Below are 43,545 nucleotides of genomic sequence, written 5' to 3'. Positions count from 1 at the left end.
AAAAAAGAAATTGTCCGCTATGAATAAACAGTTAAACGTAACTGTTCAGTACCTTCATAGTTACGAGCCAAAATGCATTTAAACGATAAAAACACGCTTTGCGAGTTTTTATCGTTATCGCGGCACTCCTCAAGGTTCCGTGCAAGCACGGACTTTGACTTGTTGCTCGCGTAAATCACCTTCGGTGATGGCATTTTGGCTTGTATGTCTCGGGATTTTGACATATTCATGTCAAAACACCTCGCGGGACAGTGGCTACTGAATAGTTACAGTTAAACTATGTTTATTGCTTGAAAGAAATGTCTGAAAACAGTATAATATAGAAAAACAAAAGCGAAAGTGAGGAGTTGCACCATGCATTGTGTGAAAAAAGTAACAGATGATTTATACTGGATCGGCGGTAGTGACCGCAGACTGGCTTTATTTGAAAATGTATACCCGATTTCAAGAGGAGTTTCTTATAACTCTTATGTCCTGCTGGACGAAAAAACGGTTCTGTTAGATACCGTGGACGCATCCATCAGCGGATTGTTTTTTGAAAATCTGGAATATGTACTGAACGGAAGGACGCTGGATTACCTGATCGTCAACCATATGGAACCGGATCACTGCGCGGTCATCGGAGATGTGGTGAGAAGATACCCGGATGTAAAACTGGTATGTAATGCGAAAACAGTTCCTATGTTAAAACAGTTCTTTAATTTCCCGGTGGAAGACCGTACTGTGATTGTAAAAGAAATGGACACCCTGTGTACCGGAAAACATACCTTTGCCTTCGTGATGGCACCGATGGTGCACTGGCCGGAAGCTATGGTTTCCTATGATACTGTCGATAAGATCCTGTTTTCCGCAGATGGATTCGGAACGTTCGGAGCAATCAATGGAAACCTGTTTGCGGATGAAGTGAATTTTGAAAGAGACTGGCTGGATGATGCCAGAAGATATTTTATTAATATCGTAGGAAAATATGGCGTTCAGGTACAGAATCTTCTGAAAAAAGCAGCTACCTTGGAGATTAAAATGATCTGTCCTCTCCACGGACCGGTCTGGAGAGAGAATCTCGGATGGTTTATTGAAAAATACGATACCTGGAGCAGCTACAAACCGGAGGATCAGGCAGTTATGATCGCTTATGCATCCATCTATGGCAATACGGAAAATGCCGCTGAGATCCTGGCATCAAAACTGGCAGATAAAGGTGTAAAGAATATCGCCATGTACGATGTATCTGTGACAGATCCTTCGGTGATCGTATCTGAATCTTTCCGCTGCAGCCATCTGGTATTTGCCGCACCGAGCTATAACGGCGGTATCTTTACCAAGATGGAGACTGTACTGTCTGAATTGAAAGCACACAGTTTGCAGAACCGTACTGTAGCCATCATGGAAAACGGGACCTGGGCACCGGTTGCCGGAAGACAGATGCGGGAAATCTTTGCCGGTATGAAAAATATTGAACTCTTAGAGGAAGGTGTAACGATCCGTTCTGCGGTAAAAGAAGCACAGGAAGCATCTCTGGAAGCACTGGCTGAAAAAATCGCTTCTTCCTTACAATAAAAGGCAGGACAAAAAAGTCAAAATAATATACTTTTTTGTCAGTTTAATAGAGGAATTCTCCAAATTTTTATAGTATATTTATTTTAAACTATAATTATTCAGTATTCTCACAGTTACAAAATAAAAAATTAAAGGAGGTTTTTACAAACATGGGAATGGAAGAGTATAAGCTGGAAGCACATCCGGTAAGCAAAAAAGAAGCGATTATTCAGGGAGACTGTTATCGAATCACGATGCTGACATCTGCACTGGTACGTCTGGAATACAACAGCGAAGGTGTATTCGAGGACCGTGCAACACAGTCCGTACTGAACCGTGATTTCCCGGTACCGGAATTCAAGGTCGTTGAGGATGAAGAAGAGCTGGTTATTTATACAGATTCTCTGGAGATTCATTACAACAGAAAACCATTTGCAGCAAACGGTCTGTCTATCAAAGTCGTAGGCGGCGGTAGCGGCTGGGGAAGAAACTGGAATTACGGAGATGAACCGAGTGATCTTCTTGGAACAGCCCGTACACTGGACGGATGCGACGGTGCTATGAAACTGAGTGATGATGCTTATTTGAAGGGTGACACACCGATGAACGAAAAATACAGCGGTAAAGTCAAAATGGAGCATGGTATCATCTCAAGAAAAGGCTTTGCTGTTGTGGATGACAGTCATTCGATGGCACTGACAGAAGACGGATGGGTAAGTCCGAGACAGGGAGATGGCGAGGATCTGTATTTCTTCGGATATGGACATCGTTATCTGGAAAGTCTGAAAGATTTCTATTATCTGTGTGGAAAACAGCCGCTGCTGCCAAGATATGCATTTGGTAACTGGTGGAGCCGTTATCATCGTTACACAGAGGAGGAATATAAAGAACTGGTAGAACGTTTTGAAGACGAAAAACTGCCGTTCTCTGTAGCTGTTGTTGATATGGACTGGCATATTGTTGATGATGTAGATCCGAAATACGGAAGCGGCTGGACAGGATATACCTGGAACAAAAACTTCTTCCCGGATCCAAAAGGATTTATGTCCTGGCTGCATGAGCACAATATGAAGATTACACTGAATGTGCATCCGGCTGACGGAATCCGTGCATATGAGGAACTGTATCCGCGCGTGGCAGAAAAGATGGGAATCGATCCTGAAAGTGAGATTGCAGTACAGTTTGATCCTGCAGATCCACATTTCATGGAAGTGTACCTGAAAGATCTGCATCATCCGCTGGAAGAAGAAGGCGTGGATTTCTGGTGGCTTGACTGGCAGCAGGGAACTGTTACCAAAGTGCCGGGACTGGATCCGCTGTGGATGCTGAACCATTATCATTATCTGGACAGCAGCTGGAAGGGTAATCGTCCGCTGACTTTCTCCAGATATGCAGGTGTGGGAAGTCACAGATATCCGGTAGGATTCTCAGGTGACAGTGTAATCTCATGGGAAAGCTTACAGTTCCAGCCATATTTTACCAATACAGCAAGCAACGTTGGATATGGATGGTGGAGCCATGATATCGGTGGCCATATGATGGGTATCCGTGACGATGAACTGATGGCAAGATGGGTAGAATACGGAGTATTCTCTCCGATTAACCGTCTGCACAGCACCGATAATCCGTTCAACGGAAAAGAACCATGGAAATTTGACAAGATCACACAGGGTGTTATGGAAGATTACCTGCGTCTGCGTCATGGAATGGTTCCATATCTGTACACCATGAACCACAGAGCAAATTACGATGATCTGCCGCTGATCCAGCCAATGTATTATCTGGAGCCGGATCGTGAAGAAGCTTATCAGGTACCGAATGAATATTACTTTGGTTCTGAACTGCTGGTGTCCCCGATCACAGAGAAACAGGATCCGGAAGTTCGTGCAGCGAAAGTAACAACCTGGCTGCCGGAAGGAATGTGGGTTGATTTCTTCACGGGTATGGTATACCAGGGTGGCCGTATGATCGATCTGTGGAGAGGTGTAGAAGATATGCCTGTTCTGATGAAAGCAGGAGCTATCGTTCCGATGAAAGATATGGCTGATTATGACAGCAGCACCGATAACCCGAAAGCTATGGAAGTTCGTGTATTCCCGGCAGAAGACGGAACCTTCACTCTGTGGGAAGACCAGGGAGATACACCTGTAGATAAAGAAGAAAACTGGGTAGCTACACAGCTGACATTTACCGGCGGAGAAGAAGATACTTTCACCATCGGCAAAGCACTGGGTAATGTATCTGTGATTCCGGAAAGCAGAAGCTGGAAGGTAGTATTCATGGGTGTGGAAAAAGCATGCTGCAAAGTAACTGCAGACGGCGAAGAAGTAGCTGTAAAAGTTTCCTATAATAAAGCAATTGCAGCACTGACCGTAGAAGTACCGGAAACAGCAGTAGGAAAAGAAATCGTGATCACATTTGCAGACGGTATATCTCTTGCAGAAAACGATCTGGCCGGACGCTGCTATGCAATGCTTGATAAAGCTCAGATTCCTTACAATCTGAAGTCTGCTATTCAGGCGGTTGTGGAAAAGATGGGCAAAGACGGCATCGGAACACTGGCAACCATGAATCTGAGCCCGGCACTGATGGGTGCTGTTCTGGAACTGCTGACAGCATAAGAGTGTGTGACAGATAAATTACATAGGTAAATACAAAAGCCCCTGTCCGGACAATACTATAAAGATTGTCTGGACAGGGGCTTTTTTGAAATATAGATTACTCTTTTTTGTAGTGACCGGATTTTCCGCCCAGTTTTTCCAAAAGCTGAATCCCGGAGATTACCATGCTGCGATCCATCGCCTTACACATATCGTAGATTGTAAGAAGAGCCACACTGACACCGGTCATGGCTTCCATCTCAACACCGGTTTTCCCTACACAGGAAGTCCGGCAGATTGCCGTTATTTGATGATTGGTAACATCCAGCGAAAATTGCACTTCACAGTCTGTCAGAGCAATGATATGGCACAGAGGAATCAATTCGGCGTTTTTTTTAGCAGCCATAATTCCCGCAATTCTTGCAACGCCAAGAACATCACCTTTTTTTGCAGTATGATGGGTGATTGCGTCAAAGACCTCTTTGTTAACGGTAATGGTTCCCTGAGCTATAGCTACCCGGTAAGTATCTGCTTTTTCATGGACATCTACCATTATGGCATTTCCTTCATGATCAAAATGTGTAAATCCATTCATTGTATGTTTATCCTTTCTCTTATGTGGTTTCCGTATGTCACGGATGTAATTTTGTTAAAATTATATGGTTTATAGTAGGATCTAATCCGCAGAGAATGTCACTGATTTGTTCACCGGCATTCTTTCGGTCTTCGTTGTCACACTGATTTAATACGACAACATATTCGCTGTTGTTTGTAGCTTTCCGTAGTCCCTGGCTGGAAGCAAAAATTGTTGCCATATGTTGGCAGGTCAGAGGATGTGATTCTTTTGCAGACAGAAGTTTGGTTGCTTTGTCCAGTCGGAAACAGCAGTCTTTTAAAGGAAGATCTAGCGCAGAAAGTCCAAGAACGGCAACAACTACGTCTGTCTGAGGGAGTATGACCGGTTCATGGGAATCCGGTACCTTGCAGGGCAGGCGTTTGGAACCGTCTGCTTCAATCAGAATCAGATCCGCAAGTTCTGCCGCACGCTGTAACCAGTGAGGATCCGGACTTTGAAGTTTCTGTGGCTGCACAGAATCCACAGTACCAATCACCGCCCAATTGTCTGTCTGCCAGATATGTTCCAGTTCCTGTTCGGTTTGAGCCAGTTTTAGGGAAGAGGGACGGAAAATATGGGTGGTTGTAGTTACCAGAACCTTTTTTTGGTGGAGCGCACCCCAGTCAGCGATACAGGCAATCAGAGAACTTTTTCCTCCAGCGCCTACAAAAGAAACACAGCATTTTTCTTTCATGAGAAATGGAAAAGCAGTCTGAAGAGGACTTTCTTTACTTTTTTTCAGTTCTTTATAATATTTATAAAATTTGCACATAAAATTCTGTTTGATTTGTGATACCGTGTGGTCTGGTGTCAGGCACTATAAATTTTTGATTTTCGGTATCTTTCCTTTCTCCTGCCTAGTTTATCAAATTATCAGAAAAAAGGAAAGCAAGGTTTTAATCTAACGCAGATAATTTCGCATCACTCGAAGAGCGTTTTTTTCAAGCCGGCTGACTTGTGCCTGAGAGATGCCGATCTCCTGTGCAACTTCCATCTGTGTTTTACCTTCGTAAAATCGTAGATTTACGATATGCCGTTCCCGTGTGTTTAACCGGTTCATTGCATCTTGCAGTGCAAGATTTTCCACCCAGTTTTCCTCCTTATTTTTCTTATCACTGACCTGATCCATTACATAGAGGGTGTCACCACCTTCGGTATATACTGGTTCGTATAAACTCATCGGACTCTGGATTGCATCAAGCGCATAGACAATTTCTTCTTTTCCCATTCCGATTTCGGAGGCAATCTCCATAATCGTCGGTTCACGGAGATTGTTTTTCAGATAATTTTCCCTGGCGTAGATAGCCTTGTAAGCAGTGTCGCGCAGGGAACGACTGACTCGGATGGTACTGTTGTCACGCAGATATCTTCGGATTTCCCCGATGATCATCGGTACAGCGTAAGTGGAAAATTTCACCTGCAAGGTTGTATCAAAATTATCAATTGCTTTCATGAGTCCGATGCATCCGATCTGAAAAAGATCGTCAGCGTTTTCGTTGCTTCCGGAAAAACGTTTGATCACACTGAGTACCAGACGAAGATTTCCCTTGATATACAGTTCTCTTGCCTCTTTGTCCCCTTTTTTTATCTTTTCAAAGAGCAATTCTTTTTCCTCATTGGTCAGTATCGGAAGCCTGGATGTATTTACGCCGCAGATTTCTACCTTGTTCAATGCCATAATAAGAATCCTCCTAATTGTATTTGTTTTTACAACTAAAATGATTCTCAGCTGGCAAAGCCTCTATTCATTTCCGACAAAAATAAAAAAAGTTTTACTCCTTGACAGATCATCACTTTTCTTTCTTTTCGAAGAGAATCTATCTGTGTTATACTGTCTGTAAGATAAGAATTTGAGAAAGACGAGGCAAATTTATGACAGATCACAGAAATATATCGACCGATGAAGAGTTAAAAGATAATGAACGAATGGAACAGGCAATTCTTTCCCTGCAGCAGAATCCGACACAGGAAATGCTGGCACATGCTCTGACTGTTGTACGCAGACGGATGCAGGCTCACGGACAGCTTATCGTGGCCGTGGAGCCGTCGGTGGGAAATCAGCAGATGCGCCTGCAGGCTATTCAGACCGATGATGGAAAAAAATGGTGGGCTGCTTTTACCAGTTTCGATGAGGAATTAAAGGGCGGTGGAAGTGTGATGTCCACGTTCCTTACAGATATGGAAAAATTATTTGTATCGGCACTTTCAGTGGATGAGATTGAGGGCGTGATAATCAATCCGTGGAATCGGACATTGATGTTGGATAAAAATCTGATTCGGATTATCCGGGGATAGGATACAGGAAAAATTGCTTCCAAGAGATGCCGATAAAAAAGTATTATGATTGTGCGAATGTGATAGAGAAAGCAGGAAAATAAGGATGGAAAAACGAAAATATAAAGTTGGAATTGTTACATTAAGTGATAAAGGATCCCGCGGAGAGCGGGAGGATCTGAGTGGTCCGAAGATTCAGGAATTGCTTCCGGACGATCGGTATGAAGTGGTATCTTATCGGATACTTCCAGACGATCAGCCAGCGATCGAGAAAGAACTTTGCAGACTGGCAGATGAGGAGCATTGTGCGTTGGTTCTGACAACCGGTGGTACAGGATTTTCCGTGCGGGATGTGACGCCGGAAGCTACGCTCGCTGTAGCTGACCGGGTAGCACCGGGGATTGCAGAGGCGATTCGGGCATACAGCCTGACGATCACACCGAGAGCAATGTTAAGCCGCGCAGCCAGTGCGATCCGCAAACAGACCCTGATCGTCAATCTTCCGGGAAGCCCGAAGGCGGTAGAGGAGAGTCTTACTTACATACTGAGTTCACTGGGACACGGGCTGGATATTCTTTTGGGAGAAGATGGGGAATGTGCACGGAAGTAGGAGAAAAAATGAGCGAAAAAGAAATTATATTCTGCAAAAGCGGTGGTTGTACCGCAAAACTGGGAGCCGGAGTGCTGGAACACATCCTGGAACGGCTTCCGAAGGGAAAAAAAGATGAAAATTTGCTGGTAGGATATGACAGCAAGGATGATGCAGCAGTATATCGCCTGAATGAGCACCAGGCGGTGGTACAGACATTGGATTTTTTTCCACCGATGGTAGAGGATCCGTATATATTTGGAAAAATAGCGGCGACGAATGCCCTGAGCGACATCTATGCCATGGGAGGAGAAGTAAAGACAGCACTGAATATTGTTTGTTTTCCGGAATCCATGGATCTGAATATCCTCGGAAAGATCTTACAGGGTGGAGCTGAAAAAGTACAGGAAGCGGGTGGAAGCCTTGCAGGCGGTCATTCGATCGCAGACAGTGATGTCAAATACGGTCTGTCCGTGACCGGTGTGGTAGATCCGGAAAAAATATGGGAAAACAACGGCGCAAAACCGGGCGATTGCCTGATTCTGACTAAACGACTGGGCGTAGGCATCCTCTGCGCCGCGAACCGTGTCAACCAGGCACCAAAAGGAGCGATGGAGCAGGTGATTGCTTCCATGACAACACTGAACCGCAAAGCGTCTGAGATCGGACGAAAATACCCGATACACGCCTGCACCGATGTCACCGGATTTGGATTCCTTGGGCATCTGCACGAAATGATGGACGGCAGACATTCCTGCAAAATCTACGCAGACCGGCTCCCGGTATTTGACGGAGCGGAATCATGCGCAGAAGAATTCCTCCTGACCGCAGCAGGACAGAAAAACAGGAATCATCTGGAGCAGTATGTGCGGTTTGAGAATGTGTCGTTCGGGATGGAAGAAGTATTGTACGATCCGCAAACTTCTGGCGGACTGCTGTTTGCAGTGCCGGGAGAGGTGGCGGAAGAACTGCGCGGAGAACTGTGGGAGGCCGGACTTCCGGCGGAGATTGTCGGGGAAGTGATGGAGAGACAGAAAGTGGAGATTCGGGTGGCAGGGCGCAAATAGAGACTTGAATGATCCGGCATACAAAACGTATCTGTCATTCTTTTTTCGCCCAGAAAGAACTGAGTACCTGGAGCGTGTTGAAAAATCATTTCCGCAATCTGCAAGCCCTCTTTGCGGTATATTTTACCCTCATTCGGTTGCCGTAGCCCGTTACGCCGCCCTCATTCAGATAAAATCTCCCACAAACTGGGACTCGCAGCTCACGAAAAGCCTTTTTCAGACACGCTCTAATTCACACATCAGAGTTTCTATGTTTGATGATAGAATAGAAATCTTGCTGTTCATTTTACTACGAACAGCTTATTGGACAGCATTTAATTTGCCGGACGTGGAGTTCATAGTCATTGGAAGATCATTGACAAGGATACCCGTCCGTTATAAATTAATAGATAGCTAATAGTATCTATCATCAATATGAAAAAATACACAGGAGGAACCGAAAATGAAAAAAACAGTAAATGCACTCGGAGATATCTGCCCGATCCCGTTAGTGAAAGCAAAGGAAGCCATCAAAGAACTGCAGGGTGCCGGAACGGTGGAGGTGCTGGTAGATAATGAGATTGCTGTGCAGAACCTGACCAAGATGGCAAACCAGAAAGGTTATGGCTGTAGTTCACGGAAAGTGAAAGAACAGGAATACCAGGTGACGCTGACGGTTGGCGAGGTAGAAGCAACGCAGGAGACATCAGTGGAAGAAGCAGATTATGTAGTATGTGCACCGGCGAAGAAGAATCGGCTGGTGGTGATTTCTTCGAAAACGATGGGTGAGGGAAATGACGAACTGGGTGCTACGTTGTTGAAGGGATTTATTTACGCGCTGACACAGCAGGACGAGCTGCCGGATCAGATGCTCTTTTATAATGGGGGAGCATTCCTGACCTGTGAAGGTTCTCAGTCTCTGGAAGATCTGAAAATGCTGGAAGAACAGGGCGTGGAGATTCGTACCTGTGGTACCTGTCTGAACTTTTATGGAATATCCGATAAATTACAGGTGGGAGAAGTTACCAATATGTACGATATCGCAGAGCGGATGACAAAAGCCGACCGGATCATCAAGCCATGATATATCTGGATAACGCGGCAACATCGCTGCAAAAGCCGAAAGAGGTGGAAGAAGCTGTGATTCGTGCCTTTCATACCATGGGGAATCCCGGACGGGGCGCACATGAGGCCACGTTGCAGGCGGGACGGTGTGTCTATCAGGTAAGAGAGCAGCTGGCAGAACTTTTTCATGCAGAAAAAGGAGAGCGGATCGCATTTACCTCGAACGCTACAGAGGCACTGAACACTGCGATTTTTGGACTGTTCCATAAGGGGGATCATGTGATCACCACAGTCTGCGAACATAATTCGGTTCTTCGGCCTCTTTACCGGTTGCAGGAGGAAGGTGTGGAAGTCAGTTTTCTTTCCGCAGATGAAAATGGTGTGTTGGAGTATGAAAAACTTCCGGAGCTTGTCAGGGAGAATACAAAAGGTATCGTAATTACACATGCTTCCAATCTGACCGGAAATATTACCGACCTGGAAAGAATCCGGGAAGTAACAGAGAGCAGAGATTTGCTTTTGGTGGTAGACGGGTCGCAGACGGCGGGAATTTTACCGGTGGATGTACAGAAACAGGGAATAGATATCTTTTGCTTTACCGGGCATAAGGGACTTTTGGGACCCCAGGGAACCGGTGGACTTTATGTGCGTCCGGGAGTGGAGATTTGTCCGTTGAAGGTAGGCGGAAGCGGTATCCACAGCTTTGACCGGGAACATCCGAAAGCGATGCCGGAGCATCTGGAAGCCGGAACTATGAATGTCCATGGAATCGCCGGACTTGGTGGTGCGCTGGATTATCTGAAGAAAAAAGGAACAAAGGAGATTTTGCAGCGGGAGCGGCAATTGTTAAGACGGCTGGAAGAACAGATCAGGGAGATTCCCGGGATTCGTCTTTATGGTGATCCGGACGGAAACCGGCGTGTGGGAATTCTTTCTTTTAATATAGGAGAAGAAGATTCTGCGTATGTTGCGGACTGGCTGTATGAGGAACATGGAATTGCTGTCCGGGCGGGGGCGCATTGCGCTCCGTTGATGCACCAGACGCTGGGAACAAAAGAACAGGGGGCTGTGAGAATCTCTGTGTCACACTGGAATACGGAGAAAGAAGTGGATCGAACGGCAGAGGCTTTGTGGGAGTTGTCAGAAATATGAGAATGAAAAAGAAAACATGGATTTTGACTTTCGAGAGTACGACGCAGGCGATGGCAGCAGAAAAATATGCCATGGAACAGAACCTGCCGGGACGTCTGATACCGATTCCAAGGGAAATTACAGCAGGTTGTGGCCTTTCCTGGAAGGCAGTGCCGGAGGCAAGAGACGAGATTCTTACGGCACTGGAGAAAGCGGGCTGTCACTGGGAAGTGGAGTATATACTGGAATTGTAGAAAAACCTGAACGGCAGCTGTTTGGTTCCTTCACCTTGCAGGACAGTGACTGCTGAACAGCTGGTATAAATTTAATAATTCAGGAAAATACAGGAATGTATGGTGGACAAGGAGAAAAATGGAAGAAAATAAGCTGCATTATCATATGAAGGTGCGGGTGTTTCGAAAAGAAGGAGCTTTTGGTCCGGGAGTGGCGGAGTTGATGCACCATGTGGAAGAGACAGGGTCGCTCTCCGAGGCCTGTCGGTGCATGGGGATGGCGTATTCCAAGGGATGGCGTATTATGAAGCACGCGGAAGAAGATCTGGGGTTTTCTCTGATGGAAGGAAGCCGGGGCGGAAGCAGAGGCGGCAGGACCATGCTTACCGAGAAAGGAAAGGATTTCCTGCATCGATATGAAATGTTTATGGCGGAACTGAATCGGAGCGCCGGAGAATCTTTTATGAGATGGTTTGAAGTATAGACAGAGAAAGCATGCGCCGGAATATATATGGGATACTATGCGAAACGTGTTACCGGGAACGAAGTGCCCAGTAACTCATATGGGAAAAAGAGAGTCAAAAAAAGCGTACAGAATTGACAAATAAATATAAGTATTGTAAAGTTATATGTATGCAAGCGTTATTCTCGAATGAGAATAACGATAGAGAAAGGAATTACGAATGAAAAAGAGTGATCTGATCATTGTCCGGGGAGCGGGGGATCTGGCGACCGGGACGATTCATCGACTGAAAAAAAGCGGATTTCATCTGCTGGTTCTGGAAACAGATCACCCGGCAGCGATCCGAAGACAGGTGGCACTGAGTGAAGCTGTGTACAGTGGAAGCACCTGTGTGGAGAATGTAGAGGCTGTCCGGATCGAAAGCGTGGAGCAGATGCGTCAGGTCTGGGAGGAAGGAAAAGTTCCGGTTCTGGTGGATCCGAAGGGAGAAAGTATCCGGTTACTGAAACCGAAGGTTGTGGTGGATGCGATCCTTGCAAAGAAAAATCTCGGAACAACAAAAGATATGGCACCGCTTACGATCGGACTTGGTCCTGGATTTTGTGCGGGTGAAGATGTGGATGTGGTGATCGAGACGAAACGTGGGCATAATCTTGGAAGGATTATCCGTCAGGGAAGTGCATATCCGAACACCGGGATTCCGGGAATCATCGGCGGCTACGGTGCAGAACGTGTCATTCATGCGCCGGCAGCAGGAAGAATGAAAAACAGAAGTAAAATCGGAGATATCGTGGAAGCCGGGCAGGTTCTGGCTGTGATAGAGGGAGAAGACGGATCGACAGAAGTATCAGCAACCATTGACGGACTTCTCCGTGGTCTGATCCGCGATGATTATCCGGTGACAAAAGGATTTAAGATCGCAGATATTGATCCGAGAAAAGAAGAACTGGCAAACTGTTTTACGATTTCAGACAAAGCCCGCTGTATCGCAGGAAGCGTGCTTGAAGTGATCTGTGAAGCAGTGGAGTAGGTAGAGGAGAACACGCATGAAATTAATGAAGACTGAAGACGCGATCGGGCAGGTTCTGTGTCATGATATCACACAGATCATTCCCGGGGTGACGAAAGATGCAGTATTCCGGAAAGGTCATATCATTACCGAGGAGGATATACCGGTACTTTTGAGTGTTGGAAAAGAACATATTTATATCTGGGAAAAAGATGAGCATATGCTTCATGAAAATGAGGCGGCACAGATTCTGTATGCAATGTGCAGAAATGAGCATATGCATCCTTCAGAGGTCAAAGAAGGGAAAATTGAGGTGATCGCTGACTGTGACGGACTGTTGAAAATAGACAGGGAAAAACTGAAAAAAGTCAACGGGCTTGGAGAAATGATGATCGCAACCCGTCACGGCAATACCTGCGTCAAAGAAGGAGATAAGCTTGCAGGAACCAGGATTATTCCGCTGGTTATAGAAAAAGAGAAGATGGAGCGTGCGAAAGCAGTCTGTCAGGATGGTCCGATTCTGACATTGAAACCGCTGCATGGGAAAAAAGTGGCGATTCTGACAACGGGAAGTGAAGTATACCATGGAAGAATCGAGGACAAATTTACTCCGGTACTGGTTGAAAAACTGAAAGAATATAACTGTGAAATGATCTTTCATGAAGTATATGATGATGATCATGAAGCAATCACCAAAGGCTGTCTGCAGGCAATCGAACAGGGGGCTGAGCTGGTACTTTGTACCGGCGGTATGAGTGTGGATCCGGATGACAAAACACCTCTGGCCATAAAAAACACAGGAGCGCGGATGGTTTCTTATGGTGCACCGGTACTTCCGGGAGCCATGTTCCTGTTGTCTTATTACCGGGAAAAGATCCCGATCGTAGGACTTCCCGGGTGTGTGATGTATGCAAAACGGACGATTTTTGATCTGGCACTGCCCCGTCTGCTGGCAGATGATGAGATCACAGCAGAGGAACTGGCAGCGTTGGGAGAGGGCGGTCTGTGCCTGAACTGTCCGGTCTGTACGTATCCAAACTGTGGTTTTGGAAAAGGGTGGTAACAGGAAGATGCTGGATCGGTATGGAAGAGTGATCAATTATCTGCGTATATCCGTTACGGATCGTTGCAATCTGCGATGCTGCTACTGTATGCCGGAAGGCGTTCAGGATGTAGGAATGAAAAACATCCTGACTTTTGAGGAAATCTGGGAGATCGTGAGAACAGGCGTAAGCCTTGGTATCACGCACATCCGTATTACGGGCGGGGAACCACTGGTGCGAAAAGGCTGTGTGGATCTGATCCGTGGAATCAGGGAGATTCCCGGGGTAGAGACTATCACTATGACGACCAATGGTGTTTTGCTTGGAAATTATGGGAAACAGTTAAAAGAAGCCGGTGTGGACGGCGTGAATATCAGCCTGGACACACTGGATCCGGAAGAATTCTATAAGATTACCGGAAAACGGGAACTGCAGGAAGTCCTGGCAGGAATCCGGGCGGCAAAGACTGCCGGATTGCCGGTAAAGCTGAATGCAGTGAATAGAAAAGAACTGGATCCGATTCCACTGGTGCGTTATGCACAGGAAGAAAACCTGCCCCTTCGTTTTATTGAAATGATGCCAGTCGGATATGGCAAAAAATACGTGGGGAGAAGCAATGAAGAACTGCGGGAGACACTGGAGGCAGTCTGTGGAAAAGCAGAATGTATGACCAATCGGGAAGAACTTTCCCGGATGGGCAGTGGGCCGGCGGTGTATTATCAGTTTTCAGATCTGAAAGTTCCGGTTGGGTTTATCAGTGCCATACACGGAAAATTCTGTGATACCTGTAACCGGGTCCGACTGACGGCAGAAGGGTATCTGAAACTGTGTCTGTGCTATGATGAGGGGGAGGATCTTCGCCGGGTGCTCCGCGAAGGAGAGAAGGAAAATCTGCGAACGATCATGGAGCAGACGATTTTCCGAAAACCGGCGGCACACTGCTTTGAACATCCGGCCGAGATGACAGAGAGACATGAAATGGTAAAAATTGGTGGATAGAGTAGACACAATAGAAAGGAACAGTTTTGGGAGTAATTAAAGGAATCTGTATCAGTGAAAAACGTGGAACAGCGAAACATGAAATCGAAGAGGCCATTCTGGCAAAGGACTGGGGGATTCAGGGAGACGCTCATGCGGGACACTGGCACAGACAGGTCAGCCTGTTGTCTTATGAAAAAATCGAAGAATTTCGGAAAAAGGGTGCTGATATCGAACTTGGTGCCTTTGGGGAAAACCTGATCGTCAGCGGATATGATTTTCGCAACCTTGCGGTGGGAACCCGTTTTCAATGTGGAGAAGCCGTTCTGGAGATGACCCAGATCGGGAAAGAATGTCACAGCCACTGTGAGATTTATAAACGGATGGGTGAATGCATCATGCCCAGAGAAGGTGTATTTGCCATTGTGTTACATGGTGGTACGATCCGAAAAGGTGACCTATTGGAAAGAATAGAATAGCAGAAAAATCGTAACTGTTCAGTACCTTCACAGTTACGAAAAATCAAATAAAAGGAAACACAATCAATGAAAAAATTATATCAGTTGTTACTGGATCGATGGAATCAGAAGACAGATACGGTTCTGGTTACTATTGTAGAAGGAAATGGTTCTGTTCCGCGAACTACAGGGGCTTATATGGTAGTCGCTAAAAACGGAAGAATCTACGGAACTATCGGAGGCGGAAACCTGGAATATCAGGCAGTAAAAAAAGCCATGGAACTGGCAGGAACAGCTGCCCATTATGTGGAAAATTTTGATCTGGGAACCGGAGAAAACAGCGAACTGGGCATGGTCTGTGGAGGCAGAGTAAAAGTACTGTTTTACAGTGCCTGCGCACAGGATCCGGGCGTCGGAGAATTTTTAAAAGAAGCACTGGCGGCAGCAGATGAGGGAAAACCTTACTGGCTGGTTCTTCCATTTTCTGAAGGAACGCCCCGGATCCGAAGAGAGATCACAGAAGGAAGAGGACACTGCAGGATTCTGGAGGAAAACGGACAGAAGATTTACGCAGAAGAATTCTGTTACGATGGAAGGGTTTACATTTTTGGAGGCGGTCATCTGGCTCAGGAGCTGGTTCCGGTGCTCAGTCATCTGGGATTCTGGTGTATGGTTCTGGATGATCGGGAAGAATATACAGATCACGCTTTGTTTCCGGGAGTTCAGGAGACAAAGACCGTAGATTTTACAGCACTTTCGCAGATTCTGGAAGTAAAACCGGAAGACTATCTGGTGGTAGTCACGAGAGGGCATCGCTGTGATGCCGATGTGGAACGGTTTGCCTTGCGGACACCTGCTTCTTATATAGGTGTAGTGGGAAGTAAAAGAAAAACCCGGTACGTCAGAGAAAAATTGGCAAGCGAAGGCTTCACAGAGGAAGAACTGGATCAGGTGTATGCACCTATCGGAATCGAAATCGGAAGTGAAACACCGGCAGAGATCGCAATCAGCATCGCAGCACAGCTGATACAGGTCCGCGCAGACAAAACAGGAATGAGGAGAAAGAAAGAATGAAGAAAAAATGAAGAAAAAAAGTGTAAGTATGTTACTTGCAACAGCTATGGTAGTGTCTCTGCTTACAGGATGCGGCTCTAAGAACAACAGTGCGGCGGATACAACAAAAGAAGAGACACAGACAGAAGCAACTGCAGAAGCAGCAGCTGACGAAAGCAATGATACAACAGCAGACAATGCAGGCGAAGAAACTACTATTACAGTATTTGCTGCCAAGAGTCTGAATCAGGTAATGGAAGAACTGATTACAAATTTTCAGGAGACTCATCCAAATGTAAATGTACAGGGAAGTTATGACAGTTCAGGAACGCTGCTGACACAGATCGAAGAAGGTGCAGCCTGCGATGTGTTTTTCTCAGCAGCGGTAAAACAGATGGATCAGCTGGATGAGACAGATGGTCTGGTTGTGGACGGTACCCGTCATAATGTAGTAAATAACCAGGTGTGTCTGGTAACTTATAAAGAAAGTAACACAGAAGTAACCAGTCTGGAGGATCTGAACAAAGCCAGCAGTATCGCACTGGCGGATGGTTCGGTGCCGGTTGGAAAATACACCCGTCAGGCACTGGTAAATACAGGAATTCTGGAAAAAGCTGACGATGTATCTACTATTCCGACAGCTACTGTTTCAGAAGCACTGGGCGGTGTGGAGATCAATGAGTGTGCCAATGTTGGTGCGGTTACTTCCGCAGTAGCAGAAGGCTCCAATGAGGTAGGAACGGTATACTATTCCGATACTTATGGACTGGAGGATCGTCTGGAGATCCTGCAGGTCATTCCGTATGATCTGACCGGTGATGTTATCTATCCGGTGGCACAGGTACAGAATCCGGAAGCAGAAGAACTGGAATCCACAACAGCCAAGGAATTCATAGATTTTCTGATCACCGATGATGCAAAGACCATTTTCCGGAAATACTACTTTGATACAGATGTAGAGAACTAATCAGACTTTTTGAAATAATATAATTAAAATACATATTTTCCGCCGCAACAGGATGTTCCGGCGGGGGGAAAGATTAGAATGGAGACACGAATGGAACAGATGATGGAATTTATGAAGGGGCTGGACTGGAGTCCTCTGCTGATCTCATTAAAGACTGGAGTGGTGGCTACCATTCTTTCTTTTTTTGGAGGAATCTATGCGGCAAGACAGGTGGTAAAAGCAGGTCCGAAGACAAAAGCGGTGATGGACGGGATTCTGACCCTTCCGATGGTACTTCCTCCCACAGTTGCCGGATTTTTCCTGCTTCTGATCTTCAGTCTGCGGCGGCCGTTTGGTGCTGCGTTGTATGGAAATTTTGGAATCAAGGTGGTACAGACCTGGCTTGGCTGTATTCTGGCGGCAACGGTAATTGCTTTTCCACTGATGTACCGGAATGCCAGAGCTGCTTTTGAACAGGTGGATGCCAACCTGGTTTATGCGGCAAGAACGCTTGGTATGTCGGAAATAAAGATTTTCTGGAAAGTAGTGATTCCATCTGCCGGACCGGGTATTCTTTCAGGAACGATTCTGACATTTGCCAGGGCTATGGGTGAGTATGGGGCAACTTCCATGCTGGCGGGAAATATCCCGGGAAAGACAGGGACGATCTCTCAGAAGATCGCCATGGTTATCCAGGATGGCGACTATGGGACAGCAGGTTTCTGGGTCGTTGTGATCATGCTGATTGCTTTTTTTGTGGTGCTGGTGATGAACCTGCTCGGATCCGGTGATAATAAACATAAAAAACGGTGGTAAGGAGGGCGGATATGCTGCAGGTAAGGATAAAAAAGAAACTGGGGAATTTTCTGCTGGATGTGGATTTTTCCATGGATGGAGGCATATTTGCCATTCTGGGAGCTTCCGGATGCGGAAAAAGTATGACGTTAAAATGTATTGCAGGTATCGAACGGCCGGATGAGGGAAGAATCGTTTTGAATGACAGGGTACTCTTTGATTCGGCAAAACGGATTAATCTGCCACCGCAGAAACGAAAAGTCGGATATATGTTTCAGGATTACGCATTGTTTCCTACAATGAATGTGGTACAGAATATTCAGGCAGGGATGGGGAGAAAGCCGGATCCGAAAAAAGTCAGGGAATATATTACAGGATTTCAGCTTGGCGGACTGGAACATCATATGCCGGATCAGCTCTCCGGTGGACAAAAACAACGGGTAGCCATGGCACGTATGCTGGCAGCAGAGCCGGAAGTATTGCTTCTGGATGAACCGTTTGCCGCATTGGACAGCTATCTGAAATGGAAAATGGAACAACAGATGCTGGAACTTTTACAAAAAGTACAGACACCGGTACTGTTTGTATCTCACAGCCGGGATGAAGTCTATCGACTGTGTGATACGGTCAGCTGTATTCATCAGGGGCGGATGGAAGTGATCGAACCGGTAAAAGAATTTTTCCGGAATCCGAAGACGAAGACGGCGGCACTTTTATCCGGATGTAAGAATATCTGCGCGGTGGAAGCTATGGAAAGCCACAGAGATGGAAACTGGTTGTGGACATCGGACTGGGGAGTTGGCATCCGGGTATCGAAAGAAGCTTTACAGGCACGGACCATCGGGATCCGCGCCCACTTTTTTACAAAGGAAAAACCGTCGGAAGGATGTTACAGTGAGTTCCCGGTGGGAGAATACCGAATTATGGAAGATCCCTTTGAATGGAATGTTTCCTTCCGAAAAGACAGATCCTGCGAGTGGCTGCAATGGAAAACAGCGAAAACGGACTGGGATCCGTCGGAGGGTGTGCCGGAAAAATTGTATGTGAAAGAAGAAAATCTGTTGTTGCTGGATATCGATACAGATAACAGAAGATGAGAGAAACAGCCAATGGATCAGGGAGCGGGCCTGAAGAACATTCTGATGACTGCCAGGAGAGCAATCACAGTTTCTTCAGGCATTTTTTCTCATCGATTTCCACAAGAATAATATCTTCCCCGATCTGACAGATGCATTCCCAGGGGATACAGAATTCGCTGTCTCTTCCGAGAAAACAGCAGAATTTTCCGGGGCCTGGGATGATGATGGCAGAAATCCGTCCGCTGCAGGGATCAAATTCCACATCCACAGGACAGCCAAGGGTTTTACAGTTGCAGGTATTGATGACTTCTTTTTGTTTCAGATCAATAATTCGCATAAAAAACCTGATTTTTATACTTCTTTTATATTAATTATATGTTTTGTGGTTAATTGTCTTGACGGTAAGTTTACGATTATATTATGATGGGAAAAGATAAAGCATCCACTGTGTGAGGGGATACAGGAGTGATGAAAGTTACAGGAAAATAAGAAAACTGCGAGACAATTGAACGGGAAAATAAGGAGATACAGAAGAATACCGGACAATCAGAGGCAGTTTGCGGAAAGAGAAGGATGAAATATGAAGTGTCCGTTTTGTAATCAGGATAATACCCGGGTTGTGGATTCACGCCCGGCGGATGACAACACTGCCATCCGGAGAAGAAGAATGTGTGATGCGTGTGGAAAACGATTTACCACTTATGAGAAAGTGGAGACGATTCCGTTGATCGTGATCAAAAAAGACCAGAACAGGGAACAGTTTGACAGATCCAAGATAGAGGCCGGTGTCCTTCGTGCCTGCCACAAACGGCCGGTATCAGCAGAACAGATCCACCGGCTGGTAGATGATGTGGAAACAGAGGTGTTTAATCTGGAAGAGCGGGAGATCCCAAGCTCTGTGATCGGAGAAATCGTGATGGATAAACTCAAAGATCTGGAAGCGGTTGCCTATGTCCGTTTCGCTTCTGTGTATCGGGAGTTTAAAGATGTGAATACCTTTATGGATGAACTGAAAAAAATCCTGAAATAGCATATAAATCATAAGGATTCCGGGTTTGACAAAAAGAAGGTAATGAGCTACAATTGAAAAGATATATAATCACTGAATTAGTGTGTTAAAGTAAAAGAAAATAAAAACGAATGGAGGCAGATACAATGAAGACTTTTGATAAATCTTCCAAACTGGATAACGTATTATACGATGTAAGAGGACCCGTGGTGGACGAGGCGGCCAGAATGGAAGCGGATGGTCTCAGTATTCTGAAACTGAATATCGGTAATCCGGCTCCATTTGGATTTAATGCACCGGAAGAAGTTATTCTGGATATGAGACAATCATTGTGGGAATGTCAGGGATATTCAGATTCCAAGGGACTGTTTTCCGCAAGAAAAGCAATCATGCAGTACTGTCAGTTAAAGAAAATTCCGGGTGTGACGATGGACGATATCTATACAGGTAACGGTGTCAGCGAACTGATCAATCTGAGCATGCAGGCACTGTTAAATGATGGTGATGAGATTCTGATTCCGGCACCGGATTATCCGCTGTGGACCGCAACAGCTACACTGGCTGGTGGAAAAGTCGTACATTATATCTGCGATGAAGAGTCCGACTGGAATCCGGATATCGAGGATATCAGAAGCAAGATCACAGATAAGACAAAAGCTATTGTTATCATCAACCCGAACAATCCGACCGGTGCGCTGTATTCCAAAGAGATCCTGGAAGAAATCGTGAAAGTGGCAGAAGAATTCGGACTGATCATTTTCTCAGATGAGATTTATGACCGTCTGGTGATGGATGGACTGAAACATATTTCCATCGCATCGATTGCACCGAAAAATGTATTCTGTGTGACATTCAGCGGTCTGTCCAAATCTCATATGATCGCAGGATTCCGTGTGGGTTGGATGGTATTGAGCGGTAATAAAAAAGCGGCAGCAGGTTATATCGAGGGAATCAAGATGCTTTCCAATATGCGTCTGTGTTCCAATGTACCGGCTCAGTCGATCATTCAGACCGCACTTGGTGGCTATCAGAGTGTGGAAGAGTATCTGCAGCCGGGTGGAAGAATCTATGAACAGAGAGAAGTCATCTATAAATTGTTAAACGATATCCCGGGTGTATCAGCGAAGAAACCGAAAGCAGCATTCTACATTTTCCCGAAACTGGATGTGGAAAAATTCAATATCTACGACGATGAGAAATTTGCCCTGGATCTGCTGAGAGAAAAGAGAATCCTGATCGTGCATGGTGGCGGTTTCAACTGGGGACAGCCGGATCATTTCCGTGTGGTATATCTGCCGAGAATTGCAGATCTTGAGAAGGCGACAAAGAAACTGGGAGAATTTCTGGATGGATATCATCAGAAATAGAAAAAATGTTATGGATATACAAAAAAGAGAGAAGATGGAACTTTTATGGAGTTCTGTCTTCTCTCCTTTTTGTATATCCATAATTAGTCCGGTGGACCAATCTTGATTTAAAGTTCATGTTTATTCCTGTACATGATCCAGTCCCTGTGCGAGAATAGTTGCCACATGTGTGTCAGCCAGAGAGTAATATACGGTTTTCCCATCTCTTCGGAATTTGACCAGCGCCGACTGCTTTAACACACGTAACTGATGGGAGATGGCACTCTGTGTCATACCCAGAAGTTCTGCGATGTCGCAGACGCAAAGTTCACCACCGGATAATGCATATAGAATGCGGATTCTGGTAGGATCCCCGAACACTTTGTAGAGGTCTGCCAGACGGTATAATGTCTCATCAGCCGGTGCTTCCATCGGAAGATGCAGATGATGATGGTGGCAGATGTCACAGGTTTCTATCTCGCTGTTTGCGGAGGTATGTATGTGTGGTTGCTGTAGTGTCTGTTTCATTCCTTTTCACCAATTCCTTACTATACTGTTTCAGTCCTTTCGGACTGTTTCTTTTTTGATCATTACCATTATGTCTGCCTTTTAGTTTAACGGAAAAACCAGATTTGGTCAAGGTGTAAGAATCATACCTTTTATTGGGTAAGGTTATGAAAGGCTGACCTTTTTGAATGTTCGGTCACGAAAAAAACACCGGGTCGGAGTCCGTGCTTACACGTCTCGTGACCCGGTGTGAGTCAGATCAGGAATTGATCAACAGTATAAAAGTCTTAGAAATTCAGAGTAAAGGTAAATGTCAGTTTGTCCTGATCTACCCGATATTTTTTTGCCAGAGCAGGACCACAGCTGTTAGAGCCACAACCGGACATATATCCATCCAGGCACAGCACTGTGTACGGAGATTTTTCCAGTTCGAAGCTGTGTACTTTTGTAGTCAGTTCCTCCTGTGTGTACCGGGATGCATTAAAACTGAAGTTCTGTGTACCGGATATCAGCAGAGAACGATGATCGGAAGTGGTCAGTGCCAGTCCGGAGCAGTTCCAGTGGCTTCCGTTTTCCTGCGGACGCAGATAATCTTCATGGAGACTGTCTACATCAGAGGTATAAAGCCCAAGTTTTGCATCGTGATGTTTGTCCGGATAACTTTCAATCGGTCCATAACCGAAATAAGTAACATCGGCAAAGGCCGGTTCCAGAAACAGGCGCAGACCGAAACGAGGCAGGAACGGCATCTTTGGCAGCGGAGTTTTTGCAAGCGGTACGTGAACCGGTTTTCGCTCACCGTCTACGGTAACGGTCAGAGTACCGTCTTTGGCAACTTTCCATGTAATAGTTCCCTCGATGATCCTCTGCAGATATACGGCCGCCAGAGAATAGGTGGAAGTGATCGTTACACCATCTTCATCCTGCGTCCATTCAGTAGCATAAATTTTTGTGCGTGCTCTGTCGTAGCCTGCAGCTTCCCATTCCCAGCGGATCCGGCGGTCATTATCCATCGGTGCACGCCAGATATTTAACTGGATCGGCTGAGCAATCAGGTTTTTCTGATCTTTTACAAGAGCAGTGAAAGTTCCTTTCCACTTGTCATAGACGTAACGGAAAGCAGAGCCGCTGACTACCAGTTCGTTTTCCAGATCTTCTACAGATACAGCAGATGCAGCAGATGCGGTCGAAGCACCGGAAGCTTTGGCAACAGCGGCGACAGCACTTGTGGCATCGGTAGAAAAGATCAGCTGATCATGACCGGCTTCATATCCTGACGGGGTCAGCAGAGCATCTTTTTTTTGCAGATAATGCAGGGTAACGATGGTATTGGCTTCTACAGTTACAGCAAATGGTAATGTAATCGTTACTTTTTCTTTTGCCGGGCAGTCTACCGGATCCAGTGTACCGGAAAGAACAGTCATACCGTCTTTTTGTACATCGTAAGTGATTGTAAATCCATCCTTGATATTGGTATAATCCAGTTTGTTATCCAGTTCGACCAGTCCTTTGGAAGCATCCAGCAGAGTGGCACGGATTGGACGTGCTACATTTTTATGTTCCAGAAGACCGGTATGTGGGGTACGATCCGGGTATACCAGACCATCCATACAGAAGTTTCCGTCATGTATTTCCTCGTTCCAGTCACCGCCGTAGAAGAATTTATCTTTGCCTTCGATGGTCTTACCCATATAGACGGAGTGGTCACACCATTCCCATACGAAACCACCGATATAACCGGGATATTTGTAGAGACGTTCAAAATAAGCCTCCAGATCTCCAGGTCCGTTACCCATAGCGTGGCAGTATTCTACTTCGATAAATGGTTTTTTACCTTCTTTAGAGCAGAACTCATCGATAAATTCCACCGGTGCATACATCCGGGAGAAGACATCCAGATCATGTACATCGTTGACATAATCAGTATTGGTCTGCTGCCAGATACTGTTCTCATAGTTCAGAACACGATCCGGGTCGTAAGATTTGATCCATGCGGCGGCTTTTTCCAGATTAGGACCGTATGCACTTTCATTTCCCATGGACCAGGAGAAGACGCTGGAGCAGTTTTTGTCTCTGTGAACCAGGTGTTGGATACGATCTACGACAGCGTTTTCATAAGAAGGATCGCGCATCAGATAGCCATAGCTTTCTTCGTACTGTACTTCTCCCATATCGACATGTTCACTCTTACTTCCGTAGAGTGTGGTACATCCGTGGGATTCCAGATCTGCTTCATCCATAACATAAAAACCGTATTTGTCATACATCTGTGTGGCCCATGGAGCATTTGGATAATGGCTGGTACGGATCGCATTGATGTTATGTTCCTTCATCAGCTTCAGATCAGTCAGAAGCTGTTCCCTTGTGACTGCAGCTCCGGTAAACGGATTGCTGTCGTGGCGGTTGGTACCTTTGATCTTGAAGTTCACACCGTTGATATAGATGACATTTCCTTTGATATCGATCCGGCGAAGGCCGACTTTCTGAGCGATCACTTCATCCGGTGTGGAAAGAATCAGCGTATACAGTGCCGGATGTTCTGCATTCCACAGATCCGGATCATCTACGGCAAACCGCACTTTTCCGTCAGAAGGAGTGGCAGCAGCCAGGAAATCTCCGTCTGGTGCATACAGCTTTACAGTGACGGAAGGAGAACCACAAAGTTCCAGATCGACCAGAATCTCAGCTTTGGTAAGATCCTCGCTGACCGGTGTATGGACAAAATAATCACGGATATGATCTACCGGACGAACCAGCAGGTAAACGTCGCGGAAGATACCGGTAAAACGAAGTTTATCCTGATCTTCCAGATAGGTTCCGTCACACCATTTTAAAACCAGGACAGTCAGGCGGTTATTGCCGGCGGTTACTTTGTCAGTAATATCAAATTCACTTCCGGAATGGGAAATCTGACTGTAGCCGACGAAAGCTCCATTGATCCATACATAATAGCAGGAGTCCACGCCGTCAAAGTTCAGATAAATTTTCTGCGTCGCTTCTTCTTCAGTCAGTGAAAATTCTTTCACATAGACACCTGCCGGGTTGTCATCCGGCACATAAGGCGGATCGAAAGGAATCGGATAGCGGACATTGGTATACTGATTCTGATCGTATCCAAGGATCTGCCAGCAGCTTGGAACCGGGATGGTATCATAGCCTGTGGTATCCGCAGCTTTTTCAGTGCATCCTTCAGGAACCTGGTGATAGCTTTCATAGAATTTAAATTTCCAGTCGTCACCATTTAAAATGATTGCCCGGGAAGCCTTCAGCATGTCTGCGCCGTTGGCTTCTGCTTCTTCTCTACATGGAACATAGTAGGCACGAAGCGGTTCTGTTCCGATGTGTAAAGAGGAAGGATCCTGAAAATAATTTTGCAGTTTCATAAGAAAAACCCTCCTTCTAAAAGGTGCAATGTTTAGGTGTATGCACCTGATATATCTATTTTAATCGGTCAATGTCAGAAAAACAAGAGAAACAAGCTGATGTTTCAGACTTTTCTGCTATGCATGTGTGGCGGTTGACACAATGCTGTCTTACGATAACCGGAAGATCACAGTTTCGTATGGCTTCAGTGTTAAAATATCATCTTCCGGGCAAATATCATGTTCCGGATAATTAGATAAAAGTACTGAAGTATCCAGCTGCAGACCGGTTCCGGTGTACTGGAATTTCTGCACATCCTGCGAAAAATTATGTACAGCGAGCCAGGTTTCATCCTGATAACTTCTTGTATATGCAATCACCGGTCCGTCCTCCGGGCAGCAAAGCTGCAGATCACCGTGTGCCATGACAGGGTGTTCTTTCCGCAGAGAGATCAGTTTCTGATAAAAACGAAAGACAGAAGAATCATTTGCCAGCTGACTGGCTGCGTTGATTTCTTTATAGTTGGGATTGACACCGAGCCATGGTGTATGATCGGAAAATCCACCATTTAAACTGTCATCCCACTGCATCGGTGTCCGTGCGTTATCGCGACTGATTCGTTGAGCTTCTGCCAGTGCTTTTTCGGGAGCAATCCCCTGTTCCAGCATGGTATGGTAGGCATTTTTGGTATCAATATCGTCATAATCTTCAATGGAAGGATAAGCAACATTGGTCATACCAAGTTCCTCCCCCTGAAAGACAAAAGGAGTTCCCGGGAGCGTATGGAGGTAGGATGCCAGCATTTTTGCGGAGACTTCCCGGAAGGTTGTATCATTTCCGTAGAGGGAAACCTGGCGTGGCTTGTCGTGATTACTTAAAAATCGTGCCCACCAGCCGTCTTTTTTCAGCAGTTCATAATCGTGACGAAGATCCCGTTTCATTTTTTCCGGTGACCAGGTCTGAATCTCCACGATCGGCGGTACAAAAGGAATTGCCATGTTAAATTCTTCACTGGCAGCACTCGAGTAATGGATAGCATCCTGATCGTTATTAATATTAACCTCTCCGACACTCATCAGATGGTCGGGTGTCATGGTTTTTGCAACCATTTCCCGGATATAACGATGTGTTCCTTCCAGGTTCACACAGGCGACAGTACCAAACTGTTCGTTTGGATTGGCACGGCCATCCAGTCCTTTGTCCAGATAACTGATGGCATCGATGCGGTAGCCATCCACGCCTTTATCGTTCCAGAAGCGGATAATATCAAAGATTTTTTCTTTTGTCTCCGGATTGTCCCAGTTGAGATCCGGCTGTTCTTTTGCGAAGAAATGCAGATAATACTGTCCACGCTCCGCTACATATTCCCAGGCACTGCCGCCAAACACAGACATCCAGCCATTCGGTGCACCACCATCAGGAGCAGGATCTCTCCAGATATAATAATCACTGTAGGGGTTGTTGCGGGATTTTCTGGATTCCTGAAACCAGATATGTCTGTCAGAAGAGTGATTCAACACCAGATCCATGATAATTGCAATCCCCCGCGCATGAGCCCCGTCCCGGAAAGCATCCCAGTCCTCCATGGTTCCGAATTCTTCCATGATGGAGGTATAATCGGAAATGTCATATCCATTATCCACATTTGGTGAAGCGAACACCGGTGACATCCATACCGCATTGATGCCAAGTTCCTGCAGATAATCAAGTTTTTCAATCATTCCTTTCAGATCTCCGATTCCGTCATGGTTGCCGTCTTTAAAACTTCTTGGATAAATCTGATAGATCACCAGATCTTTATACCAGTCTTTTTCGTGTTTCATTTCGTTCCCCCTTCGTTTTTTTGCATAAATATTTGGTAAGTTTATTATATTCTATTGTGCAAAAAAGAGCAAGATGAAGTCGTTTCCGATGCTTGACGAACGAACACAGCATGTTATAATAAGATGCAAATGCAGAATATTTGAATGGAGGATACAAACATGAAAAAAACAATTTTTGCTGAAAAAGCACCTGCAGCAGTAGGACCTTATGTACATGCTGTAGAAGCTGGAAATATGGTGTTCACTTCCGGCCAGCTGGGACTGGATCCGGAGAACGGAACTCTGCCGGAAGGCATCGAGGCACAGACCCATCAGGCACTGAAAAATCTGGGAGCTGTTCTGGAAGCAGCAGGCGTTGGATATGAAGACGTTGTTCGTACCATGGTATTTCTGGATAATATGGATGACTTTGCAACGGTCAATGCCATCTACGCAGAATACTTCAAGGAGTCTGCACCGGCTCGTTCCTGTGTGGAAGTTGCAAGACTTCCGAAGGGCGGTCTGATCGAGATCGAAGCAATCGCAGCAAAATAAAGGAAAAAGATACCCGGATACGGAGAAAATACATCCGTATGCGGGTGTTTTTTTATACAATACGCTTTAATATGGTAATATGATAAAAAAATAAAGTAAAAAATGATTGACAAGACAAGAAGTTTTAGGGATAATGGATTACAAATATTTTACGGACTGTGAAAGTACGAAGTACGGAACAATCCGGTATTATAATTACATAAAGGAAGGATGAGAAAAAGGAATGAGTAACACAGATACCATAGTAATCCTGATCGCATTTGCGGCATATCTGGTGCTGATGATTGCGATCGGTGCGATCTACATGAAAAATACGAATAATTCAGAAGATTATTTTCTTGGCGGAAGGGGACTGAGTGGCTGGGTGGCTGCGCTGTCGGCACAGGCGTCGGATATGAGTGGATGGCTGTTAATGGGACTTCCGGGAACCGTGTATGCACTGGGAACAGGGCAGTCCTGGATCGCGATCGGACTGTTTCTCGGAACAGTCTGCAACTGGGTGTTTATTTCTTCACGATTGAGAAAATATACGATCAGGGCAAATAACTCCCTGACACTGCCGGCATACTTTGAAAACCGGTTCCGTGATAAAAAAAGGGTACTGCTTCTGGTATCTTCGATTGTGATCGTTATCTTTTTCCTGGTATATACAGCGTCTGCACTGTCTGCCGGTGGAAAACTATTTAACTCTGTATTCGGTGTGGATTATCATGTGGCTCTGGCCATCGGTGCTGCGGTTATTCTGATTTATACGTTTATGGGCGGTTTCATGGCGGTTTGTGTGACCGATTTTATTCAGGGAAGTCTGATGTTAGTAGGACTGCTGGTGGTTCCGATTGCCGCGTATTTTATGGTAGGAGCGGATCAGGTAAAACCGATTCTTGACCAGAGCGGTGTTGTGGGCGGTGCTTCGGCATATCTGAGTCTGTTTCGGAATGGTGACCGGTCTTATACTGCAGTGGAGATTGTCTCACAGCTGGCCTGGGGGCTGGGATATTGTGGAATGCCACATATTCTGACTCGATTTATGGCGGTAAAGAATCAGAAAGAGTTGAGAAAATCGAGAGTAATTGCTATTATATGGGTAACGATTTCTCTGGCAGCAGCTGTTGCGATCGGCATTATCGGTCGTGTCTATCTGTTTCCGACGATTCTTGGAACGGAGGGAAATGCTTCCACAGAAAGCGTCTTTATCGAGATGATCACAAAAATGTTTACGAAAGATACGAATCTGCCATTTATCGGAGGAATCTTCCTGTGCGGTATCCTGGCAGCGATTATGTCCACAGCGGATTCGCAACTTCTGGTGACGGCTTCATCCGTGTCTAAAGATATTTATAAGGATATTCTGAAACCGGAATCCGATGAGAAAAAAGTGCTGAAGGTGAGCCGCTTTACGGTACTGGTTGTTGCATTGCTGGCATTTTTGATTGCCTGGGATCCAAACAACAGTATTATGGGACTGGTATCTAACGCATGGGCAGGTCTTGGTTCGGCGTTTGGGCCGATCGTAGTGATGTCCCTGTTCTGGAGAAGAACGAATTTTGCCGGAGCAGTAGCGGGGATTGTGTCCGGTGGCGGTGCAGTTTTGATATGGGATTATCTGCCGCTGGTACATGGACAGACGCTTGGATCTGCGACCGGGCTGTATTCACTGGTGGTAGGATTTGCGCTGAGTATTCTCTGCATTGTGATCTTCAGCCTCTGTACGAAGAAACCATCTCAGGAGATTCTGGCAGAGTTCGATGAAGTAAAAAACTGGAAAGAGTAAGAAATTTATGAATTATTTGCTGACAATAGAATATGAAGGAACCCGTTACGAAGGATGGCAGAGACAGAAGAAAACCACCCAGACGATTCAGGGAAAGCTGGAACAGGTATTATCCAGAATGACAGAAAAAGAGATTGAGATCGATGGGGCAGGGCGGACGGATGCCGGGGTTCATGCGAAGAATCAGACAGCCAGTGTGCATCTGGCAAAGAAATGGGATCCGAAGGAGATTTTGCAATATATGAATCAGTATCTGCCGGAAGATATCTGTGTAAAGTCTGTGGAACCGGTATCGGAGCGGTTTCATGCAAGACTCTGGGCGGAAGGAAAATGTTATTCTTACCGGATTGGAACGGATGAGCAGAAATCGGTGTTTGACCGGAAGTTTCGGTATCATCTGGGGGAAGCGCTGGATGTAGAGGCGATGCGCCGGGCAGCACAGGATCTGGTGGGAACCCATGATTTTAAATCGTTTTGTGGCAATCCGAAGATGAAGAAATCTACGGTGCGGACGATTACGGATATAGTGATTGAAGAGTCGGAGCATGAGATACGGATTGTGTATACGGGAAATGGTTTTCTTCAGTATATGGTCAGAATCTTAACCGGAACTTTGATTGAGGTTGGGCAGCATAGGAGGGATGCGGACAGTATGCCGGAGCTGTTTGAGAGGATGGAGCGGAAGTTTGCGGGCGTTACGGCGCCGGCAGAGGGGCTGTGTCTTGAACGCGTATTTTACTCGAAAAAATAGGAGAAAAGAGTTTTTATGGAGGCGGACGCGGCAGTCATTGCTTCGGTCTGCTGGCAGCGTGGGCAGGGGAACTTTGAGCTAGCCGCCCACAAAGTGCTGCCTGCAGACCGAAGCAATGACTGCCGCTGTGCGTTGGCGAGAACTCTTGTGGTCGGTATGGGGAGATTTTTTCGAAAAAGGTGGAGAAAGATGAGAAAAAGAAGAAACATTCATTAATAAGTGATAAGAAAGAGTTCTAAATAAATTTAAGATATAAAAAGGAAGATAGTTGTGTACATTAAGATGTACTGCTATCTTCCTTTTTATAGTATCTGATATTTTGCAACAATGTTCACCGCTGGATAGCAATGAAAGTATTTATTCCGGGTATACCAGTCGGTCTTCTTTGATGTCGGTTAAGACTTCGGTCAGGAAGCGGTTGGCCAGGTAGTTTGCCATGGACAGGTTCATGTCCAGGTAGTTGCCGCAGTCTTTTGGGGATGCGCCCGGGACTTCGTCGTGGTAGTCGCGGATGAAGGTGAACATCTCGGTCATCAGCGGGACGATGTCTCCGGAGGTGTAGTCACCTGCCAGAAGGAGATAGAAGCCGGTGCGGCAGCCCATTGGTCCGAAGTAGATGGTTTTGGAGCCGAAGTCCGGGTGATTTCTTAAGAAGGTGGCTCCCAGATGTTCGATGGTGTGTACTTCTGCAGTGTTCATCACCGGTTCTTCGTTCGGGGATGTCATACGGATATCGAATGTGGTGATCAGGGAATCGCCGACCGGGTCTTTGCGGGATACATATACGCCCGGCTGAAGTTTTAAGTGATCAATAGTAAAACTTGTAATTTTCTGCATAATAAAACAACCTCCTGTGTAATGATGTACTCACAAAATCGGACACAGAAAGATCTCGGGAGTACATGGATTATCGCTCTTTTCAGAAACAGGCAGTGTCTGCACCTGTTCGCTGAAAGCTATTATAACATAGTTTGAACTATTTCACAAAATAAACATATTTTGATAACAAATTGACCACAAACCTTTTCTATACTATAGCCATAAACAAAGAAGAAAGAAATAAAGAAAATTAGTAACTATTCAGTAGCCACTGTCCCGCGAGGTGTTTTGACATGAATATGTCAAAATCCCGAGACATACAAGCCAAAATGCCATCACCGAAGGTGATTTTTTATGCATTTTGGCTCGTAACTGTGAAGGTACTGAACAGTTACGAAAATTAAAAGATTACATTTACATAAACAGGAGGAATGACTTATGGAAGAATATGGAAGTTATAATTGGAATCAGCAGGGAAATGAACCGCAGAATAATACACCGATGGAACCGAAAAAACAGCCGGGAAAGAGAAATGGAAACGGAGCCAGATGGGCAAAGAAAATCGGTGCAGTAGCACTGAGTGCCGTACTTTTCGGAGGCGTAGCCGGGGGTGTATTTACCGGGGTGACTTATGCAACCGGTGCGACAGCAAAAGCACAGTCCACGCAGACAGACAGCAGCAAACAGGAAACAACGAAGACCACATTGCAGACCACAACATCTTCAGGCAGCACGGGAAGCAGTGCTTCCGCACAGAGTCTGGATGTTTCTTCTATTGCCAAAAATGCGATGCCGTCGATTGTTGCAATTACCAATAAATCTGTACAGGAAGTACAGGATTATTTCAGTATGTTTTCGAGAGGCAGCGGTACACAGGAACAGGAAGTAGAAAGCCAGGGTTCCGGTATTATTATCGGACAGAACGACAGTGAACTTCTGATCGCCACGAATAACCATGTAGTAGAAGATGCAGATACCTTATCTGTATGTTTTGTGGATGACCAGGCCTACGAAGCAACTGTAAAAGGAACAGATGCAGATAACGATCTGGCAGTTATCGCCGTGAAACTTTCAGATATTTCTGATGACACCATGTCTCAGATTAAAATTGCAGAGATCGGTGATTCTGATCAGCTGCAGGTAGGGGAACAGGTGGTAGCTATCGGTAATGCACTGGGCTATGGTCAGTCTGTAACGACCGGTATTGTAAGTGCGGTAAATCGTCAGCTGGAAGACTCTGACTCCGAGAACGGATTTATCCAGACAGATGCAGCAATCAACCCTGGTAACAGTGGTGGAGCTCTTCTGAATATGCAGGGTCAGGTGATCGGTATCAACTCTGCAAAACTGGCATCTACAGAAGTAGAAGGTATGGGATATGCTATTCCGGTAAGTACCGCTTCTCCGATCTTTGAAGATCTGATGAACCGCCAGACAAGAACAAAAGTAAGCTCTGATCAGGCAGCTGCTCTGGGTATCAAAGGACAGACGGTGGACAGTTCCATCGCAGAAGCTTATGGCATTCCACAGGGTGTCTATGTAGCAGAAGTGGAAAAAGGAAGTGCTGCTGAAAAAGCCGGCATCACATCCGGAAGTGTCATCACAAAATTTGATGGAACTTCTGTAAAATCAATGGATGACCTGAAGAGTCAGCTGGAGTACTATGCAGCGGGAGAAACCGTAGATCTGGTTGTAAAAATCGCGGATAACGGAAGTTACGTGGAAAAATCACTGACGATCACACTGGATAAAGCAGATACTTCAACCACTGCACAGAACAGTCAGCAGGGACAGAATCAGCCGGGAGCATCCGGACAGGACGGTAATCTGCAGGGATCTATTTTGAGATAAATATACAGAAATCACAGACAACATAAAGATGGAAAAACATAAACCGGCTGACAGAAAGACAGCCGGTTGGCGAAAACAAACAAAACGGGAAACTCGATGCAAAGAGTTTTCCGTTTTGCTATATATTGTATGAGACTATGACATCTAAATCTGTTGATGTGTAGTTCGACCTGTTATGCATCCTCAAAAGCCACCTGATTTTTCCGGAAAAATTTCCGAACCATTTCATCCCACACCCGGTCCAGCTGTTTGTCCAGGGTGAAAATTTTCAGAGAAGTGCCGGTAGTACAAAGAAGCTGCTTCCCGTCAAACTGACAGTTCAGGTACAGACCGTAGATGTCTTCAGGCTTCAGTGCTATGCCGCTTTGCGAGAGCAGCTTTTCCACATTGGAAGAGGAAAGCTGGAAGACAATCTTAAAATTCAAAGGTGTGCGTTTCCCTTTGATTATGGAAAAACACTGCGCCTGCACATCTTCCCACAGACAGTACGTCCGCATGGGTTTCTGTTCGGAATCAAAAAATTCTTTATGCAGTTGTCCATCCAGAGTATAAGTGACAAAGGTGGTAAAAGAAGCTTCCACAAAAGAAAAATGCTGAAACATTTCTCCAATAAATAATTTTCCGGTAAAATCTTTCAAATCTAAAATACGAAGTGCTAACAAATAAAATCCTCCCAATGTGATATGACATAATGGTTATCCGGTATGGCAATTCAGGAAAACCAGTTGTTTTTATGAAAAAACCAGATTTCGATCAAAACAATAACAGCGCAGATACCGATCAGAATCCCGTAGGCGTGGGGGGCAGAAAGTTCCGGCATATGAGAAAAATTCATGCCATACCACCCGGTGATAAGCGACAGTGGGAAAAAGATCGTGGTTACTACGGTGAGAATCCGCATGGTGCGGTTCTGCCTGGCATCAATCTGAGACTGCTCCATTTCACGAATCTGCAGGGCATATTCCCGAAGCATCTGGGAATGATCATAGAGCCGTTCGATCCTGGATGCATACAGAGAAAAAATCTGACATTCTTCTGCCTGAAAAAAGTGGTTGGAATTCTCTTCCAGATCCTCACAGAAATCAGACAGCTGCTGATAATAAGAATGCAGGATCAGAAGTCGTTTGCGGATGTGCATAAGCTGTGCGGAAGAGTCAGAGATCGTGTGTTTTATGATTTTTTCTTCCAGATCACTCATGTGCTGTTCCAGTTCCTGTAAAAACAAGGCATCTTCCAGTGTAAGTGTGCCGATGAGCTGACACAGAAATTCTGCGATGGTCTTACAGTTCAAAAGTTCCCCCTCTTCAAGAATTGTAAGAATCGCCTGGATATGTTTCGAATCATCAACGAGAACCAGCAGATTTTTATTCATATAGAAAGAAATGGATAAAACAGTCTCTTCAATACTTCTTTTATCGGGAATCAGAAGGGTTCCCAGGATACAGTCCTTGAACATTTCTGCTTTGCAGTATCGGATATTGTGATTTTGCATGTTCCTTGCGAGGATATGATAATAGGGGAGAGAATGATAGCGCTGTTCACACTCTTCAGTGGAAACAAGAGATATCACCACATCAGTGTCTTTCGGCTGATAATATTCATCCAGCATTTCCATGGAACTGTTCAGTAAATAATCCATACAACCTCCAAGTTATAATTTAAAAAAACAGATATCAGTATTATAAACCAAAAGACACAAAAAGAACATAGAAAATCTCTTTTCAATTTTCTGAAGATATGATATAGTAAGATGTAGTATTGAAAACTATATCAGGTAGGCGGAATTACAGGGTGTGACGAAGTCCAAAAGCGAAAGCTGTAATCCTGCGATGATGAGAAAAGATATGGATACACAGTTATGTAGAAAATATATAATGCTGGAGGCAGGAAGTAATGAAATATAAAATAATTGTAGATAGTTGTGGAGAATTGACACCAGAGATGAAACAGGATGAACGTTTTGCATCGGCAGCACTGACTCTTGAAGTGGGAGCAGATACTATTGTGGATGATGATTCCTTTGATCAGGCAGATTTTTTAAGAAAGGTAGCAGCATATCCGGAGTGTCCGAAATCAGCATGCCCGTCTCCGGAAGTTTACCAGAGAGGGTTTGAGGCAGATGCGGAACATCTGTATGCGGTGACTCTTTCCGCTGAACTGAGTGGTTCCTATAATAGTGCGGAGCTTGGAAAAAGCCTGACACTGGAAGAACATCCGGATAAGAAAATTCATGTATTCAACTCAAAAAGTGCTTCGATAGGGGAGACACTGATCGCACTGAAGATCCAGGAATGTGAAGAAGCAGGCATGGAATTTGAACAGGTTGTGGAAACTGTGGATGCTTATATCGAATCTCAGCACACGTATTTCGTACTGGAGAATCTGGAAACACTGCGAAAAAACGGGCGACTGAGCAGAGTAAAAGCACTGGTGGCTTCCGCATTGAAGATTAAACCGGTAATGGGTTCCACACCGGAAGGCACTATCTGTCAGCTGGATCAGGCGAGAGGAATCAATAAAGCACTGGTTAAAATGGTTGATTATGTAAAAGAAGGAGAAAACAACAGCAGTGACAAAGTACTTGCTATCAGCCACTGTAACTGTCCGGAGAGGGCACAGATGGTAAAAGAGGCACTTCTGGAAAGAATGCAGGTGAAAGACGTGATCATTCTGGATACCGCCGGGGTGAGTTCCATGTATGCGAATGACGGTGGGATTATTGTTGCGATGTAACCATGCAGAAGGCAGCATTCCACAGTTACTGGTTATTGGTAATATCCCGCGAGGCGTTTTTTGTGAGCGAAGGTCACAGAAAACCCGAGACATATCGCGCGAATTTATGCGATCAGCATAAATTCTGTGCATCGCGCAGCGTGTTACTGGGCACGGAGTGTACAGTAATATCCCGCGAGCAACAAGCCAAACGTTTTAAAAACCTTCTTTGCTTTTAACGTGTGATATGTTATAATTGTCAGTATGAGATATGCAGCTGTCCCAATCTCCAAAAGACAGCGGCAAAACTGAAAGCAAAGGAGCACACTTATGAGTCAGGCGAAAGTAGATAATTATAAAAAGAGTAAAGCCAATCGCCAGAAAATCATGAAAAGAGAAAAAATCATGCATCGTCTGGAGATGGTATGTATTGCCCTTGTCTGTGTGGTTTTCGTTGGATGGATCGGATATTCCGTATATGCGAAAATTGACAGAGCACAGGGTACTGCGCAGGAAACGGTAGAATTTGATGCAAGCGCGGTACAGAATTATGTCAGTGGACTGACACAGGACTAAAACAGACAAGGAGCTGAAAATATGAAGAGAGTATTATTAAAATTAAGCGGAGAAGCACTGGCTGGCGAAAAGCATACCGGATTTGACGAAGCAACCGTAACTGAGGTCGCAAAACAGGTAAAAGTTCTTGTTGAGGAAGGTGTGGAAGTCGGTGTGGTAATCGGTGGCGGAAACTTCTGGAGAGGAAGAAGCAGCGAGACCATAGATCGGACAAAAGCAGATCAGATCGGTATGCTTGCAACTGTTATGAACTGTATCTATGTATCTGAGATTTTCCGTTCCGTAGGAATGAAAACGGAGATCTTTACGCCGTTTGCCTGTGGAGCTATGACAAAACTGTTTTCCAAAGATGAGGCAAATGCATGTTTTGCAGAGAAGAAAGTCGCTTTCTTTGCAGGCGGAACCGGACATCCTTATTTCTCAACAGATACAACTACCGTACTTCGGGCCATCGAGATTGAGGCAGAGACTATTCTTCTTGCAAAAGCAGTGGATGGTGTTTATGACAGTGATCCGAAGACGAATCCGAACGCTAAAAAGTACGACAGCGTGCATATTCAGGAAGTCATTGACCAGAAACTGGCAGTGGTAGATCTGACTGCATCGATTCTGTGTATGGAAAATAAGATGCCGATGCTGGTATTCGGACTGAATGAAGAAAACAGTATTATCCGTGCAGCAAAGGGAGAGATTGACGGAACAAAAGTTCTGGTAGACTAAAAGCGAAATAAAAAGGTGTTACTCAGACAGAGTGAACAGTAACAAAAAGACAGACCAGGAGGAAATATACATGGATGAGAGAATTGTAAAATATCAGGAAAAAATGGATAAGACACTGGCCAATTTGGACAGTGAATTTGGAACAATCCGTGCAGGAAGAGCCAATCCTCACGTACTTGACCGTATTATGGTAGAATATTACGGAGCACCGACACCACTGCAGCAGGTAGCCAATATCTCTGTACCGGAAGCCAGGATGATCCAGATTCAGCCGTGGGAAGGATCTCTGGTAAAAGAAATTGAAAAAGCAATCAATATGTCAGATCTGGGAATCAATCCGACTAATGATGGTAAAGTCATTCGTCTGGTATTTCCGGAGCTTACTGAAGAACGAAGAAAAGATCTTGTAAAAGAAGTTAAGAAAAAAGGCGAAGCTGCAAAAGTAGCTGTCCGCAATATCCGTCGTGATGCAAATGATATGCTGAAAAAGCTGGGAAAAACTGATGTGTCTGAAGACGAAATTGCTGAGCTGGAAGATTCTGTTCAGAAAATGACAGATAAGTTCATCAAAAAAGTAGATGAAGCAGTGGAAGTAAAATCAAAAGAAATCTTAACTGTGTAATATCATGTACTTCCGGAGTACGTAAAAAGCTGAGGGGCATCAACATATGGAAAACGATCCATTGTATGGTGTCCCTTTTTCAATGAGCAAAGGAGAATTGTATGAGAGTACCAAATCATATTGCTATCATCCTTGACGGCAACGGTCGCTGGGCAAAAAAAAGAGGCATGCCGAGAAGCTTCGGCCATGTCAAAGGATGTGAAAATCTGGAAGATATCTGTGAAGTGGCAAAAGAACTGGGAGTAAAATATCTGACTGTTTATGCCTTTTCCACAGAAAACTGGAAACGATCCAAAGAAGAAGTGGATGGGCTGATGAAGCTGTTTCGGAATTATCTGAAAAAATGTATTAAGATCTCACAGAAAAATAATATGCGTGTAAAAGTGATCGGAGATATCACCGCCTTTGATTCGGATATTCAGGAAAGTATCAAAAAACTGGAAGATTTTTCCAAAGATTTCACAGATCTGCATTTTCAGATCGCACTGAATTATGGAAGCAGAGATGAAATCACCAGAGCAGTGAACCGGATGCTGGAAGATCAGAAAGCCGGAAAGCTGGAGACACCGGTGAGTGAAGATACGATATCAGATTATCTGGATACGGCCGGGATCCCGGATCCGGATCTGATGATCCGTACCAGCGGAGAACTGCGGTTGTCTAATTACCTGCTGTGGCAGCTGGCATATAGCGAATTTTATTTTACCGATGTGCCGTGGCCGGATTTTAAAAAAGAAGAACTGATAAAAGCAATTGAAAAATACAATGAGAGAGACCGCAGATATGGCGGTGTAAAGGAGGAATAGGATGTTTAAGACAAGATTGATCAGCGGAATTGTCCTGGTGATCCTGGCACTTGCTACAATTATCTGTTCCGGACCGGTGCTTCTGGTGACGTTGATCGGAGTTTCCTGTATCGGTATGCAGGAATTATACCGGGCAGCGGGTGTCCATGAAGGAAAGACAAACGGACTGGAAATTGCCGGTTATCTGGCAGTTGTGATTTATTATCTGACAATTGCTTATCTGCCGGTAAGTTATCATCTGCCGGCAGTGATTCTTGGTGTACTGGTAATGATGTGCATTTTTGTATTTACGTATCCAAAATATCAGAATAAACAGATCATGACTGCGTTTTTCGGTATGGTTTATGTGGGTGTGATGCTGTCTTATATCTATCAGACCCGCGTGCTGCCGGGTGGAGCTTTTCTGGTATGGCTGATCTTTTTATGTTCCTGGGGATGTGATACCTGTGCATACTGTGTGGGTGTACTGATCGGAAAACATAAGATGGCACCGGTATTAAGCCCCAAAAAATCTATTGAGGGAGCTGTCGGAGGTGTTCTCGGTGCTGCACTTCTGGGAGCGATTTATGCGGCAGCGACGGGCGCTTATAACCCGAATCCGGCTCATACACCTCTGAGTTACGCGATCATCTGTGGTGTGGGAGCACTGGTATCTATGGTGGGAGATCTGGCTGCTTCTGCGATTAAGAGACAGGAAAATATCAAAGATTATGGAACCTTGATCCCCGGTCATGGCGGTATTCTGGATCGGTTTGACAGTGTGATCTTTACTGCACCGGTTATTTACGCACTGGCGATTACTCTGATGTAAAATGATGCATAGGACGTGGAGGAGAGAACATACTATGGAAAAAACAATTGCAATTTTAGGGTCGACCGGTTCTATCGGAACGCAGACTCTGGAAGTAGTAAGAGAAAATCAGGATATCCGGGTGGCCGGTTTGAGTGCAGGAAGTAATATCACTCTGCTGGAAAAACAGATCAGGGAATTTCATCCGTCTCTGGCAGCAGTCTGGGACGAAGAGCAGGCGAAGATCCTGGCAGGAAAAGTTCGCGATCTGGATGTAAAAGTCGTCAGCGGCATGGATGGGCTGTTGCAACTGGCACAGATGGAAGAAAGTCAGATCCTGGTCACGGCGATCGTAGGAATGATCGGGATCCGCCCGACTATCGCGGCCATTCAGGCGGGAAAAGATATTGCACTAGCCAATAAAGAGACACTGGTAACGGCAGGGCATCTGATCATGCCGATGGCAAAAGAAAAAGGAGTACAGATCCTTCCGGTGGACAGTGAACACAGTGCAATTTTTCAGGCGATTCACGGAGAGGATAAGAGAGAGATTCATAAATTGCTGATCACAGCATCCGGCGGACCATTCCGTGGAATGAAAGCATCAGATCTTGCACATGTAAAAGTGGAAGACGCACTGAAACACCCGAACTGGGCGATGGGACAGAAGATCACGATCGACTCGGCAACGCTTGTCAACAAAGGACTGGAAGTGATGGAGGCAAAGTGGCTCTTTGACGTGGATCTGGATCATATTCAGGTTGTGGTACAGCCAAAGAGCATCATTCATTCGATGGTAGAATTTGTCGATGGTGCGGTGATGGCACAGCTCGGTACACCGGACATGAAACTGCCGATCCAGTATGCACTGTATTATCCACACAGAAGGTATCTTCCGGGAGAACGGCTGGACTTTAAGACACTGACAGAGATTACGTTTGAGGAACCGGATATGGAGACGTTTCTGGGGTTGCCGATGGCGATGGAAGCATCACGGAGAGGTGGCAGTATGCCGACGGTTTTCAATGCGGCCAATGAGCGGGCAGTTGCAAAATTCCTGCATGGACAGATCGGATTTCAGGATATTTACCGAAGCATCCGGGAGGCCATGGATCGTCACCAGGTGATCGAACATCCGTGTCTGGAAGAAATTCTGGAAACTGAAGCAAAAACCTATGAATGGATGGAAAGCAGGTGGAGTGTTTGAGTAGTATAATCGCTGTTCTGATTCTTGGTATCGTAATTATCGTACATGAGTTCGGACATTTTTTACTGGCAAAGACGAATGGCATCGTGGTGGAAGAATTTTCTGTGGGAATGGGACCAAGGATACTGTCAACGCAGCGGGGAACAACGAGGTATTCACTGAAACTGATTCCTTTTGGTGGTTCCTGTATGATGCGGGGGGAAGATGGAGAGGATAACGCAGAAGGGACATTCAACAGCAAATCTGTCTGGAGACGTTTTTCCGTCATTGCCGCAGGACCGATTTTTAATTTTATTCTTGCATTTTTCGGTGCAATGATTATTATAGGTATTATCGGATATGATCCTCCGGTTATCACACAGGTAAAAGAAGGAACACCGGAAGAAGCTGCAGGGCTGAAAGAAGGCGATCTGATCACTTCCTTTGATGGGAAGAAGATTTATCTGGGAAGAGAGCTCTATTCTTATCTGACACTGGAAGGGCTGGAAGATAAAGCGATTGCAGTTACTGTAAAAAGAGATGGGAAAAAAGAAACTCTGACCTATCATCCTGCAACGGAAGAACGTTATATGCTGGGATTCAGTTATAATCCGGATGAAAGTCAGGCGCAGATCCAGTCGGTAACAATCGGTGGTGCACTGGCAGATGCGGGGATTCAGGCAGGTGACTACATTGCGGCGGTGGATGGTAATGAAATTGCATCCGGTGAGGCGTTGAGTCGGTATTTCGAAGATCATCCGCTGACAGATGAGAAAATAACGCTGACATATCTGCGGGATGGACTGGATTATGATGTGGAGGTGACTCCTCAGGCGGTCAACTATGTGGAACAGGGATTTTCTTACAATCTCGGACGGGAAAAAACAAGTGCGCCGGGTGTGATCAAGTACAGTGCTTTGGAAGTGCGTTACTGGATCAACAGTACGCTGGAAGGCTTGAAACTTCTGATCAGCGGAAAGCTGGGAATGGACAGTCTGTCCGGTCCGGTGGGAGTGGTGAATGTGATCGGAGATGCTTATAAGGAGAGCAAAAGTGAGGGCACACTGATGACCTGGCTTACGATGATTAATATGATGATTCTGATTTCCGCGAATCTGGGAGTTGCCAATCTGCTCCCGCTTCCGGCACTGGATGGTGGCCGACTGGTATTTTTACTGATTGAGGCAGTGAGAGGAAAACCGGTGAACCGGGAGGCGGAAGGTATGGTACATTTTGCAGGACTGCTTTTGCTGATGGGACTGCTTGTGTTTGTTACGTTTAAGGACATAAGGGGACTGTTCTGAGAACAGCGGTGTGGAACTGTAATGGAGTATGATGAAATGACATGAAAAAAAAGGACAAAATCAGAAAAATCATTGTATATAGTCTGGCGGTTATCTTTCTTTTGGGAAGCATTCAGGTTCATGTGCCATCTGGCAATCCGCAGTGGATGTTATCGGAGAAGGAGACAGTACTCACTTCTTTTTCGGAAGATATGAAACTGGTAGATTGCAAGAAAGAGGAAAATGAAAACGGGCCTTTCAATGAGGGAAAAGAAGAAAACCGGCAGTCCCAGGACGGTGAACGGTTGCTGTATTATCTGGCACTGGGCGAGTTTCTGATGTTTCTCGGGACTCTGCTTTCAGGGACTGGACAGATTGAGAAGTTCAGCAGGAAGTATCTGGAGCGGATGGTGTATGTGATCCGTTATATGCAGGATATGGACGGTCGAAAAAAGCATCATTTCTGTTATGAATAAAGAGATATATTTTTATAATAGAAAGGATGTTTATTAAAAATGGAAACGTATAAATTCTTACTGGATCTCTGCCTGATCCTGTTATCAACAAAAGTCCTGGGGCTTCTGACCAGAAAATTCAGTATGCCACAGGTTGTAGGTGCACTGCTTGCCGGAGTTATTCTCGGCCCTGGTATTCTCGGAATTATTACACCGACTGACTTTATCAGCGATACAGCGGAAGTTGGCGTAATCGTCCTGATGTTCTGTGCCGGTATGGAGACGGATGTACAGGAACTGAAAAAAAGCGGCAAATCCGCACTGATCATTGCATTGATCGGTGTACTGGTACCTCTGGTTGGTGGCTATGCCGTAGCAGCGTTCTTTAACCGTCCGGGTATGCTCGAATCAGATGCATCCTGCAGTCTGTTTTTGCAGAATGTATTTATCGGTGTGATCCTGACAGCAACTTCCGTAAGTATCACAGTTGAGACACTGAAAGAACTTGGAAAATTAAAAACCCGTTCCGGTAACGCGATTCTTGGTGCGGCAGTTATCGATGACATTCTTGGTATCATTGCACTGACACTGATCACCAGTATGGCAGATGAATCAGTTAAGATTTCAATTGTGTTACTGAAGATTATTGGTTTCTTTATCTTTGTTGCTGTGGCAGGATTTATTTTCTATAAGTTCTTCAGCAAATGGAGTGCGGGGGAAGGTACAGGTCTGCAGAGACATGTAATCGTATCCTTTGTATTCTGTCTGTTTATGTCCTATGCGGCAGAACAGTTTTTTGGCGTTGCCGATATCACTGGAGCTTATTTTGCAGGTCTGATTATCTCTATGACCCAGAGAGAGCCGTATATCGCATCCAGATTTGACGTGCTTTCTTATACATATCTTTCACCGATCTTTTTTGCAAGCATCGGTCTGAAGGTAAGTCTTCCGGAAATGAATGGTACGATCGTTGCATTTGCGGTTGTGCTTACCATTGTCGCTATCCTGACCAAAGTAGTCGGATGTGGTCTGGGTGCAAAGCTCTGTCACTATAAGAATTATCAGGCGATTCGTATCGGTGTGGGTATGATCTCCCGAGGTGAGGTTGCGCTGATCGTGGCAAGTAAGGGAGAGAGCCTGGGACTGATGTCGACGGCGGTTATGGGACCGGTTGTTATCGTGGTTATCCTGACGACCATTATTGCGCCGATTCTGCTGAAACCGGTATTCAAACGGGGACCGGAGACAACACCGGATCCGAATGTGGATATGTCTAAGAATTATGAGGCGATTAATAAGTTCAGGGAAGGTAAATAATATTTTGTTGTGATGTTCTGTTCAAGGCGGACGAAACCGGGGGACTCACATAGAAAAACAGACACCCGCTGGTAACGCACAGCTGAGCTAGTCACCAACTACGACTAGATTCACGATGGTCGGCTGATCATCGCGAAAGTCTACGTAGGTGCCGGATCTCATCTGTGCTATGGGCACCAGCAGAAGGGTGTCTGTTTTTCTATGTGAGTCCCCCGGTTTCTGTGCATCGCGCAGTGTGTTGCTGGGCATGGGGGAACGTTAGCCAAAATGCCGGCTGGGTTGAGACGGAAGATGATAGAAATTGACAGTGAAATACTGAGGCTTTATAATAGAAATAAAGAGAAATGATATATCATTTAAGATGAAAGGATATAAGCGTGGAGAAAGAGT

General features: G+C 45.4%; 44 protein-coding genes and 1 pseudogene. 34 read left to right on the top strand and 11 right to left on the bottom strand.

Features of this window, described 5'->3' with window-relative positions:
* Positions 1-354 precede the first annotated feature (354 nt).
* Together MSA64_RS02750 and MSA64_RS02745 are read left to right on the top strand one after the other, a co-directional pair.
* Positions 355-1,557, top strand: a complete 1,203-nt coding sequence (locus MSA64_RS02750) for an FprA family A-type flavoprotein (RefSeq protein WP_277664236.1) — start codon at positions 355-357, stop codon at positions 1,555-1,557.
* Positions 1,558-1,706: 149 nt separating this feature from the next.
* Complete coding sequence (locus MSA64_RS02745) at positions 1,707-4,157, top strand: glycoside hydrolase family 31 protein (RefSeq protein ID WP_154432433.1); 2,451 nt, start codon at positions 1,707-1,709, stop codon at positions 4,155-4,157.
* Positions 4,158-4,254: 97 nt separating this feature from the next.
* Here the strand turns inward: MSA64_RS02745 and moaC are convergent, their stop codons facing one another.
* The 3 genes from moaC to sigG form a co-directional block, all read right to left on the bottom strand.
* Positions 4,255-4,731, bottom strand: a complete 477-nt coding sequence (gene moaC, locus MSA64_RS02740) for a cyclic pyranopterin monophosphate synthase MoaC (protein ID WP_277664234.1) — start codon at positions 4,729-4,731, stop codon at positions 4,255-4,257.
* A gap of 37 nt (positions 4,732-4,768) precedes the next feature.
* Positions 4,769-5,524 carry a selenium cofactor biosynthesis protein YqeC gene (gene yqeC / locus MSA64_RS02735; RefSeq protein WP_287890429.1) on the bottom strand — a complete coding sequence of 252 codons (756 nt, stop codon included), beginning with the start codon at positions 5,522-5,524 and terminating at the stop codon, positions 4,769-4,771.
* A gap of 129 nt (positions 5,525-5,653) precedes the next feature.
* Positions 5,654-6,430 carry an RNA polymerase sporulation sigma factor SigG gene (sigG, locus tag MSA64_RS02730; RefSeq protein WP_154432435.1) on the bottom strand — a complete coding sequence of 259 codons (777 nt, stop codon included), beginning with the start codon at positions 6,428-6,430 and terminating at the stop codon, positions 5,654-5,656.
* A gap of 194 nt (positions 6,431-6,624) precedes the next feature.
* On the opposite strand from sigG, the gene MSA64_RS02725 reads away from it, so the two are divergent.
* The 3 genes from MSA64_RS02725 to selD all read left to right on the top strand — a co-directional run bounded on the left by MSA64_RS02725 (position 6,625) and on the right by selD (position 8,682).
* Positions 6,625-7,047: an SseB family protein gene (locus tag MSA64_RS02725; RefSeq protein ID WP_154432436.1), complete on the top strand. Its 423-nt coding sequence runs from the start codon at positions 6,625-6,627 to the stop codon at positions 7,045-7,047.
* Positions 7,048-7,132: 85 nt separating this feature from the next.
* Entirely contained in the window at positions 7,133-7,636 is a 504-nt protein-coding gene (gene mog / locus MSA64_RS02720) for a molybdopterin adenylyltransferase (RefSeq protein WP_118315883.1), read from the top strand.
* A gap of 8 nt (positions 7,637-7,644) precedes the next feature.
* Positions 7,645-8,682, top strand: a complete 1,038-nt coding sequence (gene selD / locus MSA64_RS02715) for a selenide, water dikinase SelD (protein ID WP_287890427.1) — start codon at positions 7,645-7,647, stop codon at positions 8,680-8,682.
* A gap of 85 nt (positions 8,683-8,767) precedes the next feature.
* On the opposite strand, the gene MSA64_RS11900 is transcribed toward selD, so the two are convergent.
* Entirely contained in the window at positions 8,768-8,851 is an 84-nt protein-coding gene (locus MSA64_RS11900; protein WP_321070665.1) for a DUF6783 domain-containing protein, read from the bottom strand.
* On the opposite strand from MSA64_RS11900, the pseudogene MSA64_RS11895 reads away from it, so the two are divergent.
* The 13 genes and pseudogenes from MSA64_RS11895 to MSA64_RS02655 all read left to right on the top strand — a co-directional run.
* Positions 8,837-9,079: pseudogene (locus MSA64_RS11895) on the top strand (DUF6783 domain-containing protein); the annotation flags it as partial. The gene MSA64_RS11900 and the pseudogene MSA64_RS11895 overlap by 15 nt on opposite strands.
* 45 nt (positions 9,080-9,124) lie before the next feature.
* Positions 9,125-9,745 carry a sulfurtransferase-like selenium metabolism protein YedF gene (gene yedF / locus MSA64_RS02710; RefSeq protein ID WP_277664232.1) on the top strand — a complete coding sequence of 207 codons (621 nt, stop codon included), beginning with the start codon at positions 9,125-9,127 and terminating at the stop codon, positions 9,743-9,745.
* Entirely contained in the window at positions 9,742-10,878 is a 1,137-nt protein-coding gene (locus tag MSA64_RS02705) for an aminotransferase class V-fold PLP-dependent enzyme (protein WP_154432439.1), read from the top strand. Before yedF ends, MSA64_RS02705 begins: the two co-directional genes overlap by 4 nt.
* Positions 10,875-11,111, top strand: coding sequence for a DUF3343 domain-containing protein (locus MSA64_RS02700; RefSeq protein ID WP_287890424.1), 237 nt, complete (start codon positions 10,875-10,877; stop codon positions 11,109-11,111). The genes MSA64_RS02705 and MSA64_RS02700 overlap by 4 nt, the downstream gene beginning before the upstream one ends.
* 118 nt (positions 11,112-11,229) lie before the next feature.
* On the top strand, positions 11,230-11,574 hold the full coding sequence (locus tag MSA64_RS02695) for a winged helix-turn-helix domain-containing protein (RefSeq protein ID WP_154432440.1): 345 nt from the start codon (positions 11,230-11,232) through the stop codon (positions 11,572-11,574).
* Positions 11,575-11,773: 199 nt separating this feature from the next.
* Entirely contained in the window at positions 11,774-12,583 is an 810-nt protein-coding gene (yqeB, locus tag MSA64_RS02690) for a selenium-dependent molybdenum cofactor biosynthesis protein YqeB (RefSeq protein WP_154432441.1), read from the top strand.
* Between the two features lie 16 nt (positions 12,584-12,599).
* Positions 12,600-13,625, top strand: coding sequence for a molybdopterin-binding protein (locus tag MSA64_RS02685; protein ID WP_118574511.1), 1,026 nt, complete (start codon positions 12,600-12,602; stop codon positions 13,623-13,625).
* A 7-nt stretch (positions 13,626-13,632) separates the two neighbouring features.
* A complete protein-coding gene (gene moaA / locus MSA64_RS02680; protein ID WP_287890422.1) occupies positions 13,633-14,604 on the top strand; it encodes a GTP 3',8-cyclase MoaA in 972 nt (323 codons plus the stop codon).
* 26 nt (positions 14,605-14,630) lie between these two features.
* Entirely contained in the window at positions 14,631-15,062 is a 432-nt protein-coding gene (locus tag MSA64_RS02675) for an MOSC domain-containing protein (protein ID WP_022171979.1), read from the top strand.
* Positions 15,063-15,128: 66 nt separating this feature from the next.
* Positions 15,129-16,115 carry an XdhC family protein gene (locus tag MSA64_RS02670; RefSeq protein ID WP_106492376.1) on the top strand — a complete coding sequence of 329 codons (987 nt, stop codon included), beginning with the start codon at positions 15,129-15,131 and terminating at the stop codon, positions 16,113-16,115.
* Positions 16,116-16,122: 7 nt separating this feature from the next.
* On the top strand, positions 16,123-17,061 hold the full coding sequence (modA, locus tag MSA64_RS02665) for a molybdate ABC transporter substrate-binding protein (protein WP_154432445.1): 939 nt from the start codon (positions 16,123-16,125) through the stop codon (positions 17,059-17,061).
* Positions 17,062-17,151: 90 nt separating this feature from the next.
* On the top strand, positions 17,152-17,856 hold the full coding sequence (gene modB, locus MSA64_RS02660) for a molybdate ABC transporter permease subunit (protein ID WP_118315893.1): 705 nt from the start codon (positions 17,152-17,154) through the stop codon (positions 17,854-17,856).
* A gap of 11 nt (positions 17,857-17,867) precedes the next feature.
* Positions 17,868-18,932 (top strand): sulfate/molybdate ABC transporter ATP-binding protein, encoded by a 1,065-nt coding sequence (locus tag MSA64_RS02655; RefSeq protein WP_117524947.1) that lies wholly within the window; start codon positions 17,868-17,870, stop codon positions 18,930-18,932.
* Between the two features lie 64 nt (positions 18,933-18,996).
* On the opposite strand, the gene MSA64_RS02650 is transcribed toward MSA64_RS02655, so the two are convergent.
* Positions 18,997-19,251, bottom strand: a complete 255-nt coding sequence (locus MSA64_RS02650) for a PRC-barrel domain-containing protein (RefSeq protein WP_022171974.1) — start codon at positions 19,249-19,251, stop codon at positions 18,997-18,999.
* A 243-nt stretch (positions 19,252-19,494) separates the two neighbouring features.
* On the opposite strand from MSA64_RS02650, the gene nrdR reads away from it, so the two are divergent.
* Together nrdR and MSA64_RS02640 are read left to right on the top strand one after the other, a co-directional pair.
* Positions 19,495-19,944: a transcriptional regulator NrdR gene (gene nrdR, locus MSA64_RS02645; RefSeq protein ID WP_022171973.1), complete on the top strand. Its 450-nt coding sequence runs from the start codon at positions 19,495-19,497 to the stop codon at positions 19,942-19,944.
* Between the two features lie 125 nt (positions 19,945-20,069).
* A complete protein-coding gene (locus tag MSA64_RS02640) occupies positions 20,070-21,290 on the top strand; it encodes an aminotransferase class I/II-fold pyridoxal phosphate-dependent enzyme (RefSeq protein WP_287890419.1) in 1,221 nt (406 codons plus the stop codon).
* A gap of 120 nt (positions 21,291-21,410) precedes the next feature.
* Here the strand turns inward: MSA64_RS02640 and MSA64_RS02635 are convergent, their stop codons facing one another.
* From MSA64_RS02635 to MSA64_RS02625, 3 genes are all read right to left on the bottom strand, one after another.
* Entirely contained in the window at positions 21,411-21,797 is a 387-nt protein-coding gene (locus MSA64_RS02635) for an ArsR/SmtB family transcription factor (RefSeq protein WP_022171971.1), read from the bottom strand.
* 266 nt (positions 21,798-22,063) lie between these two features.
* Entirely contained in the window at positions 22,064-25,159 is a 3,096-nt protein-coding gene (locus MSA64_RS02630; RefSeq protein ID WP_154432447.1) for a glycoside hydrolase family 2 TIM barrel-domain containing protein, read from the bottom strand.
* A 150-nt stretch (positions 25,160-25,309) separates the two neighbouring features.
* Positions 25,310-26,962, bottom strand: coding sequence for a glycoside hydrolase family 13 protein (locus tag MSA64_RS02625; RefSeq protein ID WP_154432448.1), 1,653 nt, complete (start codon positions 26,960-26,962; stop codon positions 25,310-25,312).
* 159 nt (positions 26,963-27,121) lie between these two features.
* Here MSA64_RS02625 and MSA64_RS02620 point away from each other — a divergent pair, with 159 nt between their 5' ends.
* The 3 genes from MSA64_RS02620 to truA all read left to right on the top strand — a co-directional run bounded on the left by MSA64_RS02620 (position 27,122) and on the right by truA (position 30,018).
* Positions 27,122-27,496, top strand: coding sequence for a RidA family protein (locus MSA64_RS02620; RefSeq protein ID WP_022171968.1), 375 nt, complete (start codon positions 27,122-27,124; stop codon positions 27,494-27,496).
* A 223-nt stretch (positions 27,497-27,719) separates the two neighbouring features.
* Positions 27,720-29,267 carry a sodium/proline symporter PutP gene (gene putP / locus MSA64_RS02615; protein WP_277664225.1) on the top strand — a complete coding sequence of 516 codons (1,548 nt, stop codon included), beginning with the start codon at positions 27,720-27,722 and terminating at the stop codon, positions 29,265-29,267.
* Between the two features lie 7 nt (positions 29,268-29,274).
* Positions 29,275-30,018 carry a tRNA pseudouridine(38-40) synthase TruA gene (gene truA, locus MSA64_RS02610; RefSeq protein ID WP_154432450.1) on the top strand — a complete coding sequence of 248 codons (744 nt, stop codon included), beginning with the start codon at positions 29,275-29,277 and terminating at the stop codon, positions 30,016-30,018.
* Positions 30,019-30,375: 357 nt separating this feature from the next.
* Here the strand turns inward: truA and MSA64_RS02605 are convergent, their stop codons facing one another.
* On the bottom strand, positions 30,376-30,855 hold the full coding sequence (locus MSA64_RS02605) for an S-ribosylhomocysteine lyase (protein WP_022170880.1): 480 nt from the start codon (positions 30,853-30,855) through the stop codon (positions 30,376-30,378).
* 420 nt (positions 30,856-31,275) lie between these two features.
* On the opposite strand from MSA64_RS02605, the gene MSA64_RS02600 reads away from it, so the two are divergent.
* Positions 31,276-32,688 (top strand): S1C family serine protease, encoded by a 1,413-nt coding sequence (locus MSA64_RS02600; RefSeq protein ID WP_270377327.1) that lies wholly within the window; start codon positions 31,276-31,278, stop codon positions 32,686-32,688.
* Positions 32,689-32,861: 173 nt separating this feature from the next.
* On the opposite strand, the gene MSA64_RS02595 is transcribed toward MSA64_RS02600, so the two are convergent.
* Positions 32,862-33,350, bottom strand: a complete 489-nt coding sequence (locus tag MSA64_RS02595) for a DUF5721 family protein (protein ID WP_022170878.1) — start codon at positions 33,348-33,350, stop codon at positions 32,862-32,864.
* Between the two features lie 50 nt (positions 33,351-33,400).
* Complete coding sequence (locus MSA64_RS02590; RefSeq protein ID WP_118315900.1) at positions 33,401-34,327, bottom strand: magnesium transporter CorA family protein; 927 nt, start codon at positions 34,325-34,327, stop codon at positions 33,401-33,403.
* 254 nt (positions 34,328-34,581) lie between these two features.
* Here MSA64_RS02590 and MSA64_RS02585 point away from each other — a divergent pair, with 254 nt between their 5' ends.
* The 10 genes from MSA64_RS02585 (at position 34,582) to MSA64_RS02540 (ending at position 43,155) form a co-directional block, all read left to right on the top strand.
* The gene (locus MSA64_RS02585) at positions 34,582-35,421 is read left to right on the top strand and encodes a DegV family protein (RefSeq protein ID WP_118315901.1); all 840 of its coding nucleotides are present in this window, start codon (positions 34,582-34,584) and stop codon (positions 35,419-35,421) included.
* Positions 35,422-35,730: 309 nt separating this feature from the next.
* Entirely contained in the window at positions 35,731-35,976 is a 246-nt protein-coding gene (locus tag MSA64_RS02580) for a hypothetical protein (RefSeq protein WP_022170875.1), read from the top strand.
* A 21-nt stretch (positions 35,977-35,997) separates the two neighbouring features.
* Positions 35,998-36,696, top strand: coding sequence for a UMP kinase (gene pyrH / locus MSA64_RS02575; RefSeq protein ID WP_022170874.1), 699 nt, complete (start codon positions 35,998-36,000; stop codon positions 36,694-36,696).
* 70 nt (positions 36,697-36,766) lie between these two features.
* The gene (gene frr / locus MSA64_RS02570) at positions 36,767-37,318 is read left to right on the top strand and encodes a ribosome recycling factor (RefSeq protein WP_022170873.1); all 552 of its coding nucleotides are present in this window, start codon (positions 36,767-36,769) and stop codon (positions 37,316-37,318) included.
* Between the two features lie 101 nt (positions 37,319-37,419).
* A complete protein-coding gene (locus tag MSA64_RS02565) occupies positions 37,420-38,124 on the top strand; it encodes an isoprenyl transferase (RefSeq protein WP_154432453.1) in 705 nt (234 codons plus the stop codon).
* Between the two features lies 1 nt (position 38,125).
* Positions 38,126-38,935 (top strand): phosphatidate cytidylyltransferase, encoded by an 810-nt coding sequence (locus tag MSA64_RS02560; RefSeq protein WP_277664220.1) that lies wholly within the window; start codon positions 38,126-38,128, stop codon positions 38,933-38,935.
* A gap of 34 nt (positions 38,936-38,969) precedes the next feature.
* Positions 38,970-40,121: a 1-deoxy-D-xylulose-5-phosphate reductoisomerase gene (gene dxr / locus MSA64_RS02555; protein WP_022170870.1), complete on the top strand. Its 1,152-nt coding sequence runs from the start codon at positions 38,970-38,972 to the stop codon at positions 40,119-40,121.
* A complete protein-coding gene (gene rseP, locus MSA64_RS02550) occupies positions 40,118-41,404 on the top strand; it encodes an RIP metalloprotease RseP (protein ID WP_235904518.1) in 1,287 nt (428 codons plus the stop codon). Before dxr ends, rseP begins: the two co-directional genes overlap by 4 nt.
* 41 nt (positions 41,405-41,445) lie before the next feature.
* Positions 41,446-41,859, top strand: coding sequence for a hypothetical protein (locus MSA64_RS02545; RefSeq protein WP_154432455.1), 414 nt, complete (start codon positions 41,446-41,448; stop codon positions 41,857-41,859).
* A gap of 39 nt (positions 41,860-41,898) precedes the next feature.
* Positions 41,899-43,155 (top strand): cation:proton antiporter, encoded by a 1,257-nt coding sequence (locus MSA64_RS02540; protein WP_118574487.1) that lies wholly within the window; start codon positions 41,899-41,901, stop codon positions 43,153-43,155.
* The last annotated feature ends 390 nt before the right edge of the window (positions 43,156-43,545 follow it).

Source organism: Oliverpabstia sp. (assembly GCF_022785585.1).
Lineage (GTDB): Bacteria > Bacillota > Clostridia > Lachnospirales > Lachnospiraceae > Oliverpabstia > Oliverpabstia intestinalis.
This window is presented reverse-complemented; position numbering and strand designations above follow the sequence as displayed.

Excerpts from the sequence above, each read along its gene's own strand:
- truA (WP_154432450.1), top strand. The coding sequence starts at position 29,275 with ATGAATTATTTGCTGACAATAGAATATGAAGGAACCCGTTACGAAGGA.
- MSA64_RS02640 (WP_287890419.1), top strand. The coding sequence starts at position 20,070 with ATGAAGACTTTTGATAAATCTTCCAAACTGGATAACGTATTATACGAT.
- MSA64_RS02725 (WP_154432436.1), top strand. The coding sequence starts at position 6,625 with ATGACAGATCACAGAAATATATCGACCGATGAAGAGTTAAAAGATAAT.
- yqeC (WP_287890429.1), bottom strand. The coding sequence starts at position 5,524 with ATGTGCAAATTTTATAAATATTATAAAGAACTGAAAAAAAGTAAAGAA.
- MSA64_RS02670 (WP_106492376.1), top strand. The coding sequence starts at position 15,129 with ATGAAAAAATTATATCAGTTGTTACTGGATCGATGGAATCAGAAGACA.
- putP (WP_277664225.1), top strand. The coding sequence starts at position 27,720 with ATGAGTAACACAGATACCATAGTAATCCTGATCGCATTTGCGGCATAT.
- MSA64_RS02580 (WP_022170875.1), top strand. The coding sequence starts at position 35,731 with ATGAGTCAGGCGAAAGTAGATAATTATAAAAAGAGTAAAGCCAATCGC.
- MSA64_RS02600 (WP_270377327.1), top strand. The coding sequence starts at position 31,276 with ATGGAAGAATATGGAAGTTATAATTGGAATCAGCAGGGAAATGAACCG.
- dxr (WP_022170870.1), top strand. The coding sequence starts at position 38,970 with ATGGAAAAAACAATTGCAATTTTAGGGTCGACCGGTTCTATCGGAACG.
- sigG (WP_154432435.1), bottom strand. The coding sequence starts at position 6,430 with ATGGCATTGAACAAGGTAGAAATCTGCGGCGTAAATACATCCAGGCTT.
- MSA64_RS02540 (WP_118574487.1), top strand. The coding sequence starts at position 41,899 with ATGGAAACGTATAAATTCTTACTGGATCTCTGCCTGATCCTGTTATCA.
- MSA64_RS02685 (WP_118574511.1), top strand. The coding sequence starts at position 12,600 with ATGAAATTAATGAAGACTGAAGACGCGATCGGGCAGGTTCTGTGTCAT.
- MSA64_RS02705 (WP_154432439.1), top strand. The coding sequence starts at position 9,742 with ATGATATATCTGGATAACGCGGCAACATCGCTGCAAAAGCCGAAAGAG.
- MSA64_RS02545 (WP_154432455.1), top strand. The coding sequence starts at position 41,446 with ATGAAAAAAAAGGACAAAATCAGAAAAATCATTGTATATAGTCTGGCG.
- mog (WP_118315883.1), top strand. The coding sequence starts at position 7,133 with ATGGAAAAACGAAAATATAAAGTTGGAATTGTTACATTAAGTGATAAA.
- MSA64_RS02565 (WP_154432453.1), top strand. The coding sequence starts at position 37,420 with ATGAGAGTACCAAATCATATTGCTATCATCCTTGACGGCAACGGTCGC.
- MSA64_RS02620 (WP_022171968.1), top strand. The coding sequence starts at position 27,122 with ATGAAAAAAACAATTTTTGCTGAAAAAGCACCTGCAGCAGTAGGACCT.
- MSA64_RS02560 (WP_277664220.1), top strand. The coding sequence starts at position 38,126 with ATGTTTAAGACAAGATTGATCAGCGGAATTGTCCTGGTGATCCTGGCA.
- MSA64_RS02745 (WP_154432433.1), top strand. The coding sequence starts at position 1,707 with ATGGGAATGGAAGAGTATAAGCTGGAAGCACATCCGGTAAGCAAAAAA.
- moaC (WP_277664234.1), bottom strand. The coding sequence starts at position 4,731 with ATGAATGGATTTACACATTTTGATCATGAAGGAAATGCCATAATGGTA.
- nrdR (WP_022171973.1), top strand. The coding sequence starts at position 19,495 with ATGAAGTGTCCGTTTTGTAATCAGGATAATACCCGGGTTGTGGATTCA.
- MSA64_RS02655 (WP_117524947.1), top strand. The coding sequence starts at position 17,868 with ATGCTGCAGGTAAGGATAAAAAAGAAACTGGGGAATTTTCTGCTGGAT.
- MSA64_RS02695 (WP_154432440.1), top strand. The coding sequence starts at position 11,230 with ATGGAAGAAAATAAGCTGCATTATCATATGAAGGTGCGGGTGTTTCGA.
- MSA64_RS02750 (WP_277664236.1), top strand. The coding sequence starts at position 355 with ATGCATTGTGTGAAAAAAGTAACAGATGATTTATACTGGATCGGCGGT.
- moaA (WP_287890422.1), top strand. The coding sequence starts at position 13,633 with ATGCTGGATCGGTATGGAAGAGTGATCAATTATCTGCGTATATCCGTT.
- MSA64_RS02605 (WP_022170880.1), bottom strand. The coding sequence starts at position 30,855 with ATGCAGAAAATTACAAGTTTTACTATTGATCACTTAAAACTTCAGCCG.
- MSA64_RS02650 (WP_022171974.1), bottom strand. The coding sequence starts at position 19,251 with ATGCGAATTATTGATCTGAAACAAAAAGAAGTCATCAATACCTGCAAC.
- MSA64_RS02585 (WP_118315901.1), top strand. The coding sequence starts at position 34,582 with ATGAAATATAAAATAATTGTAGATAGTTGTGGAGAATTGACACCAGAG.
- MSA64_RS02700 (WP_287890424.1), top strand. The coding sequence starts at position 10,875 with ATGAGAATGAAAAAGAAAACATGGATTTTGACTTTCGAGAGTACGACG.
- selD (WP_287890427.1), top strand. The coding sequence starts at position 7,645 with ATGAGCGAAAAAGAAATTATATTCTGCAAAAGCGGTGGTTGTACCGCA.
- yqeB (WP_154432441.1), top strand. The coding sequence starts at position 11,774 with ATGAAAAAGAGTGATCTGATCATTGTCCGGGGAGCGGGGGATCTGGCG.
- MSA64_RS02625 (WP_154432448.1), bottom strand. The coding sequence starts at position 26,962 with ATGAAACACGAAAAAGACTGGTATAAAGATCTGGTGATCTATCAGATT.
- MSA64_RS02630 (WP_154432447.1), bottom strand. The coding sequence starts at position 25,159 with ATGAAACTGCAAAATTATTTTCAGGATCCTTCCTCTTTACACATCGGA.
- modA (WP_154432445.1), top strand. The coding sequence starts at position 16,123 with ATGAAGAAAAAAAGTGTAAGTATGTTACTTGCAACAGCTATGGTAGTG.
- MSA64_RS02590 (WP_118315900.1), bottom strand. The coding sequence starts at position 34,327 with ATGGATTATTTACTGAACAGTTCCATGGAAATGCTGGATGAATATTAT.
- pyrH (WP_022170874.1), top strand. The coding sequence starts at position 35,998 with ATGAAGAGAGTATTATTAAAATTAAGCGGAGAAGCACTGGCTGGCGAA.
- yedF (WP_277664232.1), top strand. The coding sequence starts at position 9,125 with ATGAAAAAAACAGTAAATGCACTCGGAGATATCTGCCCGATCCCGTTA.
- frr (WP_022170873.1), top strand. The coding sequence starts at position 36,767 with ATGGATGAGAGAATTGTAAAATATCAGGAAAAAATGGATAAGACACTG.
- modB (WP_118315893.1), top strand. The coding sequence starts at position 17,152 with ATGGAACAGATGATGGAATTTATGAAGGGGCTGGACTGGAGTCCTCTG.
- MSA64_RS02635 (WP_022171971.1), bottom strand. The coding sequence starts at position 21,797 with ATGAAACAGACACTACAGCAACCACACATACATACCTCCGCAAACAGC.